Genomic DNA, 57,671 nt, shown 5'->3' with positions numbered 1-57,671 from the left:
AACTGGAGGCTAATGACGGCAGCTAAGACAGCGGCCAGACATAATCGGCCTTGCGTAAGCTGTTTGCCGGCAAGCGGTTTGTAGATAAACGGGTAGGCAATAAAGCAAGGGAAAAAGCCGAGGTTGAAAATATTACAGCCAAGCGCTAAGAGGCCGCCGTCGGCAAAAAACAGAGCCTGAATGGTTAGAACAGAAGCGATGGTTAAGAAAGCGGCGTAAGGGCCTAACAAGATAGCCAACAGGAGGCCGCCGCCCAAATGGCCGCTGGAGCCTGTCGCGGGTATGGTAAAATTAATCATTTGGGCAGCAAAAACGAAAGCGCCCAATACTCCCATCAAGGGAATTTTGCGATCATCAATATCCTGCTGTACTTTTTTGGCAGCATAAGTAGCCAAGCCGGCGGTAGCTGCCCACATAGCCCCGCCAACGACCGGGGAAATTAATGCGTCTGCCATATGCATGTCTAATCACTCCTTAAAATAAATATGATAGATTACCCAATCAGGGTGGTTACGGTTACCAACAAAAAAAGACTACGAAGAATCCCCACGCATCGTTGTTGGGATGAGACTTTCGTAGTCTTATTTCAATGGTATGAATTTGATGAAAAATGATCCGGCATACCGATTCTTCAGAACCTATGTATTGTATCCTCATGGATACATTGCGCGAATATTTTCACTAATGAGGTTATTCGTTGTGGCTCAAATTATTCCTGCTAAAGTAGCTGTAATTATTTATAATTTCTTTGGTTTACCCCCTGTTTGACAGCTAAGAGGACAGGCGGACGGTTGTACGCCATGAAAGTAAATGATAAAAAATTCACGAAAACTGATTGACGATTGCAAGATTTTTCTGTAAAATGAAAACATAATTGATGATAGAAATCATCCGTCCTTTTGTAAAGCCGGATAGCTGGTTGCTACAGAGGGTTAGTGAAGTTATTGTCCATGGCTGCCCGGGTATACATAGCATGGTTTGAAAACCATGAAGAATTGTCTCATGAGGAGACGTTTCTTCATGGTTTTTTGTTTTTCCTGACGGTGGCGCAAACACAAGAATTTGACAGGGAGGAGATACTGCTTTTAAGCCCGTTATGTAGTTTGGAAAAAGCCAATAAAAATAGTATGCGAGGAGAGGAAACATGAAGAAAAAACTGTTTGCCGCATTGTGCATGATGGTGATTTCCCTAGTTGCTTTGGCCGGGTGTGGCGGTAAAACCGGTGAAAAGAATGCCAATGCCGGCATGTCCGGCGTTGGCAGCGTTATTATTGCCATGGATACCGAATCAGAACCTGCCGCCGGCTTTGATCCGATTATGGGGTGGGCTGCCGGTGAACATACACATGATCCTTTATTTCAAAGCACCTTATTGATCACCAAGGATGATATCACCATTGGCTATGACCTGGCCAAAGAGTACACGATTTCCCCTGATGGACTTACCTGGACCTTTAAAATTCGTCCTGATGTAAAATTTACTGACGGCAAGCCGCTTACCGCCAAAGATGTTGCCTTTACCTATAACCAGGCCATGAAGCAGGCGACAGATACCGATTTGTCCATGTTAAAGTCGGTGGAAGCTGTTGATGATACTACCGCAGTATTTCATTTGAATACCCCTTATTCCGCTTTTGCGTATATTGCCGCTGTAGTCGGCATTGTGCCCGAGCATGCCTATAATGCCGCAACCTATGGCAAAAATCCCATTGGTTCCGGCCGGTATATATTAAAACAGTGGGATAAAGGCCAGCAAGTCATTATGGAGGCCAATCCCAATTATTATGGTGAAAAAGCGAAAATGAAGCAAGTCACCATTGTCTTCATGTCAGAAGCCGCAGCGTATGCCGCCGCGAAAGGCGGTCAGGTGGATGTGGCCTATACAGCTCCTTCTTACACGGTTAACCCGATTAATGGCTATAAAATTCTGGCTTTCGATTCTGTGGATATTCGCGGCATCAATCTTCCCTGTGTTCCGGCAGGCAATAAGATAGCCGCCAGGAAAAATGGAGAAACTCTGCCTGCCGGCAATGATGTTACCGCCAACCTTGCTATCCGTCAGGCGATAGCCCGCGCCGTTGACCGGGAGGCTTTGGTGAAAAATGTTTTATACGGCTATGGCTCTGTTGCTTATAGCGACAGCGTGGATGAGCCATGGGAAAATGAGGCCATGAAGACAACCTATGACCCGGCCAAAGCAAAATCCATTCTAGAAGCCGACGGCTGGCGGTTAAATGCCGACGGTATCTATGAAAAGCAGGGACTAAAGGCAGAATTTGACCTGCTCTATATCGCTTCTAATTCTGCCCGGACCGGTATTGCCATGGCGGTGAAAGAAATGCTGAAAGAAGTGGGCATTAAAGTAAATCCGGTAGGTTCAGGCTGGGACAAAATTGCTACCATGGCTTATGAAACCCCGCATGTATTTGGGGCCGGCTTGCATTCCCCTGCCGGTATCAAGAGTCATTATTATACAGGCAAGAACTATGCTTCGTATTCCAATAGCGCGGTGGACAAGCATATTGAGGCTGCTTTAGCTGCCACCTCGGTGGAGGACTCGTACCAATACTGGAAAAAAGCTCAATGGGACGGCGTGAGCGGTGTTACTCCGGCAGCCGATTCCCCCTGGGTATGGCTTGCGGAAATCAAACATATTTATTTTGCCAAAGAAAATCTGAATGTGATTGACAAGAAAATTCATCCCCATGGATATGGCTGGACAATTGCCAACAACGTGGATCAATGGTATTGGAATTAGTGTAAAGCTCTGATGCCGTTCCTCTCTATGGCATAGAGTGCAAGTGCTTGCTTGTCCTCTGTGCCATAGAATTATTATTTTAAACGAGGTATTTTTATGGATTCACAAGCCTGTTACAGCATTTTGAAATATGTGGGGAAAAGCCTGATTAAAGTGATTTCCCTGTTAATCGCCGTGAGCATACTTTCTTTCATCCTGGTTTCAACATCGCCGGTAGACCCGGTCCGGGCATATGTGGGTGAAGTTGGCATGGTAAATATGAATGCGGAAAGTTTAGCCAGGCTGGAAGCCTATTTTGGTTTGAACACACCACCGGCGGAACGGTATTGGAACTGGTTTTCAGATTTTGTCCGGGGAGATATGGGATTATCCTTAGTTTACCGCCAGCCTGTTGACGAGGTCATTGGGGTTAAGTTCATGAACTCGCTGCTGCTCATGCTTACAGCGTGGTTCTTTTCGGGTATTTTGGGATTTATCCTTGGCATTATTGCCGGTTTGTATCGTGGTACCTGGATCGATAATTTGATTAAAGGGTATTCCCTGCTTATTGCTAGCACTCCGACCTTTTGGCTGGCGCTGGTATTGCTGATGGTTTTTTCCGTTTGGCTGCAGCTCTTTCCCATCGGCCTGAGTGTGCCGATTGGGATGAAGGCCTCGGAGGTGACCATTCTTGACAGCATAAAGCATTTGGTGCTGCCGGCGTTGACGCTGAGTGTGATCGGAGTTGCCAACATTGCACTTCACACCCGGGAAAAGATGATTGATATTATGGTGGAAGATTATATTCTGTTTGCCCGGGCACGGGGGAAAACCAGATTTTCCATCATCAGGCATCATGCGCTTCGCAATATTATGCTGCCTGCCATAACCTTGCAATTTGCTTCTATTAGTGAGATTTTCGGCGGTTCTGTCCTGGTGGAGCAGGTTTTTTCCTATCCCGGCCTGGGGCAGGCAGCAGTTGCCGCCGGCTTAAGCGGCGATGCTCCTTTGCTGTTAAGCATTGCGGTGATTAGTGCCGCCCTGGTGTTTACAGGCAATTTGATTGCCAATCTCTTATACGGTTTCATTGATCCCAGAATAAGGCGGGGGAATATGCATGGATAATACAATCGCCGTTACCGTTTTACAGAAACACACGCCAAAACGTTTCAACCAACGCCGTCTGACCATTATATACTTGACTTCTGCCGTTGTTTTTTTGCTGGCTATTGCGATTATCGGCACTCTGGCAGGCGAGGCGGCGATAACGACGAATTTCACCCAGAAAAATATATTGCCGAATATAGCTCATCCCTTTGGCACCGACTGGCTGGGCCGGGATATGCTTGCCCGCACCCTGAAAGGCATGTCCATCAGTATTTTCATCGGACTGCTGGCTTCGGTGGTCAGTGCCCTGATTGCCGTTATTCTGGGAACGGCTGCTGCTACTTTAGGGAAAAAGGTGGATGCCGTCATTACCTGGTTTATCGACTTAATTATGGGTATTCCCCATCTGCTGCTGCTTATTCTTATCTCTTACGCGCTCGGCAGAGGCACTTTTGGCGTTATTGTTGCTGTGGCCATAAGCCACTGGCCGGTATTGACCCGGGTAATCCGGGGGGAAATTCTGCAATTGAAAGAAGCCAATTATATCAAAATTGCCGGTAAGCTGGGTCAGAGTAAAGTTAGTATTGCGATAAAGCATATGGTTCCTCATATTTTTCCGCAATTTTTAGTTGGTTTGGTACTGCTTTTTCCCCATGCCATCCTGCATGAAGCGGCCATTACCTTTTTGGGCTTTGGCCTGCCGCCGGAGCAGCCGGGTATTGGCATGATTCTGTCGGAAAGCATGCAGTATTTATCGCTGGGCATGTGGTGGCTGGCTCTTTTCCCCGGCTTGGCACTCTTACTAACGGTTCTGCTGTTTGACTTACTGGGCGGGAATATGCGCAAGCTGATAGATCCCCATAGTGCCCAGGATTAAGGAGGTAGCACTGTGACTTGCAGCAATGATAAACACATTCTGGAAATAAACAACCTTTCTATTGCTTTTACGCAATATGAGCAGGGGCTCAGGCAAATTGATTTACAGGTCATTCACAACTTGAATGTCTCAGTGCATGAGGGAGAAATTGTGGCCGTGGTAGGGTCCAGCGGTTCGGGGAAAAGCCTGTTGGCCCATGCGATATTAGGAATTTTGCCGGCTAATTGTACGGCTGTGGGTAATATTGCTGTTGACGGTGAGTTAGTGGACGCAGCCCGCATCCGGGAACTGCGCGGCAAAAAAGTCGTGCTGGTTCCGCAAAGTGTAAACTATCTCGACCCGCTGGAGAAGGTGGGCGCGCAGGTGCGGCGGGAGCGGCAGGAGGAAGCTGTCCGCAAAAGACAGGAAGAGCTGTTTGCTTTTTACAAGCTGCCGGCAAATACCGGGGAACTTTATCCTTTTGAACTGTCAGGCGGTATGGCGCGGCGGGTTCTGCTTTCCACGGCGATGATGGAAAACCCCAGGCTGATTATTGCCGATGAACCGACGCCAGGTCTTCATCTGGCAGCAGCCAAAAATGCCATGCGGCATTTTCGTGAATTTGCCGATAAGGGCAACGGCGTGCTCTTAATTACCCATGATATTGAATTAGCTTTGGAAGTTGCCGACAGAATCGCTGTTTTTTATGCCGGCACCACGCTGGAGGAAGCGCTGGTAACGGATTTTCAATCCGAGGATGCCCTGCGTCATCCTTATACGAAAGCACTCTGGCGGGCTTTGCCCCAAAACGGTTTCCAGCCCTTTCCCGGTAATCAGCCTTATGTGAAAGCCATGCCAGAGGGTTGTCCCTTTGGTCCCAGGTGTTCGCAGTTCACGCCGGAATGTGTGGGCGAGATCCCGCAGCGGCTGCTGCGCTGCGGCACAGTCCGCTGCATTCATGCAAAGTAGGAGGGAGACGCGTGCTGTTAGAAGCAAAAGATATAGCTTTCGGGTATAAAAAGAATACAACTATTTTGGCAAACTTCCGGCTCACGGTGGGAAATCATGAGCGGGTGGGTATTGTGGCTCCCAGCGGTTTTGGCAAAACGACATTATGCCAGATTTTGGCGGGCTATATAAAGCCGCAGTGCGGTCAGGTCCTGCTGGACGGCCAGGACATTCACCGAATAAAAGGCTATTGTCCGGTGCAGATGATCTGGCAGCATCCGGAAAAATCGGTAAATCCCCGGCTGCGCATGAAGGAAACTCTTGCCGAAGGGGATGAGCTTGAGGAAAGGGTTATTGATGGTCTGGGTATCGAGCGGGCGTGGTTTGACCGTTTTCCCGGGGAATTGTCCGGGGGAGAAATGCAGCGGTTTTGCATTGCCAGGGCCTTGGGGAAACGGACGCAATTTCTCATTGCCGATGAAATCAGCACCATGCTGGATCTGATTACCCAAAGTCAAATATGGAGCTTTCTGCTGCAGGAAGTTGCCAGGCGAAACATCGGCCTCATTGCCGTAACCCATAGCAATGCCTTGCTGGCACACATAGCCACCCGGCAGGTGACGCTGGCGCCAGGCTGTTTTACAACCGGAAGCGCTGAATAGAGTTTTGTAATTCTTGCGACATTTTTGCCAGGAAGCCGCTGGAAGCGGCGATTTCTTCCATAGAGGCAGACTGCTGTTGGATAGCGGCCGAAACAGTCTGGGTGTGGCCGGAGGTATCCTGGCTGATCCTGTCGATGGTGCGGACCGAGCTGACGATTTGCCCGCTGCCGCCGGCCATCTCCTGAACAGCCGCGGAAATTTCCCGGATTTGTGCCGACATACCGTGGATACCGGTAGTGATTTCATGAAAATTCCTGCCGGCTGTGCCAATGACTTCTGTGCCGACATTGACTTCCTGGTTGCCGGATTCCATGGCAACGACAGCCTGGTTGGTATCTGCCTGAATTTCACTGATCAATGCGGCAATGTGTTTGGCGGCTTCCTGTGATTGTTCGGCCAGTTTCCGCACTTCTTCGGCAACAACGGCGAAGCCTCGTCCCTGTTCACCGGCCCGGGCCGCTTCGATGGCCGCATTTAAGGCCAGCAGATTAGTTTGGCCGGCGATGGAGGAAATTGTGGCAACGATTTGACCGATTTCCTGGGAGTGGTCGCCGAGTTTGGCTACCACCCGGGCCGACCGCTCCACCGTAACTTTGATGGAGTTCATTTGTTCAATAGCGGTATCAATGGCTTTTTGGCCTTCCAGGGCAGCGCCGGCGGTTTGTTCCGAACTGGCGGATACGGCATTGGCACTGGCGGCGATTTGCTGAATACCTGCCGACATCTGTTCGACAACGGCTGTCGTTTCATTGATGGCGTTGAGCTGTTGTTCAGCACCACAGGCCACATTTGTAATAGCGGCGGCGACCTGATTGACGGCTTCAGCCGATTGCCCGGCATTGGCAGTAAGTTCTGAGGAAGCAGCAGCCACCTGTCTGGCATTTTCCTGTACGGTTGAAACCACAGCCCGCAGGTGGGAAACCATGGTTCCGAACGCTTTTTGCAATTCGCCGATTTCATCCTGACGGTTGACTTGTACCTGTTGCTGCAGGTTGCCGTCGGCAATATTCCGGGCTGTATCAACCAGGGCAGTCAGCGGCCGGGTAATGGCCCGGGCGCTGAGAAAGCCGATCAGGATACCGAGAATAACCGATAAAAAGCTAAGGGCAAGAGCTATGGTCTGGGTGGTTTGGATGGTTTTTATCATGGTATTGAAAGCCGTGTGAATATGTTGTTCCCTGAAATTGATGTATTCACCGGTCTTGTTTAACAGGGCAACGGTAACCGGTGTTAAGTCGGCTTCCATTACCTGTATGGCTTCGGCCTCTTTATTGAGCTGCCGTAAAGGAATGACTTTCTCGCCGGCAATGCGGTCAAAGAGTTCGTTCAATGCTTTCAATTCAGCAACCAGTTGCTGGTCTTCCTCTGTTTTGGCATTTGCCAGCAGGTCTTCTTCCAGTTTTGTGTTCTCAATACTCAGCCGTTGGTAGTTAAAGAGCATTTCCTGGGTTCCTGCCGCGATAAAACCGCGGACCTCGGCAGCCTGGGTAGCGATATTAAACGCAACCTTACTGGTTGTCAGCAGCATTGGCAGGGAATTCTCCTGACTTTCTTTCAACTCCTGTGTAACCTGATTGATTTGATAGCCGGTAATTCCCAAGCCAATGGCATTGATCAGGACGACCAGCAGGAAAAAAGCAATGGTTTTAATTTTTAAGCCCATGTTCATAATTTATACTGTTCCTCTCTCTTAACAATACCAGCGCACCTTGCCTACCCGGCCAGTCTGGCAGCAATCAACACGGCCTGCTCGGTCGCACTCGGATTGGCGAGCCCAAAGCCGGCGATATCAAAGGCAGTGCCGTGAGCCGGGGTCGTGATGGCATACGGTAAACCGGCGGCAACCGTCACGCCAAACTGGAAGCCCAGCAGCTTTAGCGCAATCTGCCCCTGGTCGTGGAACATGGTAACTACGGCATTATAATGTCCTTTAAACGCGTTAATGAAAATGGTATCTGACGGATAGGGGCCCATGACGTTTATGCCTTCCGCCCGGGCAAGCCGGAGGGCAGGGGCGATGATGTCAATCTCCTGGCGCCCGCACAGCCCATCCTCGCCGGCATGCGGATTTACGGCGGCAACAGCAATGCGCGGGTCCTGAAAGCCTGCTTTTTGCAGGGTTTGATGGGCCAGACGGATGGCTGTCAAAATGGTGTCAGTAGTTAGACTGGCACATACCTGCTCCAAAGGGATATGGCTTGTGACCCGTGATGTCCAAAGGTTTTTTAAGACATTCATCTCACTGCTCGGGCCATGCCAGTCCAGATAATGGGCAAATAGTTGCTGTTCATCCTCAAAATCATAGCCCCCGTATTGCAGTGCTGCCTTATTTAGCGGTGCATAAACAAAGCCGTCAAGAGCATCCCGGCGAAGCAGGTTTATTGCCGTAACCAACATGTCACCGGTGATTTTTCCGGAAAGTTTGTCAATTTTCCCTAATGTTATAGTAGCAGGATCAAGGTTTCTCTGGTCTAATACAGGAAGGCCGTTGTCCCAACTGGCCTGAGAGATATCATCAATTACAACAACCGGAAAGTCTGTTTTTGCAATCTTTTTTCCCATTTCCAGCACCCGCAGATCGCCAATCAAGACTGGCCGGCAATACATCCGCAGTTTAGCAGTGCTGCATAACTTGGCAACAAGTTCCGGCCCGATGCCTGTTGCGTCACCCAGTAAAATACCTAGCAGTGGTTTCATGACGGTATTCCTCCTCATTTTATAGAGTTAACTATTTGTTAAACAACAGGAACTGAGATCCCATGCCTGGATGCCAGTCCCTGTTGTTTTGTTGCTGTTTAACCATCCCGGCTGTTTAGCCGGATTTCAGTATGGTACATTGTTTAATGTCTGTAATCTACAGGTCCTTTTTAGCAAAGCAGGTTCTACCAAATTTAATGCATGGCGGCACAACGAAGAAGAGCAGAATGGCAGTTAAAAATGCCAGTGAAATGGGCTTGTCAATAAAAATCATGGCATTGCCGTTAGAGATATCAAAAGCCTGACGCAGCGATGTTTCCAGCCGGGGAGTCAGGATGAAAGCCATCAAAAACGGAGCTACCGGATATTTGTAACGGTTAAAGAAGTAGCCGACAATGCCGATGGCAATCATTATCCAAATGTCAAAAAGACTATTGTTGACAGAGTACGCGGACACAATACAGATTACAATGATGATCGGGGTCAGTATGGCGGGAGGGATGCGCAAGGCGTGGACCATTAAAGGAATGCTGAGGGCTGCGATAATCATACAGACAACGTTGCCGGTGTACATGGAGGCAATCAGGCCCCAGGCAAGATCGGGGTGGTCGGTAAAGAGCAGCGGTCCCGGCGTAATGCCCCACATCATTAGGCCGCCCAGCAATATGGCCGCTGTTCCCGAACTGGGAATTCCCAAAGACAGCAAGGGCGCAAAAGCGCCTGCCGCTGCCGCATTATTAGCCGCTTCCGGAGCGGCGACACCTTCCAGCGCGCCCTTGCCCATGTTTTCCTTATTTTTGCCGGTACGTTTTTCCAAAACGTAGGCTAAAAACGAGGCGGTTGTTGTGCCTGCGCCCGGAATACAGCCGACAAAAGTCCCCATAAAGCTGCTAACCATGGTTGGCCGGAAAATTTGCTTGATTTCCTGCCAGTTGAGATAATTGCTTCGTAAAGACAGTTTTTCTGTTGTTTTAAATTGGTAACCGGTTTTGTTCAGCGCCATGGTCACAATTTCGTTTACTCCCAAGAGGCCGATAACCAGGGGGATAAAATCAATACCGCTTAAGAGTTCATTTACACCGAAGGAAAAACGGGGCATAGCAACAGCCAGGTCCAGCCCTACTGTTGCCAGCAGAATTCCCAGGCAGGTGGAAAGCAGCCCTTTGCGGGGATTGTCGCCCAGCAGCCAGGCAATGGCCATAATTGCCAGCAATATAACCGACGTCATTTCGGCCGGTCCAAAAGCCAGCCCCACATTGGCAAGCAGGGGACCCATAAAGGTAAGGATGACAACACCGATAAACCCGGCGACAAAAGAAGACCAGTTAGACACCGCCAGTGCTTTGCCGGCTTTGCCCCTCAATGTCAGCTGATAGCCGTCCATGGTGGTCATTACTGCCGGAGGATCGCCCGGGATGTTGATTAAGATGGCTGTGAAGGAGCCGGCAAACATGGTTGAATAGTATAAAGCGGCCAGCATAATAATTGCTGTGGTTGGATCCATTTTGAAAGTCAGCGGCAGGAGCAGGGCTACGCCCATAACCGAACCGATACCGGGCAAAGCTCCGACAAACATGCCCATAACGGCGCCGGCCAGTGCGGCCATCAAATTCTTTTCCGTCAATGCGAGCCCAAAGCCGTTCAACAAATGAGAGAATATTTCTTCCATAGTGTAAGCTCCTTTCTACAATAATGATTTTATCAGGCCGCCGGGAAAGGGCACTTGCAGCCAGTATTCAAAGATTCCCCAGATGAGTCCGGTCGCTATCGCGGCAAGAGAAACGGAAAAAGTACGGGAATAGGAACCCTGGGTGATCAGCCAGAGGACCAAAAACAAAAATACGGTAGGCAAAAATCCGATTATACTGACAGATATCGTAAAAGCAATCATGGCGGCAATCGGCAGAATTGCTTTTACATCTACCGGTTCTGCTTCTTTGTCATAATTTTGTGTTTGTACAGCAGCGAGAATGCACGTTACTATACCGACAATCACCGGGATAAACCCCGGGCCGGGACCTTTATTTACCCAAAAGCCATAATTAAACCAGCCGGAATATGCCCAGAATCCTCCGACAAGACCGCAAAGAATTGCAATTACCCGATCGGCATTAAGCGCAATTTTCATAACCCTCTCTCCTCCTCATAAATAATGTTTTTTGATATGGATGAATATTTTGAATACTCACCTCCTCAGTATGCTGATGTGGGATACTCAGCCTATACCGGTGCCTGGTTCTTAGATTTCAGGATAGTACCCTGTGTATAGGCATGTATTAAATAGAGTGATACTCATTACTTATGCATAAACTATGCCGAATTCAGAATAAAAAGGAAAAGTGTGAAATTACTGACTTTTTTACAACTAATGTCCGGGTAGTATTTGTTCAAAAGGGATTTTTCTGTGTTTCAATGGAACGTATTGTTTTATTTGTTGCAAATTAAAAAAGCAGTAACAACGAAATAAACTGCCTTGGAGGCATAGTTCCTGTCAATTATCTATTCCAAATTCAGAGCCATTCGCCGGCTGCAGCAAAGCGCTCCCCAAAAATATCGACAAGGATTTGCAGTTTTTTTACCGAATTATAAAATTATTCCGGAGATTCTGGCAAATGCAAAAATGAATGGAACAAATGCTGTAACTTACGTCCCGGTGGTTGTTTAGCAACAACAGAACAGATTTTTTTGGCAATTATTATTAGAGTTTGATGCTTTATGTCAAATTCCTACTGGGTGTGTGTTAAGGCGCAACTTAATGAGGTGAAAAATGGCTAAAATCACTTTTATGGTTCCGTACTCAGATATTTTTGAGGACATTCAGGAGGTTTTTACCCAGCAAAACGATTGTAACTGGACAATTGAGCTTTTGGCTATTGACGGGGTACCGCGGCGGATTGATTATAAGAAGCTCAAAACCGATGTTGTTGTCGCCCGGGGGATGACTGCCTCTATGGCAGAACGGGTTATGGAGGATATTCCGGTGATTCGTTTGCCTGTCAGCGGCTATGATGTTATCCGTGCGGTTTTGGAATGCCAGACCCGGTATAAATCGCAGCGGGTGGCTATTGTCGGCACAGAAGACATGGTGTATGGCGCCCGCAGCATCAACGAGATCACCGGGATTGAAATTGTCACCAGTATTGTGGATAATGAGGAAGCTGCGCGAAAAAGTTTAACCGCCATTAAAAATGGCGGCATTACTATAGTCTGTGGCGGGGTTGTGTCAACCCGTATTGCCGAACAAATTGGGCTGAAAACTGTTTTCATAAAAACCGGGCGGGAAGCCATTTATCAGGCTTTGATTGAGGCCAAACGGACCTATTTTGTCAAAAAGCAGGAACAGGAGCGAAGCGAAAGATTTCGTACCATTCTTGATTATGCCATTGAGGGTGTAGTGGCTGTAAATGAACAGGGCAATATTAATTTAATCAATGCGTCCGCAACGGAAATAACCGGGCTGGAGGGTAAAATGGAAGGTAAACCGGCAGATAAGGTTTTGCCGGAATTGCGCCTGGGCAGGGTTCTGGCGACAGGAGTAGCCGAAGTGGGCGAAATTAAAACCTTGGGGGACAGGCAGGTAATCATTAATAATGCGCCCATTGCCGTAAAAGGACAGGTTGTGGGAGCCATTGCCACCTTCCAGCCGGTTTCCAGCATTCAGGAACTGGAAGGAAAAATCAGACGGAAAATTTATCCTCAGGGGCACAGTGCCAAATTTTCCTTTTCTAATATTTTTGGCAAAAGCAGGGCTATTGGGCGCGCGATTGAGATAGCCAAAGAATACAGCGCTGTTGACTCTAATGTGCTTATTGTCGGCGAAACCGGAGCCGGTAAGGAAATGTTTTCTCAAAGCATCCATAGTGCCAGTGACAGAGCGGCCGGTCCGTTTGTAGCCTTTAATTGCGCGGCTTTGCCGGAGAATCTGCTGGAAAGCGAGCTTTTTGGCTATGTCGGCGGAGCCTTTACGGGAGCCGCCAAAGAAGGTAAGGCAGGCTTATTTGAACTGGCCCATAAAGGAACAATCTTTCTTGATGAGATATCGGAAATTTCGATTAAAATGCAGGGGCGCCTGCTGCGGGTATTGCAGGAACGGGAGATCATGCGCCTGGGCGATCGTAAGATCATTCCGATAGACGTACGGGTCATAGCGGCGACCAACCGGGATTTGGGGGAAATGATCCGGGAAAAGGCCTTTCGCCCGGATCTTTACTATCGGCTGGATGTCTTGGAACTGCATGTTCCGCCCTTGCGGGAACGGACGGGGGATGTACTGCAGCTGTTTGAATATTTTTTGCACTCCTACTGCTCGCGTTTTGGCAAGCCTGATAAGACAATTGAGCCGGCTGCGCAACTATTGCTGGACCGGTATTCCTGGCCGGGCAATGTCCGGGAACTGATGAATATTGCAGAGCGCCTGGCGGTAATTGCCTACAGTGACACGATCACCAAAGAGGATGTTTTGTCCGCCTTTAACCCGGAAAAAGATGCTTTGGCTGCCGGCCTGGAGGTAAACGCGGCAAAAAGCAGTGAACCATCACTGTATACCGCTAAATCTAAGCAAAAACTGGATAAAGCCATCCTGCTCGAAGTGCTTCAGGATGTAAATTATCATTACGCTAAAGCTGCAGCCAAACTTGGCATCAGCAGGACGACATTATGGCGGTGGTTAAAGGAAATGTAACATGGTGAACAAATAGAACAAAAGGTTGCAAAACAGCAGGCTGCATAATCAGTTTATTAAGACAATTTTGTAAATTAAATCAATATAAACATAAGACGCCGGGCCATTACCCGGCGTCTTATGTTTATATTTTTACTATTGGCACGGATTTTGCAATCCAATGCTATTGAGTCTGCGGACTGATGATGACTACCGTAGGGTGAAATCGGTCTTAATGCGGAAAAAACAGGCCAGTAAGCTGCATACGTTACTTTTTACTAAAGGAGGCGAGCCATTCCGGGTAAAGTTGTTGCAGAGCATGTGGTCATAAATTTTTTTAAGGAGGAGTTGTTACAATGGAAATTAACAAAGAAACATGTGTCAACTGTGGTTTATGCATAACCAAATGTCCTGTTTCGGCTATTGTGAGAGACGCAGCAAAGCAAGTGCTGATTGACTTTGATGAGTGCGTGGAATGTGGGGTGTGCCAGCGTTTAAGGGTTTGTCCGACAGATTCTCTTTATCAGCAGGAATTAACATGGCCACGGACCATCCGGAGCATTATGAGCGATGTACTCACCATTGCCGAGGAGTCCCAGATATCCGGCCGCGGCACCGAGGAAATGAAGACCAACGAGGTTACAGGGCGGTTTAAAAAGGGCTGGATCGGAATTGCTATCGAACTGGGCCGCCCGGGTGTTGCCACCCGTATGTATGATGTGGAAAAAATTGCAATGGCTGTTGCCAAAGAAAATGTTGAATTTGAAAAAGAAAACCCGATTACCAGTATGATGTCCGATACGGCTACCGGAAAGTTTAAGGACGAACTGTTAAATGAAAAAGTGCTTTCCGCCATTATTGAATTTGGGGTGAGGGAAGAGAAAGCGCCCGTAATTTTGCAAATTCTTAAAGAAGTGGCGCCGGCCCTTGATACAGTGTTCAGTCTGGATATTTGCTCCAAGGTTACCGGCGATGGCGTTATTCCTCATGTAAAAATTGTTGAAGAGGATGGAATGTGGATGTCGCCAAACGGTAAAGTAAATATTGGTCTCGGCAGGCCGCTAGTGAGGGAGGAATAGTCATGACACACACACTTCACCGGGTAGGAAGCAGAGAGAGTTTGCAGGGAGACTGGGTGTTTCTCTGTATGCCCAGCAAGGATATTAATCACGAGGAATCAGGACCCAAACTCAGAAAATTTTTGGAATTATGTTTGAAAAATGACTGCGTGACTTTGGGCGATTGCAGAAAAGGCAATGAATATCACCAGCTCAGCCGGGAAAATATGCTCAATAATGTGGAAGACCGTGCTGTTGTTACCGCAACCTTTAATAATAAAGATGCAGTAATTGACATGATTGAAGATTTGAAGCAAGCGGATTTGGGGCTCTCCATCGTGATTTCCGGCTTAGTGGACGAGGTGGGGGAATGCTGCTCGAAAACAGGTCTTAAACCCCATACCGTGGAACATTCTCTGGGAAGATGGGGAAAAAGAGAGAAACTGCCCCCGCAGGAAATACTGGAAATTGCAACTATGTGCGGTCATGCTATGGTATCGGCAAATTTTATTATTGAAATGATTGAAAAAGTGAAAAAAGGAAAAATAACGGCTCAGGCGGCGGCAGATGAATTATTTAAGCCCTGTATGTGTGGTATATTTAATACAGACCGTGCGGCAAAGCTAATCACAGAAATTGCAAAGCGTTAGGACATTGGTTTTCTTGGAAGCCTGTTTTATCCGACGACTTGCGTCTGTGGATAAGGGCGACTAACCTTCAGCCGGGGTTCAAACCCCGCCTGAAGCTAAGTCTGCTTTATAAATATTACAGAGGAGGATTGACATGAAAAAGTGGTTGGCAGTAGTAGTGGCTTGTCTTATGTTGGCTGGTTTGGTGGCAGGTTGCGGCTCGCAGGAAAAGGCTCCGGACAAGCAGGCAGCGTTTGCGCTTAGTAAAAACGCGGAATTTATTGTCCCGTATGCCCCCGGTGGCGGCAGCGACCTTTTTGCCCGTACCCTGGCGGAGATTATCCAGAAGAACAAGTTTGCTAACGAAGCGGTGATGATTGTAAACAAACCGGGTGGTGCCGGTGCGGTAGGTGATGCGTATACCTTTTCCAAAAAGGGGGATAGTCATGTAATTACTGCTTACGTTTCCGGACAAATGACCTCCAATCTGATGAATAAAACAGCTGTAAGCTATGATAAGCTGACGCCCATAGCAAACCTTGCACTGGACGAATACTTGCTCGGAATTTTGTCAGATAATTACAAAAACTTTGCAGAAATGCTTGCCGCGGCAAAAGCTGCTCCCGATGAAATCACTATAGGCGGTTCGGGAAAAGGCACTGAAGATGAGTTGTGTGTCGGGCTGCTTAACAAGTACACAGGGGCTAAGTTTAAATATGTTCCCTTCAACAGCTCCGGGGAAGTCATGAGTGCCATGCTGGGCGGCCACATAAAAGCCGGCATATTTAATCCCAATGAATGCAATGCCCAGATAGCCGCCGGCAAAGTAGCCACATTAGGCGGCTTCGGCGTAAAGAGACTGGATGGTGTGTTTAAGGATACTCCCACCTTTGGGGAACTTGGCTATAAAGATGTTGTATTCCAACAGTTCCGTGGTATAGCAGGACCTCCCGATATGTCGCCGGAAGCGGTGAAATTCTGGGTGGAAACCTTTAGAAAAGCAACTCAGACCGAACAGTGGAAAAAAGACTATTTGGCGAAAAACGGTTTAACCGAGCATTTCCTGGAGCCGGAAGAATATAAAACATTTTTGGCCGGGGAAAACCAAAAATATGCCGACATCCTTAAAGAGATAGCCGCCCAGTAATAAGGATTTTCTATCTGTAGGCTGTTAATAAACAATGAAAGGAAGAAACAAATTGGCTAAAAAAACCATTCTGGACTTTCAAAACATGGTCAGCAAAGGGGAAAAAATTGTTTATCTGACCGCTTATGATTACCTCACTGCCAAGATGCAGGAAAAAGCGGGCGTGGATATGATTCTTGTCGGGGATTCTCTGGGGATGGTTTCCCTGGGCTATGACACTACTTTTCCGGTAACCATGGATGACATGATCCGTCATTGCCAGGCCGTTCGCCGGGGTGCTCCCAATACCTTCATTATCGGTGATATGCCGTATATGTCTTACCAGGCTTCCGATGTGTCAGCCATCGAAAATGCCGGCAGATTTATTAAGGAGGCCGCCTCGGACTGCGTTAAGCTGGAGGGAGGCGGCGCGCAGATTTTAAACCGCATTCAGGCTATAAGCGGGGCCGGCATACTTGTCATGGGGCATATCGGTCTTACACCGCAATTTATGGGCCAGATCGGCGGTTACAAAGCGCAGGGAAAAACGGCACAGGCGGCAATGAGTCTGATCCGGCAGGCCAAGCTTATTGAAGAGGCGGGCGCCTGCAGTATTTTGGTGGAAGGAGTGCCCACAGCCGTTGGCAAAGCCATTGCGGAACAGGCGGGAATTCCCATTCTCGGCATAGGCGCAGGCTCCTTTACCCATGGGCAATTGCTGATATACGCCGATATGGTCGGTTTCTATGACAATTTTACCCCGAAGTTTGTTAAGAAATATGCCAATATTGGCGAAACTCTGACAAATGCGTTCCGAGAATACACAATGGAGGTACGGGAAGGCCAATTCCCGGTGGATACTGAGCATACCTACAAAATGGATGAAAAAGAGATTGCAGAGCTGGAAAAGCTTCTGGCCGAATAAATAAAACAGTCTTGCTGTAAAGGCAAGGACCCGGTAATCTTAATAATTGTTATCGGCAACTATACAAGGGGTTGTGTGAAAGCTTGGTAAAGCTATCCCGCAACCCTGTTTTACTGGTTTAAGTCTGGACTATAACCACCCGGCAGGTGACGCTGGCGCCAGGGAAGGTTGACTTTGCTTTTCCGTCCGGGGCTCGGGGAATTGATCATCGGTTGTAATTTTCGAAGGAAATTTTGTGAATATTGGTTAAATGGCATATTGTATAATGAGGAAAAGTACGTTATAATATGAACAAATACAGTAATGAATACTGTAGCAGTTTTCTTTCACCTCATAAAAACTAAAAATAGTATTGTTGGTTTGAAACCACGGTTAACACAGCTAAGAACGGCTGGGTTTTATCGTGGTTTATTATTTTTTAATTCTAATTGGAAAGGAGGTGTTTATATGTGTCAGGTAAGCGCTCAATTTACTATTACCAAGCAGGGAAATGTTGATGCCATGCAAACTTCGCTGCTGGCGATGGAAACCGTTCAGGATGTTAAAGTTGCTAAAGACGTACTTTTCGTATCATTTAATCATCACAAGCATACCGAGGATTCTATTGCCAATCTTATTAAAACCCACGGTTTTGAACTGGAGGCAGTTGCCCAGGATCATCATGGATAAGGTACTGTTTGAACCATATAAATAAAGTAAGAATAAGCTTCAGGTGAAGGTTTAACTCCATCTGAAGCTTATTCTTTGGTTGTTTCAAATTTATTTCTGCCGCAGCAGTCGGGCGGAATTGAGCACAACTAAGATGGAGCCAACATTGTGTACAATGGCAGCCAATACCGGGCCTAATAGACCGAAGGCAGCAAAAATGATAGCAGCCAGATTGATGGCATTGGCCACGATGATGTTTTGCCAGATGGTGCGGATAGCTTTGCGGCCTTTCCGGATGGTCTCAGGCACTTTGTTCAGATCGTCGGACAGTAAGACAATATCTGCCGCCTCGACGGCAATATCGGTTCCCGAGTAGCCCATGGCAATGCCGATATCGGCTTTGGCCAGGGCGGGCGCATCGTTAATGCCGTCCCCGATCATAGCTACCTTACCGCCGGCGGCCTGATAGGCTTCAATATATTTCGCCTTATCGGCCGGCAGCAAATCACCATGGACAGTGGGGATATTCACCTGGGTGCCAATGGCGTTGCCTACCACCGCGGCATCGCCTGTCAACAGCACTATGTTGCCGATGTTTTCACGGCTTAAGGCCGCAATAGTGGCTTTGGCGCCTTCCCGCAGCGGATCATGAATAATGATAATTCCGGCAACCGCTCCGTCGGCTGCGACGATAACCGCCGTGCCGCCGGCTTGCTGGTGCTCAAGGCAGTAGGCCTGCTGCTCCGGCGTGAGCGGCACCTGTTTGTTTTTCATTAGCAATTGGTTTCCCAGCAAAAAGTGCCTGCCGTCTGCTTCGGCAATGATGCCCTGCCCGATGGCCGGTTCCCAGCAGGACGGTTCCGCCAGCGGGATATTTTCTTTTTCCGCCGCCTGGATGATGGCTTTGGCCAAATGATGCTCGGAGCGTTTTTCAATGCCGGCGGCAATGGCCAGCAGGTCGTTTTTTTGCCAGCCGTTATAGCAGCAAAGGTCTTTCACCGACGGTTTGCCTACTGTAATGGTGCCGGTTTTATCCAATAAGACGGTATCGATGGTTCCCAGCTTCTCTAAGCTTTCGCCGCCTTTGATCAAAATGCCGCGGCGGGCGGCTGCGCCAATGGCGGCTGCTACTGCGGTAGGTGTGCTGAGCAGCATGGCACAGGGGCAGAAAACAATCAAAATGGTTACACCCCGGACAATATCGCCTGTCACCAGGTAGACCAAAACGGCAATTGCCAGACTTAACGGCACAAACCAGTTTGCCCAGCGGTCAATGATCCGGGCGCTGGGGGCTTTGCTGGCCTGGGCTTCTTTCACCATTTTAATGATATGTCCCAGTGCCGTATCCTGTCCGACTTTGGTGGCCACCATTTCGACAGCCCCCATGGTTACAATGGTTCCTCCGAACACATCGGCACCGTCACGGCGTTCCACCGGTATGGATTCACCGGTTATCGTAGCCTGGTCAACCGTCGCGTACCCTGCCAGCACCTTCCCATCCACCGGAATTTTTTCTCCCTGTTTTACCAGCAGCCGGTCGCCGATCTTTACCAATTCGGCGGCAATTTCCCGTTCGCTGCCATTTTCCAGGAGCCGGGCTTTTAAGGGGGCTAATTCTGCCAGCTTCTTTAAGGCGGTATTGGATTTTTCCAGCGTAATGTGTTCCAGCATTTCGCCGATGGTCATAATCAGGGCTACTTCGGCGGCGGCAAAATATTCGCCGATGGCAATGGAGGCGATGATGGCGATACTTACCAGCAACCCTACTTTGGTGTCGCCGCGCTGGTAAATAGCCACCACTGCTGTTGCCACAATCGGCACGCCGCCGATGAGGGCCGCCAACAGGGCCGTGTCTACTCCCCAGATGGACGGCAGCCATTCAAACCAATAGCCGATTAACAGCAGGGAAGTGGCGGCAATTACCAGACAATCGCGCAGGTGACCGCCTGCACCGTGCTCGTGTGTATGACTGTGCGAGGTGTCAGTCGCCTGCCGGGGACCATTGGCCTCAGTTTGAGGTAAAGCTCTCTCTTGCGCAGACATGCCTAAAACGCCTCCTTGTTAATTTTTTTAAGTATGCTCAGCAGCTGTTCGTGCTCTTCGTTGGACAGCACCGAGAGAATTTGTTCGGTCAGGTCGGCATGATACTGATGATGCTCGGCAAATGCCTGCTGGCCTTTGGGGGTTAATGTAATTAAATGGACGCGCCGGTCTTCTTTGACTGACTGCCGCCGGGCATATTCTTTCTTTTCCAGCCTATCCACCGTGACGGTAGTGGTTCCGGTTGTCACTCCCAGATGCTGTGCCAGGCTTTTCATATTCATCTGCCCATAGCGGCCCAGGACTTCAATGGCGTGGGCTTCGGAAACCGTCAAATCACTTGTCTTTATTACCGAATTTTCCCACGAAGAAAACCCGTCAAAAAAGGTAAACAGCTCATGTGTCAGTTCATCTACAGAATTCATGTGCAACCTCCTTTAAGTTCTTATTATAAGAATTACTGATTATTTGATATTCAAACTAATAATATAATCTCAGGGTGTTTTTGTCAATTAATTTTTGTGGGACAAGGAACCTGTCAGACTGTGTGAAAAGTGCATTTAAAAATTATATGAAATTACAAATATGTTAAAATATAGTTGTATACTGATTGAGAAGGTGAGAGTATGGGCTATATAAAAGGCGAAGAAAGAGGACAAACAATTTTGCTTCCCGAAAGTATCGACGATTACGTCCACGAAGATAATCCAGTTCGCATTATAGATGCGTTCGTGGAACAGCTTGATGTGTTGGAACTGGCATTTGAGCGATCGACTAGCCCCACTTTCGGGCGCCCTCCCTATAACCCAAAAGTCTTATTAAAATTATACTTATACGGCTATTTAAACCGGGTCCGCTCATCGCGCAGGCTTGAGCAAGAAGCAGCACGAAACCTAGAAGTCATCTGGCTATTGCAAAAACTAAAACCAGATTATAAAACCATTGCGGACTTTCGCAAAAATAATAAACTCGCCCTCAAAAAGGTGTTTCGCCAGTTCGTACGCCTGTGCGATGAATGGGGCCTATATGGCAAAGAGTTAGTGGCGATTGATGGGACTAAAATGCGAGCTTGTAATAGCAAAAAGAATAATTATAGTGCCAAAAAACTGGAACGTCATATCCGGTATATCGATGAAAAAATTGAAACCTATATGAAAGAACTAGAGACAACGGATAACGCGGAGACTCAGGAACGTAAGCTGTCGGTACAAGAAGTACAACAGCGAATTCAAGAACTTCGTAATCGAAAACAAACCTATCAGGCTTATCAAGAAACGATAGATAAAAAAGGCTGCAGTGAAGTCTCTACAACAGACCCGGATGCTCGACTTATGTCCAATAACAATAATACAGTAGATGTAGGCTACAATGTACAGACCACAGTCGATGCCAAACACAAATTAGTGGCAGACTTCAAAGTAACAACACAGGCCAACGATTTGGGTGAGTTAGCTAACATGGCCTTGCGTGCCCAAGTGGTGCTTGAAAAAAAAGAGCTCGAAGTGGTAGCAGATAAAGGATATTACAAGGTTGACGACCTCAAAACATGCGTAAAAAATCATATCACTCCGTATGTCGCGAAACAAACATATTCGAACGGGACCGGAGATAAAGAGTTTTACCCGGATAAGTTTCATTACGACGCAGAGGAAAATATATATCGGTGTCCCAGAGGAATTGAGTTATATTTTGCCAAGAAGAGAACCAGTAAGGAAAAAGGCGTTATTGGTTACGAATACCGAAATTATGCAGCCTGTTCCTCTTGTCCGGTAAAAGAACGCTGTACTCGAAGTGCAAAGGGTCGAAGTATCTTTCGGCATATAGACCAAGACTTTTTAGATACGATTAATCTAAAGACTGAGAAAAATAAAGATAAATACCGATTACGGCAAATGATCATTGAACATGTTTTTGGAACAATTAAACGAGGATGGGGAGCGTATTATTTCCTGACTAAGCGTAAGCGCTCAGTCACAGGGGAGCTTTCTTTGTCTTTTTTATCGTATAACCTTAGGCGTGTTATATCTATCCTGGGGACGAAAGAAGTATTAGCAAAATTGACTGCTAGAAAATCTCCGGCTTTAGCCTAAATCCCGCTAGATGCTATTCAGTTCAACCAAAAGTTAACGATTTGCCTAGCATTTTGTATTTTAAGCTACTTTATTAGAGGGCGTGAGAGGATTTTTCACACAGTCTGCTGTCCCCTTGTCCCACAAAAAAAAGCCGCCCTCATAAAAAAAGGCGGCACGGTGACTGATAAAAGCCAGCGACAACATTTTCCTGTTCGCTCTGGCAGAATATGTTATAATTGGCGTAACAGGTTGTACAGGAGCGGTTAGCCACTTCCTTTTGGTAAAAGGAGGTGGTAATGTGTCAACATTTGAGGCAATGTACTTAATGATTGCATTTGCAACACTTGTTGTGCTCATGATAAAGCAGAAATAACCGCCTCCTGCTAAGTTTGCGGTTATTTCCTGAATAACTCCAAATCGGGCTAACCGTTTCCGGTTAGACAACCTGTGGGCTGACGTGTTAGAGCACGTCAGTCCTTTTCTTATATTATATCCATAGGAAGAAAAATATGCAACCAGCCAGGAAAAATCCTGTTGTGGGACAAGGGGACAGTGGGACAAAGACCAGCTAACTGAAGTCAATCCCTAAATAAAAAAATCTTGTCTTGAAAAAGGGTATAGCAAACAACCCTCCAAAAGATACGAACATTATTTAATAAGGGCCTGTTAATATTCAATTTCCAACTGAAATTAAGCTGCCTTTTTTCTGAGAGATTGATACAAGGCAACTTGCTGCTCTGAAGTAATTAAACAAAAAGGCTGTTTGTTTTTTAGGACAGAAAAAATAATTCGTAGTAGCTTATTCATAACCGCACCTAATGCTTGCTTTTTAGGTTTGGACTCAATTTTCTTTTTGTAATATTCGTGGATGACTGAATTTACGAGCGATCCATTAGGATTTTTGCGAATGGCTGTTATTGCGGCAACGTATAATGCTTTTCGTAAGAAAGGCGAGCCTCTTTTTGTCACTTTGTTTCTGGTGCCAACAAAATTCCCGGACTGGCGTACAGTTGGATCAATTCCACAATAAGCTACAAGCTGTTTGGCATTGGTAAATCGCATGATATCGCCTATTTCTCCCACAATAAGGGGTGCCAATGTTCCACCTATACCTGGTATGCTTTTAAGCAAGGCAATTTCAGGGAGTTGTTCTGTCCATTGATTAATTTCATCATCAATGGCTTTAATTTGGGTATCCATGAACCGTAGGTTGTCAGCGTAAATTTGTATAACCCTAAAATTGGCTGACAGCTCAATACCCGTGAATGTAGCATCTTTAGCACAATCCAATAAAGCGTTAAACTTTTTTTGAGCATAGTCTTTGCCGCGTCGCGGCAGGGATTCCAACATTTGCAGGATCGCCTTATGGTTAGAAGTCTTTACCCATTGCGCAGGAGCTGGAAACTGAGTGAGCAGAGTGAGCGCTGTCAAGGAGGAAGGCTCGAAGACTTTGGGGAACAACGGGGCAACTTGCTCAATGGCAGCAATAAGTTGATTCAAAATACCAGCACGTTGTTCTACTAATTGAAACCTAGTCCTCGATAATATTTTCAAATTTGCTAATGCCTCGCTGGGTATATAGGTGTTGCGCAACCCTTGGGTAAAGAACAATTTAGCTAAATCAACTGCGTCAACTTGGTCAGTCTTTACTTTTCTTACCGATGAATTTTTGATAGAATGGGAAATAAGGGGATTGATGAGGAAGACATCAAGCTCCTGTTTCAAAAAAAAGTGGACAATGCGTTGAGAGAAGTGACCTGTCGATTCTAGGACAATTGCCGGTTTACTACCAAACGCGTCTTCCACTTTTTTTATTTCCCTTAAAGCGAAAAAAAGCCCCTGTTTTGTATTTAAGGCTTTAAATGGATTCAATAAGATCGTACCGTTGGGCGAAACCGCAGCATAAACACAAAAGTCTTTAGCAACATCAATACCAATAGCAGGCCGGTTAATCACCATAAAGCCCCTCCTAAGAATAGTGTCGAAGGATTATCCATTCCATTGTCAAAGATCACAGCCTTGCACGTGAAGCGGGAATAGACTCCCAACCAGCTAAAACGTAAATGCTTTGGAAATGGATGAATTGTCAACGTTATGGGTATAGAAAAAATCTTCCCTGGGACAGGTACATTCATATCCTTCCATCCCATTATACACAAAACTGATTGTTCGGAGTTTTTTCCTCCTAAATGGATAATCCTTCTGTACTATATCTTACAGGGGACAGGTACCTTGTCCCTAAATACGGATGCACGATTTCGATCAGAGAAACTAATTTATAAGAAACTATAGATAGATGACAAACTAGAATCTTTTTAGGCTTTAATTAATATTGGAAGCCTTTTTAGACATTTCCACCGCATCGTAGGCATTTTTGCAATACCCGTCAGCGCCGCACCATTCGGCGACATTAAGATCAACCGGCCCGCCGCCTACCAGAACAGTTGCAGTAGTACCGGTAGCTTTCACCGCAGCCACTGTTTCTTTCATGACATCAAACGCAGTTGTTAATAAGCAGAACATGCCAACTACGTCAGGTTTATTGGTTTTTATTGCTTCAACAAAAGTTTCAATCGGAGCATCAACACCGATATCCACTACCTTAAAACCGTTGCAGCTCAGAATCGTAGAAACAATATTTTTACCAATATCGTGGATATCGTCTTTTACGGTACCCAGGATGACGGTGCCGATCGTTTTATTATTCCCGTCGGCAGCAAGGGCAGAGCCTAAAAGTGCGGCTGCGTTGGAGAACACTTCCGCAGACATGATTAGTTCTGATAAATAGTAATCACCGGCTTCATACAATTTACCTACGCCTTCCATGCCTTCCTGTAATTGCTTGAGAATCTCAACCGCCGATATACCGGCTGCAAGTTGCTCATTTACTGCTGAAATTACTAAATCTTCCTCTAACTCAGTTACTGCTTTTACTAAATCCACTTTTTCCATTACGCATTCCTCCGATTTCTATTGATATAAATTGCCTGCAACAGTCTGGCGTGTTATTCGTAAAGCCCTTTTCGGTGAGCTTTAAGATAATTTTTACAATACTTGTCATTGCCCAGTAACGCTTGCCCCGCATATACCACACCCATCATGGCCTTGTCTGTTGGGTTTAATATATAGCCGTCCATTCCCACTGTCATGGTTTGGACTACGAAAAGGCGGTTAAGCACAGCGCGGTTAGGAAATCCGTAGGATATATTGCTTAAACCACAGGTAAGATGTACTGCCGGGTATTTTTTCTTAATGGCATAAATGGCATCCAATACTGATTTACCATATTTATCATTGGTGCTTAATGGTTTGATCAGAGGATCAATATAGATGTCGTCCTGCTGAATACCTTCTTTCTCCATATCATCAATCAGTTTGCTGGCGATGCGCAGGCGGTCTGCGGCAGTTTCCGGCATACCGGCGTCTTCAATACAGAGAGCCACAATTTTAGCGTCAAATTCTTTTACAAGCGGCAAAACCGCCTTATAGCGTTTTTCTTCGGCAGTTGTGGAATTAATCATCCGTTTGCCGTTTACCGTCTTAGCAAGGGTTAGACCGGCTCTCAGGGCATTTTCATCCGGACTGTCAATGCAGAGAGGCAGGTCGGTAACTGCCTGGATAGTATTGACCAGCCATTCCATACATTCAATTTCCTGACCAACCATAGTGCCGCAGTTTACATCAAGATAGTTTGCGCCGGCAGCTTCCTGCTGGACGGCGACCTCCTGAATATAAGCCGCATTCCTGGTTTCAACTGCTTCCCGGATTGCTTTGCGGCTGGTGTTAATAAGTTCTCCAATGATTAACATTAAGCTTGTCTCCTTCAATCAAGTATTATCGGCACACTTTTTTCTTGTATTTCTCTTTTTGAGTACTCATCTGTGTTAAGGGGAAAAGGTTGCTATTTTCTCCAGTTCGGCAGCTGTTGCTGTCAACTGCTCCATGGTAGCAGAAATTTCTTCCGTTGACACCGCTTGCCGCTCGCCCGCATTGGCAATACTTGAAATAGCTTCTACAATCATTGACGTATCCCGTTGAATTTCGTTTAGAATTACTCTAATGTCCTTTGCCGACTGAGCACTATTGGCAGCCAGCTTACGAATTTCATCAGCAACTACAGCGAATCCCCGGCCTTGTCTGCCAGCTCTGGCGGCTTCGATAGCAGCGTTTAAACCAAGCAAATTGGAACTTTCTGCTACTTCGTTGACAAAATGAAGAATATCATTGGTTTTTTGGATTTCGGCAATAACAGACTGGCTGCTTATTTTAACTTTTTGTAAATCATCTGACAGACGGCAAGCGCTGGCTGTTAATTCTTGTGCGGTAGCACTTACTTCTTCGACTGTGGCGGAAATGGATGCGGAAGCGCCGTGTAATGTATCCTGAAGGTTGAGTGATGTTCCTATACCGATAGTACCGGATAGTTCGCCATCGTCTTCGATGATTGGTTCGACAATTAATTTTAATCTAGTGCCATACAGTTCCTGGGGGAGTATCACTTCTTGCCGTTGGCGGTTAGTCAGGCAGGCCGCCGTTGTCTTACCCTTGGCCATAAAATCTCCTACTTTAATATCTATATGGTAAGTCTGTGCCGGAATAAATGCTAAAACAACGGCATCTTTGTCGGTAATGACAACGTGACTGTCATATAGATTCATGCGAAGATAGGTATGGGCGGAAAGAACAATTGCATCAAGTTTTTTCATAGGTTAATTGCCTCCAAATACATAGTAAAAAATATACTGTTACGGCGGCTATGTGAAATTGCCTGTAAGTGTATTTGTTACTACAAGCCTGCCAAACTATAATCCTTTTTAATAGAAGAACTCAAGTTTCATCATGTAGGTTTTGTCTAAACGGTCGGACGGTAAATTGGTCAAGCCTCTATTTTTAATTTTGAAATCTTGATATTCAAGTGATACCAGAACATTTTTGGCAATTACATTTTGATAAGCTAAAAATAATACTTTTTCATTATCAGTTCCATGAGTAAAGACACTATATGGCTGTGTGGGGTCGGCTACGGCTGTAACGTCGAATGCGCCTGCACCGCTGGGAATAGTACCTGCGTCAATATTGCGATAGGATACCATCCAGGCATCTGTCCCGACTTTGGCAGGATTAACAAGATTTACAGCAGGGTATAGAGCGGCTGGTCCCTGGCTGTTGCTGACCTGCACAGCCCAGCCTTTTGGATGCTTGGGCAAATTGGTCGCGCCGTCCAGGGTTGTGCTTACATAGTCTCCTAAAAGCGTATATTTTCCAAACTTGTATTTCATTCCCGCAGTCCAGCCCTGGGAACTATCAAACCTGCCCGTATTGGTGTTGAGGGTTCCGGTCCCCGCCGTAGTGCTGGTGCCTTCAACATCTGCCGCATAATAACCGGCTTTCAGATTAAGATTATCAGCGAGTTTGAAATCGACTTCGCCTGTGGTCAGCTGATTAGCATCATTTGTGGCAGAGGATTTTATATTCCCGGTCCAGCCGCGGAAATTTACATCTCCCCACTTTTTGTTAAGATACACGCCATCAACATTGCCGGCTTTGCCAAAAATACCATTGGTATAAAAATCGAGGGCAGACCGGCCGATACGAATATTGTCAAAACCGAAGGTGTCTTTGGCGCTTACGGTCATTAAATCAAGATTGACATCAGAACCGGTGGAAGACTCGGCATCGCCAAATTTGTTGCTGGTGCTGGTCGCAATACGTCCTGCCCAGCTAATATTGTCATTCACATTACCCCAAAATTTAAAGCGCTGGCGAAAATCGAAGTGGTCTGCACCACCCAATTTTTTGCCTCCCCGGTTAGAATCATTTTGCACAATACGCATACGGGTTTCGCCGCCAACCCAGGTATTTGTCTTTGTTTCCACCTTGGTGACTCTGGCGCCAAGGCGGTTTAACTCAGCCGCGAATTCAGAGGACAATTGATCAATCAACTCTTGATTACTTTCGCCGGCAGTATCGAATTTCTCCATAGCCTTGGCTGTAATAAAAGCAAATTCATAGCGGCTGATGGTTTTATCCCCTTTGAACGAGTTGTCCCCATAACCATCGACAATTCCGGCCTGTGCAAGCTTTTCCACGGCAGCGTAAGCCCAATGGCCTGCCGGTACATCGCTAAAGGATTTTTCTGAGGCTGCATAAGCAGGCATAGGTATGATGGGAGTTCCCGCCATTGTAATACCCAGTAATGCCAGTGGTAAGATAGCCAGCCACTTTTGAGCCGTTTTCTTCATGTTGTACTCCTCCTCAAATCAATTAAATAAATTGTGATGACCAAGGGGGTTGTCTTACTTTACGCCAGCACAGCCGCAGACTAAATGGCTTTTTCCTCCATCTTGAGCATGGAAACCAAAATTAAGCCTGTCAACGAACCTGCTGCAATGATATACCAGGTTGAGAAAAAGCTGCCGGTAGCATCGATTGTCCAGCCGATAACCATCGGCGAAATCATAGCGGCAAACTGGTAAATAAAGTTGGTTGAGCCGATGGCTGTTGCCGCCCAGGCTTTGCCGGCGACATCGGTTACCAGGATATTTAACGGTGAGTTGACAAGATAGGAAACATAGCCGAGCAGGAAAGCCATTACCATCAGCACTGTATAGGATTGCAGGTACCCGAAAATAATCGTGAGCGGAATTTGAATTAAAAATGACCAAAAAACCAGTTTTCGCATGTTGCCCAATTTTTTCACCAAAAAGGCGGATGACGGCGGTGCTAAAACGCCCCCGATGCCATATACAACCATGATCATGCCGCCGGCTTTGGCTGAAAAGCCTAATTGTTTAAAATAGGCGTTCGCCCAGGTAGCCAGGCCAATTTCCGCCCACATCAGGCTAAATCCCATAGCGGCAAGGATCATCAGGTTTTTAGTGGTAAATACAACCTTCAGGCCGCCAAACGGATTACCACTGCTTTTGACGCTGTTATCAGCAGTACGGACAAAACAGGCAACCAATATCCCGATCACAATACTTGCTATGCCAAAAACCTGCATGACGCCTTGCCAGCCAATCGACTGGTTGATTATCGGCACCAAAAAATTCGGCAATAGCAGCCCCAACGATGGCGCGGCCATCAGCACTCCCCAGGCTACTGCCCGCTCGTTGGCAGGAAACCACTCTGTCAGCGCCCGGGAAGCCGCTGACATAACCGCACCGGCGCCAAGTCCCATTGCAAACCGTAACCAGAATCCCTGATTATAGTCGACCATATATTGCATCAAGAACAGCATAGCTCCGGGGAGTATCAACCCTCCCGCCAATATCCAGCGAGGCCCGAGGCGGTCTGACAGAATGCCTGCCGGCACTTGGGTTAGGATATAGCCGAAATAGAAGGCGGTCATAAAAGAGCCGGCCTGTGCCGCGGTGAAATGAAATACTGGTCCTACTACCGGAATGAGTGGCGGCCAACTGAAACGGGACATAAAAGTAAACATAAAACTCGCAAATGCCAGCAGCAGGATTATCCAGCGAAAACTTTTGCCTGACGAAGATTCAGCTTGCATATTGGTCGTACTCATATATTCACCTTGCTTTCTGGAAAATTCCGATATTCCTGACAATGAATTTCCATTATCATGTTTAAGGCATCATGGCAGAGGAATGAAAGAATAATAATCCATTCCTCCACTATGAAATTGTGCCAGCGTTAAAATGCCCAGCTCCATAACCAGTTAAAGGCCATACCCTCGATGGTTTCCCAGGGCTTCCGGATCAAAGCTTCATCCCCGGCAATGCCGCCCAGCTCAGCCTTTTTTACCTCCCAGGGCGTAAGCACCGGCTGCTGGCCTAATCCCGGTATTTCACTGCTGACAGGCAATGGCAGCTGCCGCTTGGGTTTGATATTTTTGTCATACCAGCCATATTTCATGACAGCATCAACCATGGCCCGTACATTTGCAGGTTTTGCATTTCCCGGAAGATAACAGCCGCCGCCCATCATATAGCCGCTGCCGCCGCCGAGCTTTTCACACAATAGTTTGACTCTGGCATCAATTTCTTCAGGCGTGCCAAGAATAAACATCCGGCTGGGAATACCGCCGGCAATACACATATGATGGCCGAAGTCCTCTTTGGCCTTAAAAATATCGCCCTGGTCATCAATGTCGCAAAGTACGGAGCCTTTTGGCAGCTCCAGCATATGATGCCAATGCTTGCCCCAATCGCCTTCCATATACAGCCTGATTTTATAGCCGGCGGCAATAATCATTTCCATGGTTTTCTTGAAAGAAGGCCAGTAAAAAGTATCAAATTGTTTCGGTGACATAAATGTCGGCTTATGGGTAGGCACAAATATTGGGTACCGGCGCAGCGGGTCAGCAGTCGATAAGGCAACCCGGGCCATAATCGGCGCCAATATGTCGCAAGCCTCCAATACCTTGTCAGGCTGCCGGCGGATATCGCGCAGAATTCCGGTTAACCCGCGCAAAACGTCGCCAAGGGCATCAAACGGAGCCAGGAAAGCTCCTGTCATGGGTTGAGGCATACCGCATTGATTTTGTAATTGAATGGATCTGTTGCGCATAATCTCGGCATACATGTTCTGGGCCATCCCGGCTTTAAGAAAGGCAAAATGGGAGCGGGCAGAACCTTTGTCCAGTTCGCTGAAGATCCTGGGAAAAAACCTCTCCAGCATGAATTGTCCCGGATTGGCAATTAACAAACCATACTCATCTGCCAGCATATATTCCGCTTCGGAAAATTGAATGGCAACATGCGATTCCAGATCGCGGCCAGGGAATTTGTAGGTTTTAGCGCCTAAAGTATCATGAAGCGGCGCCCAGAAGCGGTTATTTCGCAATACGTCAAACTCGGGAAAATCACGGATAAAATCCAGTTCACTCTGCAGCCATTTTTGGGGATCATAAATGACTTCCGGATTGCTGGCAGTATACGATTCAGCAAAGTTATTACTGCCGATAGCAATGGGAATCCGGTCAACCGGTTCCAATGCAAGGGCGGCTTGATATCTGCCCAGCCGCTGTTCAAAAAGTTCATTTAGGTCTATGTTCATCTCAACATTACTCCTTTGCAAAATTATCAACCTCACAATTTCGAGGAAGCCGCGATCGCAATTAAATTCTAGGACAATTATGAATAATTGGTCAAATTCTTAAAATTCAATAACTATATTCCAATTTCGAATCAGTAACTTATTTGCCAATGTTATGCCAGTGTTATATGATTGTAGTAAATATACATTGCATTGGAGATAGTGATATGGATATTAGGCATTTAACCGCATTTGTCACTGCAGCTAAAAGTCTAAGCATCACCGAAGCGGCAAAACGGCTTTATATTTCCCAATCGTCCTTAAGCAAGCAGATTTCCGAACTGGAGCAAACGATCGGGGTAAAACTGTTTATTCGTCATTATCGCTCGTTGGAATTGACAGCAGCCGGCAAATATTTACTTAAAGAAGGTGACAGCCTAATTCAAAAAGCGAATGAGATTTTGAATAATACCCGTCAGGTACAGCTCGGCATGCGTGGAATCCTCAAAATTGGCTGTTTTACCAGTCAACTGCCATTTATGCCTGATGTTTTAAAAAAATTCTATACACTCTATCCGCAAATTAAATTGGATATTCAAATATATCCCTTAAAAACGATCGAAGAATTATTGATGCGCAATGAATTGGATTTCGGCTTTATCACTAAACTGGGGCAGCAATTAGAATATCGCCAGTTTTGCTCACAACTGGTTTACCGGCTGCCTTTAGCCTTTGTGTTGCCTGTCAACCATCCTTTAGCGGCGGAATCCGCCATTACACCGTCCGTTTTAGCTAAAGAGTCTTTTATGGTGCTTTCGCAAGAGGAACCGCAAGATGGCGTGAACTGGCTTATACAGTTATGCCAAAGGCATGGATTTACGCCACAAATTGCTTTTAAGTCCAATCATTTTGAAAGTATACTCTGGCAAGTCGGAGCCGGAATGGGAGTTTCCTTTACAGCCAAGCATCCGAAAATTTCAATACCTGAAACAGTCTCTGTGGTTGATATATTAGATGAAGATGCTTTTCGCAATACACTTGTTATTTGGAAAAACACAAATTCTAACCCGGCCATACCGCTTTTTTTGAAAGTGCTTACATCGATTGCGTGTATATCATAAATATTGCTTCAGCAGTAGCGTTTAGTTTCAACTGAAATTTAATCATATGTATCCAATGGCTAAGACTTCAGATGCTAAAACAAGCAATCTAACATATTTAGTTAGATTGCTTGTTTTATTTTTATGGAGAGGTTTGTCAGTTTTATGTAATATGAAAAATTTGAATAATATTTTTGAAATTTAAGAATTTGACGAATTGCGCGACAACGACTTAGGATTGAATTAGGATAACTTTATTTACTAGGAGGTTTAGGATGAACACCGGCAATAGCTTTAGCTCCTATCGTTGGGTAATTCTCGCACTTGTAGTTGTTTGTTTTTGTGCCACCTTCGTTACCCGTTTTACCTGGCCACCCCTGATAACAACCGTCGCTCCTGTGCTGAAACTGAGTATGGCTCAGGCAGGCTCTTATATGAGTGCTTTTTATATCGGTTATCTTGTCACGCAAATTCCGGCTGGCATTATTGCGGACAAGTTTGGTGTACGCGTGGTGCTGGCTGTCAGTCTGATGCTTGAGGGGGTTTCCACTTCGTCCCTGGCATTTACCGGTAATTATGAGGCAGGCTTTGTGCTGCGGATCATTGCCGGTCTGGGAGCCGGTGCTGTGTACGCTTCGGCCGCCAGAGCACTGGTGGAATGGTTTCCGGCAAGAGAACGCGGCAGAGCTTTTGGCCTGCTTATGGTGGCTCCTTCAGCCGGTATCCTAATTTCAAATTTTTTGGCGCCTACCCTTAACCAAATGGTTGGCTGGCAAGGCGCCTTTATGTCGGTGGGAACAATAACCTTTGTTGCAGGTGTGTTTGTTGCATTATTTATGCGTTCGAATGCGCCAAGGGAAAATGAGAAGGGATCATTGACAGCCGGCTTTACCTTTATCTTTCAGCATAAAAATTTGATGCTGACTTGTGTGGCCGGGTTTTGCTTAATGTGGCTGCAGTTAGCTGTGGCAACCTGGGCAAATGTTTATATTAAATCAATCGGCTTCACCGTAAAGGAAGCCGGTGCAGTCATGATGTGGTATGGAGTTGGCGGTGTTTTGTCACCGATTGTGGCCGGTTTCTTGTCTGACCGGTTAAATAACAGGCGGGTAATTGTTTTGGTATCACTGGCGCTTACCATTCCGTTAACCCTGTGGTTCGGCTATGAGACTTCACTGACCGCACTGTATATACTTAGCTTCTCCGCTGCTTTTGCCTCTTATCTGGCAAACCCCATGCTTAATGTAATGGTTGCCAATTATGCGGGAGTTCAATGGGCTGCTACCGCTAGCGGCATAGCTAACTTCCTGTACCAGATTGCCTCTTTAATTAGTCCGCTTGTTCTCGGGTTAGTCATTGACTGGACAGGTAACTTTAGCTGGGTGTGGTGGATTATGGCCTTGGGTCCGGCTGCCGGCTTTATCGTTATGTTAAATATCAAAGAAGAGCAGACTTAGCCGGCAACATGGCAGTAAGTGTTGCAGAAAGAGGTATGTAAATGAAAAAGGCGGCCAAAACGTTTACTTTAACGATCAAAGACAATGACAGTGTGCTAAGTTGCTCGTCAGCTTCCACCATAATGCGGACTTTACTTGACCGCGGCCTGTTTATAGAAGCCAACTGTAATGGCAGGGGTTCGTGCGGGCGCTGCCTGGTCCAGGTCCTTGAGGGCCGGGTAGCAGACCGTGACGGCAATGCGGTGCCGCCAGGTGAAAATAATATGTATTTAGCCTGCCAAATTTACCCACAGGCAGATGTAACCATCTGTTTGCCCCGCCTGGAGGTGAGTCAAAAAGCACAAGCAGCCCAAATCCCGGTAGAGGTTACTAAAGCGCTGTTAAAAAAGATTGTGCTGGCACCGGCGTATCCCACACTTAGTAAGCATTATTCCTTCCAGGCAATGCTCAGGCAAGCGCTGGCAACAGCAGGGGCGGCTGCCGGAGGCTGTGACAATATAACCGTCCTTAGAAGCCTGCAGGAGGCAGTGGCAGCAAAACCCGAGCTGATTACCCTCACTCTCCTGCAGGAAGAGGTAATAGCCGTTGAAGCCGGAGACACATCACCGGCCTTGTTTGGTGTTGCCTTTGACATAGGCACAACAACAGTTGTTGGCCTCTTGGTTGATCTAAACACCTATAACGTAGTGGCCGTATGCTCAAAAAACAACCCGCAAGCCTCCAGGGGAGCGGATGTAATAACAAGGATACAAGCCGCCTGTGAGTCGGCGGAAGGCTTAGCGGGTCTGTCCAAGCTTATCCGAAGCTGTATGAATGCCATTATTCACGAGCTTTGCAGCCAAGCAGGCATTGAAACTAGCCATATTTACGCTGTAACCATAGCAGGCAATACTACGATGACACAGCTCCTGCAGGGAATATCTCCGTCAACCCTTGTGAAACAACCTTACGCCGCCTTGTTTAACCATTTGGCTCCGCTTTGTCCCAACGACATTGATATCGGGATAAATGCCTGGGGCAAAGTCCTGATATTACCTAATGTTGCGAGTTTTATCGGCTCTGACACAACGGCGGCCGTCCTGGCGGCAGGGCAAGATCTTGACACCGTCCCGACACTGCTGGTAGATTTAGGGACAAACGGTGAAATGGTCTTACATGACGGCCAAGCGATGTATGCCTGCTCGACAGCAGCCGGTCCGGCTTTTGAGGGAGCGCATATCCGTGATGGCATGCGGGCGGCGCCAGGAGCTATCAGTGATGTCAAAATAACAAAGGATCAGGTTATAAGCACCGTGATTGGCGAGGGAAAGCCGGCAGGGATTTGCGGTTCAGGTATGGTAAAAGCCATAGCGGAATTTATTAAAACCGGGATTCTGCATACCAGCGGGCGTTTCAATCAAGCGGCGATAGCAGCACTTCATCCCGGCTTGCAGCGCCGGTTCAGGCAAAGTAATAACGAGTGGGAATTTGTCCTTGTTGCAGGGGCTGAAACGATGAACGGCAAGGACATTGCCGTGACCCAGTCAGATATTCGCCAGATTCAGCTTGTCAAGTCCTCCTTGCGGACAGGAATTGAGTTTCTGCTGACAAAGCTAAATAATAAAGCAGAAACAGAGTACCGCATTTATCTGGCAGGCGCCTTTGGCAACTATATTGATATCGACAGTGCATTACTTATTGGTATGCTGCCGGCAATCAAGAAAGAGTCGATACTATCTGTCGGCAACGCCGCAGGTACCGGCGCCGTAATGGCGCTATTGTCTGCCGATAACCTGAAGCGCTGTACGGCAATAGCCGACAGGATCGAATACGTGGAACTGGCTTCCCAGCCAGGCTTTCAAAACAGATTTTTGCAAAACCTGGCTTTTCCCAAAAACTGAGTGGGACAAGGGACCTGTCAGGCTGTGTGAAAAGTCGTCATCTTTATCCAAAACAGTCTGAAAGTGGAGGGAAACTTCGGATCTCTGCTTGTTTTTCAAGTGAATTTGTCCTAAATTAGGCACTTTTGAACAGGAAAGTGGGGGACTGCAAATTGGAAAAATACTTTTCACACAGTCTGCTGTCCCCTTGTCCCACTATGTCCCCTTGTCCCACTAAAATAAGTCCGAGCCGTTAGACGAAACGGCTGGACTCTATTGTTTGTAGGATATAATTTCATTACTGACAGCACGGTATTTCTATAGAGATTAATAATTTTTTCACTATTTACAAAAAAGCGACAGCATTGTACAATTATTGTGAAGTAAGAGTCATGAAGGCTCTTGTCAAGCTAAGTGCAGCGCAGGTCTTTATTCATAGGAGACAGTCCCAATAGCGACAGACAGGCATGAAGCCGTTGGCGGACATATATTGAGTCCTCCTCTGGTTTGCATGTCTTTTTATTTGCCAAAAGGAAGCTTATGTTGACGTATAAGAGTAAGGGAGAGGTAAAAAGTATGGCAGCTACCAAAAAACAGTCGAACAAGTTCAGACAGTTTGCAGCACTGGTTGTTTCCCTGATTCTGCTGGTGAGCCTGGCAGCCGGCTGTGGTTCGCAGACAAACAAGGAGACGTCTAAAGAAAAGGTATTGAATTTTTCCTGGGCGAAAGACGTTGGTCCTTTGAATCCGCACCTGTACAGTCCGAATGAGCTGTTTGCACAGGCTATGGTCTATGAACCCCTGGTGCAGTACACCGGCGACGGAAAGATTATTCCCTGGCTGGCCGAAAGCTGGACAGTATCGCCTGATGGCAAAGAATACATATTCAAGCTGCGCAAGGACGTAAAGTTTTCCGACGGCACCGTGTTTAACGCGGCGGCAGTCAAGAAAAATTTTGATGCCGTGCTGGCCAACGGCAAGCGGCATGACTGGCTGGCCTTTGTCCGGCAAATCAAGGAAACACAGGTTATTGACGACAGTACCTTCAAGCTGGTGCTTAAGGATGCCTATTATCCGGTGTTGCAGGATTTGGCGCTTATCCGCCCCATTCGTTTCCTGGCGCCTTCCCAGTTTCCGGAGAGCGGCAATACTGCCGAGGGCATTAAGCAGCCGGTTGGCACAGGTCCCTGGATGCTGAGCGAGTATAAGCAGGGCGAAGTGGCGGTATTTGTCCGCAATCCGCATTACTGGGGAACTAAGCCGAATGTGGATAAGCTGGTGGTAAAAATTATTCCTGACAGTGAATCAAGGGTGGTTGCGTTTGAGAAAGGCGAGCTTAATCTGATTTACGGTAAGGGAAATATCAGCATTGATGCCTTTAAGCAGCTGCAGGCTTCGGGAAAATATGAAACCAAGCTGTCCGGGCCGCTGGCAACACGGGCTTTGGCTGTTAACTCCAATAAAGGCGCGACCAAGGAGCTTAAGGTGCGCCAGGCCATTCAGCATGCGGTGAATAAAGAGGCTTTTATTAAAGGCGTTCTCTTTGGCACCGAGCATAAGGCCGATACTTTGCTTGCCGCGAATTTCCCGTATTGCAATCTTGGTTTACAGCCATATGAATATAGTGAAGCTAAGGCTAAGAGCCTCTTAGCGGAGGCCGGCTGGCAGGAAGTCCCGGGCAAGGAGTTCCGGGAAAAGGACGGACAAGTGCTGGAAGTGGAGTTTTGTTTTCCCAGTACTGATGCCATTCAAAAATCCCTTGCCGAAGTGCTTCAGGGCGACCTGAAGAAAATCGGGATGAAGGTTAAGCTGACTGCCGAGGAGCCGGGCGCCATCTTTCAGCGGCAGAAGGACGGCAACTTTAATCTGATTTCCAATGATACCTGGGGTGCGCCTTCTGATCCGCATAGCTTGGTAGGTTCGATGCGCGAGCCGGCTCATGCCGACTATCAGGCACAGTTAGGCCTGCCGATGAAAGCGGAAATTGACAGGAAGGCTTCAGCAGTGCTTGTCAGCACCGATGAGGCCAAACGGCAGGAACTGTACCGGGAAATCCTCACCACCCTGCATGAACAGGCGGTGTATCTGCCGCTGTCTTACCTGACGAATATTGCTGTATACTCTAAAAATATAACCGGTGTTACCTTCATGGGCAGCCAATATGAAATTCCTTTCGATAAAATGGAGCTTCAATAATTTTTAAGAATAGAGGTTAGCCGGCATGGTCTCGTATATTGTCAAACGCCTGCTGAGCCTGATACCTGTGCTTGTGGGTATTTCGCTGATTACTTTTCTTATCCTGCGCCTGACGCCGGGTGACCCGGCGGAAGCCTATTTGCGCTTATCACAAATACCGCCGACAGAGGCGGCAGTAGCGGCGGTCAGGGCTGAACTCGGCCTTGACCGGCCGCTGCCGGTTCAGTATGGGGAGTGGCTGGTAAAGGCGCTTACCCTTGATTTTGGCAGGTCTTATGCGACCCATAGGCCTGTGTGGGATGAAATGATGCTGCTTGTACCGGCCACCGCTCAACTGGCCGGTGTATCGCTGCTGATTACCCTGCTAATCAGCATACCTATGGGCATTTTTTCGGCATTGTATAAAGACGGCTGGTTTGATAATTTTTGCCGCCTGCTGGCCTTTACCAGCGCCTCCACCCCCAATTTCTGGCTGGGTTTTTTACTAATGTACTTTTTCTCGCTCAAACTGGACCTGCTGCCTACCCTGGGGCGGGGCTCGTGGGAGCATTTTATTTTGCCGGCAGTAACCTTGTCTTTTGCCTATATTGCCACCTACATCAGACTGCTTAGGACCAGTATGCTGGAGAATCTCGACCAGCAGTTTGTTCTCTATGCCCGGGCAAGAGGATTGAAAGAAAGCTGGGTGATTGGCCGCCATGTACTGAAAAATGCCATGCTGCCTGTTGTGACGGCGCTCGGGATGAGCATCGGCCATTTGCTGTCCGGTTCGGTAATTGTGGAAAGCGTGTTTGCCTGGCCGGGAATTGGCCGGTTTTGTGTATCGGCTATCCTGAACCGGGATTATCCGGTAGTGCAGTGTTTTGTCCTCATGATGTCCTTCATTTTTGTTATTGCCAATCTGCTTGTTGATATTGCTTATGCCTGGCTTGACCCCAGAATCCGTCTGAAAGAGGAATCGTAATGAGGCCAATATCTGCCGCTTTTTTTCGTAATTTTGAGGTCAGGCACACCCTGACGGCACTCGCGCTGCTGATTATATTGTTTACTATCCTGCTGGCTGTTTTTGCGCCGGTTTTTGCGCCGCATGATCCGAATGATGTTGCTTTAGAGAGAAAATTAATGCCGCCTGATGAAAGTTACCTGTTGGGGACAGACCATCTTGGCCGCTGTATTTTGTCCCGCCTGATCTATGGGGCCAGAGTTTCCCTGGGAGCGGCTTTTGCCGTTATGTCGGTTACGCTGTCCATCAGTACCGTGGTAGGCGCGGCAGCCGGTTTTGCCGGCGGCCGGATTGATGCGATTATTATGCGGCTGTGTGATATATTTTTGGCCTTTCCCAGTCTGATTCTGGCGCTGGCCCTGGTGGGGGTTATGGGTCCGGGTTTGCCGAACGTGATTTTGGCGCTGGCGTTGTCCCAGTGGGCCTGGTATGCCAGAATGATTCGGGGGATGGTGCTTAGCCTGAAGGAAAGAAACTATGTCCTGGCGGCCAAGGTGGCCGGAACCGGGCGAGTGGGCATTATCGCCAGGCATATTTTGCCGAATATCCTGCCGCAAATTGTCGTGCTGGCAACCCTGGATGTGGGCTGGGTTATCCTGCACATTGCCGGTATGTCTTTCCTGGGTCTGGGAATTCAGCCGCCTACGCCGGAGTGGGGGGCGATGATCAATGACGGACGCCCCTTCTTACGGGGTTATCCCGCGCTGATGGCGTATCCGGGTTTGATGATTTTAAGTGTGGTTATGGCCTTTAATCTGCTGGGAGATGCTTTCAGGGATCTGGCCGATCCCAAGAGAAAACGCTAGTAGCTTGTCAGTTCTAAAACGGTAGAATAAGTTTTCACCGGATTAGGGCTGACAAGCTACTCAGAAGGGCGGAACTGTGTATGGCGAAGCAGCCACTGCTGGCGGTAGAAGAGCTGGAAATTGCAATCAGACAAAAAGAACAGCTGCTGCCTTTAATCCGGAAGCTTAGTTTTCAGATAGCCAAAGGTGAGATTTTTGGTCTGGTAGGCGAAAGCGGTTGTGGCAAAACCATGACCTGCCTCTCTATTTTAAATCTGTTGCCTGTTGGTATTATGCGGACAGGCGGACAAATCCGGCTGGGCGATACAAGTCTTGACAGTCTGACTTCCGCCCAGTGGCGGGAACTGCGCGGTGACCGGATCGGACTCATCATGCAGAATCCCATGAGTGCCTTTGATGCCATCCGTACTATTGGTGATCATTTTATTGAAACACTTTTGTCCCATGGCAAAACAGACACCCGGGAAGCCAGAACAATTGCGATAGAATATATGGCTAAGGTAGGCTTGCCGGAGCCCGGTTTATTGCTGCGCCAATATCCGTTTGAGCTAAGCGGCGGTATGCTGCAGCGGGTGATTATTGCCATTGCGCTGGCGCAGCAGCCTGACCTGATTATTGCCGACGAGCCGACAACCGCTTTGGACGCTACCTCGCAGGTTCAGATTCTCGATTTGCTGGCCGGGGTGCGGCGTGAATTTGGCACAAGTATTTTGCTCATTTCCCATGATCTGGGTGTGATTGCCCGTCTGGCTGATGAAGTTGCGGTGATGCAGGCCGGTCAGTTTGTTGAGCAAGCCGCGGTTCAGGAACTATTTGCCCATCCCCGCCATCCTTACACGCAGGCGCTGCTGAATGCACGCAACAGCATCAGCTTAGCACGCAAACGGAGGTCAGCCAATGTCAGCAATACAACCGCTTCTTGAATTGCGGCAAGTCAGTAAACATTTTCATGGCGGCGGCATTTTCAAACAGGGCCGGAGAGTGCAAGCCACTAAGGAAGTATCGCTTAGTTTAGGGGCAAAAGAGTGCCTTGGTCTTGTCGGTGAAAGCGGTTCAGGTAAGAGTACCCTGGGGCGGATTATTCTGGGGATTGAGAAACCGGAAGCCGGGGAAGTGCTGTTTCAGGGCATTAATCTTTATGGTAAGGATAAAGCAGCCATCCGGGCGGTGCGCCGCGACCTGCAGGTGGTTTTCCAGGACTGCTTCAGCTCGGTCAATCCCCGGATGACAGCAGGCGAAAGTATTGCCGAACCGCTGAAAAATTTTGAAGGCTTAACCTACCGTCAGACTTTACGGACAGTGGGGGAGCTGCTGGAGCTTGTCGGTCTTAAGGCTGAGGATGCCTTAAAGTTCCCGCATCAGTTCAGCGGCGGACAATTACAGCGGGTGTGCATCGCCAGGGCCATTTCCCTGCGGCCGAAGCTTATCGTTCTCGATGAAGCTGTCAGCAGTCTGGATGTATTGGTGCAGGCGCAGATCCTCGAGTTATTGTCTGCTTTGCGGGAAGAGCTGAGTATGTCGTATGTTTTTATTTCTCATGATCTGGCGGCGGTTGCCCGTCTGGCCGACCGGCTGGCAGTCATGCAAGCCGGGGAAGTTGTGGAAAGGCTGGAGACGATGGAGGACATTCATTGTCTTACCCACCCGGTGTCTTTGGCGCTGCTGGGTGCAGTTTTACCGGCCGAACCTGTGAGCCGGGCCGGTGGTATGGATGCAGGTACTTGAAAAAGGAGAGGGTCGCATGGAGATCAAATATAAGGATTGGACGATTCGCAAAATAGCGGCAGACGATAAGGAAGCCGCACTGGCTTTTATTATTCCCATGCTGCATGAGGTGTACCCCAATATACCTGACGTAGCCGTGCGCTGGGATCTCTCCCATATGGAGGAAGCCTATATGCTGGCAGACAATACGGCCATGTTTGCCGCTTTTGACCAAACCGGGAAGGTTGTGGGGACAATTGCCATCAGGCCATATGATGACAGGCTTGATAAGGTCAAAGGCTGTTATGATGTGCCCAGGACGGCGGAATTATCCCGCTGTTATATTGACAGCTCGCTGCGCCGCCAGGGGATTGCCGGGAGGCTGCTGGCTGTCATGGAGGATTATTGCCGCAGTGTGGGATATACGGCCATCTGTCTGCATACCCACCGGTTTTTGCCGGGAGGTTATCCCTTCTGGTTAAGTCAGCAGTTTATTATCCGCGAACTTGGCAACGACCCGCTGGATACGGTTTATATGGATAAAAGTCTTTAAACAGTACAATAGAAAAAGGATGTCTCCGTAGGTTATATGCTACCTACCGGAGGCATCCTTTTATTTTGTGTGCCGATACAAGGCCCGGCGCGGGCAGCCGTCATACAACGCTGCGACGCTGGGGCGCTATGGAATCATCCAGGCCAGCACATAGGCTTGCAGATAGGTCATAATACCGATAATTACGGCAAGCACCAGCGAATGCATGACAGTAAAGCTGAACAGGTCGCCTTCCTTGCCGACAAGTCCGGTAGCGGCGGTGGCTACGGCAATGCTTTGCGGGGAAATCATTTTGCCGGTAACGCCGCCGGAGGAGTTGGCAGCTACTGTCAGTACAGGGTCAACACCCACCTGCTGGGCGGTTACCGACTGCAGGTTGCCAAACAGGGCGTTGGCAGAGGTGTCCGAACCGGTCAGAAATACTCCCAGCCAGCCGAGCCAGGCTGAAAAGAAGGGGAAAAATGAACCTGTGCCTGCGAGAAACAGACCAAGGCTTGAGCTCATGCCGGAGTAGTTCATAATATAGGCGAGACCCAGCACGGCGGGAATGGTAATTAAGGGTTTGGTTAATTGCTTGAAGGTTTTGCCGAAAATACGGAAGAATTGACCGGGCCCCACTCCCAACAGCAGGGCTGAGAGGATACTGGCAATGAATAAGGCGGTTCCCGCCGCACTCAGCCAGTTGAGCTTATAGACGGCTGCCATGGCGGTGGGAACTTTAGCAATCGGTGCAACCTGAATAACGGCATTGTGCAGGCCGGCCACATAAATTGAGAGTGTCGGTGCTTCCAGTAATGCCTTTATCGGTTTCAGGCCCCAGAGAATAACCATAACGGTAAGGATGATAAATGGTCCCCAGGCGGTAACCAGTTCCCCGGTAGAATAGGAAGGCCGGGTGGCAGCGGTAGTACTGCTTTTTTCCTCACCGGGAAAACGCCAGGTTGTAGCCGGTTTCCAGGTTTTGAGGAAAAGGGTCAGGCAAAGAATGGCCGCCAGTGAGGAAAGGATATCGGGCAGTTCCGGACCGAGGTAATTGGAGGAGAAAAACTGTACAACAGCAAAAGAAATACCGGCTATCAGGCAGGCTGGCAGCACTTCCATAGCAGACTTCCAGCCTGACATCAGCACGATTAACCAGATGGGGATAATGGCTGACAGGAAAGGCAATTGGCGGCCAACCATCTGGCTTATCTTCATGGTATCAATGCCGGTAACCTGTCCGGCAACAATGATAGGGATGCCGATACCGCCAAAAGCAACCGGTGCCGTGTTGGCTATCAGGCAAAGACCGGCGGCATACAGCGGATTGAAGCCAAGGCCGACCAGCATTCCTGCCGAGATGGCGACAGGGGTGCCGAAACCGGCCGCACCTTCTAAGAAAGCGCCGAAAGCAAAGGCAATTAAAAGTGCCTGGAGGCGACGGTCGTCGGTTATGGTGGCAATGGAATTTTTAATAATGTCAAATTTCCCGGTTTCTACCGTCATGTTGTAAATGAATATGGCAGTGATTACAATCCAGAAGATAGGAAAGATGCCGTAAGCGATACCCATAATGGTTGATGTAAGCGCGGTGGTAAACGGCATCTTATAGACCAGCACGGCCACCAGAAAAGCCGTTATCATTGCCGCGATTCCCGCTATTTGCCCGGGGGCGCGGCGAATGGCCAGCAGGTAGAAGATCACGATAATGGGAATGGCTGCCGCGAGGGTCGATAAAGCGAGATTGCCCAAGGGCAGATACTCTTGCGTCCAAGTCATATGGTTATTTCCTCCCTAATAGGCTATAGGATTATTTTGGTGTATGTATGCTATTATTTGCAGCCACAGAGTAAAAAAAACAGGATAATGATGGATAAAATGCACAAACTATAGCAGGGTTTGTTAAAAGATACTATTGGAAGATAACTTAAGAATTTTAATGTGGAAGATATACTGATAGATAATCTAACGTGATGGGGAGGTTCCAAGGAATGAAAGCATCTATTTTTATTACCTGTATTTGTGACAGTATGTATCCCCGGGTTGGCGAGTCCATGGTGCGTGTTCTGGAAAAACTCGGGGTGACCCTGGATTTTCCGCCGGAACAGACTTGCTGTGGCCAACCGGCGCTAAGCAGCGGTTATTGGGACTATGCCAAACCGATAGCCGAGACCATGCTTGCGGCTTTTGCGCACAGCGAGTATGTGGTGGCTCCGGCCGGTTCCTGTATTACTGCTGTCAAGGAATACTATCCGGTCTTGTTTGAAAAGAATTCAACACAGTATCGACAGGCTCAGGAATTAATCGGGAAAATTTATGAGTTTAGTGAATTTGTCGTTAAAGTATTGAAGCAGGAAGATTTGGGGGCGCGTTTTCCGCACCGGGTAACCTATCATTCCAGCTGCCATGCCCGGAGATTTTTACATACCGACCAATATATTCATACCTTGCTCCGGAACATAAAGGACATAGATTATGTGCCTATGCCGCATGAAGAAGCCTGCTGTGGCTTTGGCGGTACCTTCTCGATAAAATTGCCGGAAATATCGGAAGCCATGGTGGATGAAAAAGCCAAACACATTCTGGAAACCAAAGCCGATGTCCTTGTCGGTGTGGATTTAAGCTGTCTGATGAATATTGACGGCAGGCTGAAAAAGCAAAAGTCCAATGTACGTGTTATGCATATTGCTGAATTGTTAGATGAGGGGCTGAGAACATGAGTGACAGGCCGGTGCTGCACCTTCGCGACAGGGCAGCCAAAGCGTTAAAGGATGAACAGATGCGTCAGGCTGTCCGCAAAGCGGTGGATCGCTTAAGCGGCAACAAGGACAAGGCAGCCCGCGAGCTCCCCAATTGGGAAGAGTGGCGGGAACAAACCCGGTTGATCCGTGAGCATACCGTGGACCACCTTGATTATTATTTGGCATTACTGACCCAAAATATAAGAAAAGCAGGCGGCAAGGTTCACTTTGCCTCCACCGCCGGAGAGGCCCGGCAGCTTATTGCCAAACTGTGCCAACAGTATGAAGCAAAACATATTGTAAAGTCCAAATCTATGGTTACGGAGGAAATTCACCTTAATTCTGCCCTGGAGGCGGCCGGGATGGAGGTAGTGGAAAGCGATCTGGCGGAATATATTCTGCAGTTGGCCGGAGAAACGCCATCCCACATCATTGTGCCTGCCATTCATAAGAACCGTTACCAGATTGCCGAACTATTTTCCCGGGTAAACGGTGAGAAGGTAGAGCCTGATACGCCGGCGCTTACCCGGTTTGCCCGCAAAGTTTTGCGTGACAAGTTTATGAATGCCGATGTGGGGATTACCGGCTGTAATTTTGCTGTTGCCGAAACCGGCTCGATTACCCTGGTTACCAATGAGGGCAACGCCCGTTTAAGCACAGCACTGCCTAAAGTCGTAATCACTGTTATGGGGATGGAACGAATTGTCCCGACCTTTGAAGATTTGGAAACCGTTTTGTCCATGCTGCCGCGCAGCGCCACCGGGCAGAAAGTGACCAGCTATGTTTCGGTGATTAACGGCCCGCGCCAGCCTGGTGATATTGATGGCTGTGAACAGTTCCACCTGGTCATAGTGGACAACGGACGTTCACGCATTTTGGCAGATGAGGAATACCGGGCGGCACTGCATTGTATTCGCTGCGGTGCGTGCTTTAACGTCTGCCCTGTATACCGCCAGATCGGCGGACATGCCTATGGTTCGGTTTACGGCGGTCCCATAGGTTCGGTGATTACGCCGCTGCTGGAAAACGATATGGTCTTTTGGGGCGAACTGCCCTATGCCTCTACCTTGTGTGCGGCTTGCACCTTTGCCTGTCCGGCCAAGATTCCGCTGCAGGAGCTATTGTTTAACCTGCGGCAAAAACGGGTGAGCGCCGGTCATACCGACGCGGTTGAAAAATTTGCCTTTGGTATGTGGAAACGGTTTTTCAAACTGCCCAGTACCTATAAATTCGCCATGAAGGCTGCTTCCCTGGGGCAGAAGCCACTTGTCAAAAACGGCTATATCACCGCCGCATTGCCCATCCTGGCAAATTGGACCAACTCACGCTATCTGCCGGCAGCCGCTGATAAAACCTTCCGGGACCGCTGGAAAAAACGCGAGAAGTAGGTGAGGTGATTTTATGACAGACATACAGGAAGACCTTTCGCAGGAAAACATGTTTTTGCAAACCGTAGCTAACGCTTTAGGACGTAAAACGGTTCTCGCCGAACTGCCGGAACGGCAGGAAGCCGGACCGCCTGCTTTTTGGCGGGAGCAAAAGTTTGAGGAAGATCAGCCGCTGGCACTCTTCAAAAGCAACCTGGAGGCCTTGACCGGCAGGGTGGCTATTGTCCGGAACGGTGCGGAAGCCACTAACCAGATAAAATTGTGGCTGAAAGTACTGAATGCCAAATCGGCGATTCTCTGGGATCACGCCAAGCTGCGCGAATATATCGATAGTACACGGCTGGGTGTTAAAACGGCTTTCTGGAACCGTGACACTTCGCGGCGAGAGCTGATCGAACTGGCAGAACAAGCCGATGTTGGCATCACCTGGGTCAATTACGCCATTGGCTACACCGGCACGGTAGCTTTGTTTAACGGGGAAAACTCCGGACGCTCGGTAAGTCTGCTGCCGCCAACCCATATTGCGGTTATGAACAGGTCGGATATTGTTCCCACCATGTCTACGGTAATGAGAATTTTGCTGGAGCGGCGCGGGCAGGGAGCTTTGCCTTCGGCAATTGACTTTATAACAGGTCCCAGCCGGACCTCTGATATTGAGATGGATTTATCCATCGGGGTGCATGGCCCTTTTCGCATGTGGGCTGTTGTTATCGACGACTGAGCCAACAAGCCGTGAAAATAAAAAAACGCCGGAGCAGACTGAGTTTGCTCCGGCGTTTTTGAGTTTGACGGAAAGTATAGGGGATTTGATTAGCCCTGCAGCAGCGGTACTGTATTGGCAGCATGCGGCATGACCGTAATGGTGTAGTCTTTGCGGTTAAGCTTTTGTTCAGCGATGGCCATGGCTTCTTCCAGGGTAGTGACGGCAATTAGGCCGGCCTTTTCCATGAACTCCTTGTTTTGCGGCAGGGTAACAATAATATGCGGCACTTTTTTGGCCATAAGTCCGGTTTTAAGAGCAATGAAGCCGGGAACGGTAAAGGCTTTGCGCAGGGCAATTTCCCGGTCATAGAGGGATTCGTAGTTGAACCAGCCGCTGAAATCAGGCGGTTCCATAATATCACGGCATTCTAACAGGGCAATGATAACCCCATCGTCCTTGACAGCCATGATGGCGTTTTCGGTGGTTTTTGTCCCCTGATACAGGTTGATATCTTTGGGGAAGCCGCCGGCAGATGCAATGACCAGGTCGGCTTTGGCGGTAATGGGCACACCAAAGATTTCCTCCACTGTTTTGCAGCCTTCCAGCCAGGCCGTATAAGGATGTCCGGCGACAAAGCGGGCAAATTGTCCTGTCGGGGTGAAGACGGCGTTGAGCAGAAAGGTGTGTTTGAGCATGGCAGCCATTTCGCTCATGTCTTCATGCATGTTGTTGCCTTCCAGCTTACCGGACATGCAGTTAGGGTTGACACCCTGGCCGATAACCTCATGCAGGCAGAAGGTGTGGTTGCCCTGAATGGTGGAATAACCGGCAACACCCGGCACAATGGCTTTGCGGCCGCCGCCGAAGCCGGCCATGGGGTGATAGATAATACCGCCGGTCATAATGACTTTGTCGGCATTGACGACATGTTTATTGATATAGGTTTCCACGCCGCGTGAGGTTTTGCCGGTATAAACAAAATCTTCGGCAGCCGGTGCGTAGCTTTGAACAATCTGAATACGGCCTACTGTTTCCTCGCCGTAGACCTGGACATTCTCCTGGTCGGTGTGGCGCCGGTGCGAGCCCAGGCTGACAACCAGCTTGATATCACTGTCAGGTATGCCGGCCTGGTTCAGTTCATTTAGCAGTGCGGGCAGAAAGCGCGGATAGCTAATCCATTGGCGGGTGATATCACTGGCAATAATGACAACCTTATCCCCGGCCTTAACTACTTTCGGCAGTGGCGGGGAGCCGATGGGCTGAGTTACGGCGGCTTTTACCGCTGCCGGTACATCGGCAATGGCTTCGACAGCTTTCCCCTCGATAACGTGAATAACCTGTTTTTCCGGCAGGGCAATCGAGACTTCCTTGTCACCCAAGCCGAGAACAAAATCTTTTAGCATGTTTACTCCTCCATATGAAACATATATAATGTAAAATTAAGCATAAAATATTACATTTGAAAACATTGTTTTATTCTAGGCAGAAGCAAATATTCCTGCAAGGAACATAAGGGATCTGCTAGAATTAACTATATACTGCCGTTTTTCGGCCTGGAGGAAACTGGACGGGGCGTTGGATTGGTGCTATTATATTGATAAGCTTAAGGCTTGGCACAGGCCAGGTCTTTTCTTTCTTTGTTTATTGAGGTGACTACGTGAACCAGACAAGATCTTTGCGGGACAAGACAAGGCAATTTCTTTTTATCTTTTTCCCGATATTTATTGCGCAGCTTTCACTTACGGCGACAGGCTTTTTTGACACCATCATGGCCGGCCAGGTAAGTCCTTATGATTTGGCAGGAGTTGCTATCGGTACTAATCTGTGGCTCCCGGTATTTACGGGTATCAGCGGCGTTTTGGGCGGGCTTACTCCCATCTTAGCCCAACTCCATGGTGCCGGACGGAAAGCGGCTATGCCTTTTTACGTCATTCAGGGCCTGTATTTGGCCCTGATATTGGGGCTGGTCGTCATCGGCGCGGGTTCGGCAGTGCTGCTGCCGCTGCTCAATACCATGGATTTAGAAGGGGCTGTGCATCGGATTGCCTTTCACTTCCTGTGTGCACTGGCAATTGGTATTGTTCCTTTATTTGCTGCAGCCGTGCTGAGGAATTTTATTGATTCCCTGGGGTATACCCGGGTCACCATGCTGATCACCCTGTGTGCCGTACCGATTAATATTGCGCTGAATTATCTGCTGATTTTTGGGAAATTCGGTTTCCCTCAGCTTGGCGGTGTAGGCGCAGGTTATGGTTCTGCCCTGACTTACTGGTGCCTTCTTATTATCAGTATCGGTGTTGTACGCTATGTAGAGCCGTTTAAAGGCTACCGGATTTTTGCCGCTTTCCCCGGCATTTCATTTACCGCCTGGCGGGAATTATTAGTTGTCGGCTTGCCGATCGGACTGTCGATTTTCTGTGAGGTCGCGATTTTTTCGGTAGTGGCTTTATTAATGAGTGAATATGGTACGGCAGTTATCGCGGCCCATCAGGCAGCCATTAACTTTGCCGGGGTAATATATATGGTGCCGCTGAGTATTGGCATAACCTTAACCATTGTGGTGGGGTATGAGGCAGGGGCGCGCCGTTATCATGACGCGAGGCAATACAGTTATCTGGGGATAGGAATTGCAGTTTTTGTCGGAATTATTTTTGCTGCCGGTTTATTTGCGTTTAATAACCAAATCGCAAGGTTATACACCGAAGATCCGGCCGTACTGGAGTTAGTCCGGAATTTCCTCGTATATGCCATCTTTTTTCAGCTTTCCGACGCCATTGCCGCCCCTATTCAGGGAGCCCTGCGCGGCTATAAGGATGTTAAGATAACGCTGCTGATGGCTATCATATCGTATTGGTTTATTGGTATGCCGGTGGGATATTTTCTGGCAAACTATTCGCCCCTCCAGGCCTATGGCTATTGGGTTGGGTTTATTGTCGGCCTGGCTGTCGGAGCGGTGGTGCTGCTCTTACGCTTAATCCGTCTGCAGAAAAAATATACTAAACTAGCGGAAAAGGAGTAAAAAAATGGGTGCTTTACAATCAAACCTGCTGCTGCTCCTGGCGGCCGCCATCTGGGGGCTGGCCTTTGTAGCCCAGCGGGTAGGCATGGACCATGTTGGTCCGTTTACCTTCAATGGAGTCCGGTTCTTGCTGGGCAGTCTTTCGTTACTGCCAATGCTCTTTTACTATCGTAATACAACGCGGCAAACTACTGCCGGCAATTCCGGGGATGCAGTACGGGCGGGGATTCTTGCGGGCTTAGTCCTGTTTACCGCCGCCTCGCTGCAGCAAATTGGCCTGATTTATACCACGGCAGGCAAGGCGGCCTTTATCACCTGCCTGTATATTGTGCTGGTGCCGATTTTGGGATTGTTTCTGAAACAGTATGTTAGTCTTACTACCCGGATTAGCGCAATGCTGGCGATTATTGGTCTGTATCTGTTATGCGTGAAAGAAAGCTTTTCCATTGCTTATGGTGACCTGCTGCAGCTGGTGGGCTCTTTGTTCTGGGCCATACATATCCTGCTTATCGGTTATTATGCCAACCGGATTAATGTATTGCTGCTGTCATTTTACCAGTTTGTTACCTGTGGTGTACTCAGTCTGGGAATTGCACTCTGGTCTGAAACAATAGCTGTTGAAGGACTTACCGGGGCACTGATTCCTATTCTGTACGGCGGTGTTGTCTCTGTCGGGGTAGCTTATACGCTGCAGGTTCTTGGCCAGAAATATTCGCCGCCGTCGCATGCTGCCATTATTCTGAGTATGGAAACCGTTTTTGCGGTCATTGGCGGCTTCTTTCTGCTGGGGGAGCGCTTAGGTTTTCAGGAAATGCTGGGATGCGGTCTGATGCTGGCAGGTATGCTGTTAACCCAGCTGCAAAGTATTCAGCAGCCTGCCGCGGAAATAGTCATGACTGAGGAAACAAGCGGTAAGACGGGTTGACCGGAGCTGAATTATGGGGGTGTTGTCATGAACGGCGTTCGTTTCTACCGGGATGCCGATTTGCCATTCTTTGAATTAAAATTATGTGATGCCAGTTATCTTTGTTATAAAAAGCATTCTCATGAAGAATACTCTTTGGGGATAGTGGAGCATGGCAAGAGTTCTTTTTGGTGTGAAGGCAAGGTTACCGAGGTTAGCCCCAAGACCACGGTGCTGATTCCGCCGGGGCTGATACATTCCTGCAATCCTGACCGTCAAGGCCGGTGGCAATACAAAATGTTCTTTATTGAGGCAGGCTGGATGCAGCGGTTCTTGGCAAGTAAAGGCATAGCTGTTTTCAACCGGCCGGTGGTGAGCGATATGACGACACTCTCCGCCCAGCGTGCCCTGCATGCTTTGCTCGAGCCCTTGGCGCAGCAGGCAAGCCCGCTGGAAAAGGAAGCCGGCGTAATGGCCCTGTTTGAACAGGTGGTTGGGAGTATGGAGCCGGTGGAAACTTGCCGCAAGATAATCGAAGTGCCCAAACTGAAAATGATCAAGGACTATTTGCACAATAACTATTTGAAAAAGATTACCCTGGAAGAACTGGAAACCATATCAGGCCTGAATAAATTTGCCATTATCCGTGCTTTTAAGGAAGAATTCAATATACCGCCCCATACCTATCAGACACTGCTGAGAATCAATTATGCCAAGAAACTGCTGCGGCAGAACCGGCAGATCGTGGAGGTGGCCTGTGAAGCCGGTTTTTATGACCAGAGCCACTTTCATAAGGTATTTAAGAGCCATACCGGCGTGACACCGGAAAAGTACCAAAGGCTGAAATAGCCATACGTCAATTTTTTACAATACGCCTGCTGCTTTTGCCTGGTATGCTGGTCTCATGCGTTATCTAAAAGCATGTTTTCGGTGACGCCAGATGGGGTACCAGAGTAAAAATCAGGAGGGTATTATGAAGGAAAATACAAGCAAGACACGGCAAAAGGTCAGCTTGCGGGATAATCAATATATTATGGCTAACCTGCTGCTGCTTATAACCGTTTTATTTTGGGGCGTATCTTATGTAAGCATCAAAATTACGGTGGCCGAAGTACCGCCGGTCACTATGGCTCTTATCCGGTTTGCCATCGCCTCGGTGCTGCTGGTGGGGCTGCTTAACCGGTTTGAGCCTGGTGCCAAAGTCGCTAGGGCCGATATTCCGCGGATGGTATTGGCAGGCTGTCTGGGGATTACACTGTACTTTTATTTTGAAAACATTGGCGTAAAGTTAACAACTGTAGTCAATGCCTCGCTGATTGTGACAATTATTCCGATTTTGGCCATTTGCCTGGATATACTGTTTTTCGGCGCCAGGGTTTCAGTGCTTAAACTGGTCGGGATAGCCATTGCTATTGTCGGCATGTATTTTTCGGTAACAGCCAACGGCCAGCTGGATTTCAACTCTGCCAATTTCATTGGCAATCTATTTGTTCTGGGCGCGATGTTGTCCTGGACCTTTTATACTCTTGTTGCCAAGTCGCTGCAAAATAAGTATTCCGGCATGTGCATGATCACCTATCAAACGGTGATAGGCACAATACTCTTGCTGCCCTTGTCGCTCACCGAAGTTAACGAGTGGCAGGTATTTTCACTGACCGCTATGGGGCATATTTTATTTTTGGCAGTGTTTTGCTCGGTGGTCTGTTATTTATTGTATATGTATGCGTTAAAACATTTGGATGTTGCCATTACAACCCTGTATCTTAATCTGGTTCCTGTTGCCGGGGTACTTGGCGGCTATTTAGTCCTGGGAGAAAGGGTGCTGCCCATTCAGCTTGCCGGTGGTGCAGTAACGCTGCTGGCTATTTGGGTTATGAATTTTGAGCGGTCCAGGCAAGCCGTTAAAGCAGATGAATTCATACATACAGCAAAGGAGAAACAGGCATGATTTCAGTGAAGCGGCTTGAAGAAACCTTCCGTAGGCTGAGTGCCATCGGGGCACAGGCAGGCGGAGGCATTACGCGCCTGGCGTTCAGTGATGAAGATTGGGAAGCCAGGAATTATATTCGTGAGCTTATGGAAGCGGCCGGGCTTGCTGTCCGAGTGGATGCTTTCGGCAATCTCATTGCCCGCCGGGAAGGGCTTAACCCGGCGGCGCCTGTGGTTATGCTGGGGTCACATATTGACAGTGTTCCCAATGGCGGCAACTATGACGGGGTGGCAGGCGTACTGGCAGCGATTGAGGTGGTCCGCTGCCTGGAAGAAGCGGGACAACAGACAGTGCATCCCATTGAAGTTGTTGTTTTCATGGCTGAAGAATCCAGCCGGTTTGGTATGGCCACCCTTGGCAGCAAGGCATTTTGCGGCAAACTGTCCTTGGCGCAATTAGAGCAGTATACCGACAAGCAGGGTGTGACACTGGCCCAGGCTATGCGCGGGCGGGGGCTTGCACCTGAGAATATCGGACACGCGCGTTATGACCAGGCAATCAAAGTCTTTTTGGAACTGCATATTGAGCAAGGCAAAGTATTGGAAACCATGGGTAAACAAATTGGCATCGTCACCGGGATTGCCGCCCCTACCCGCCTGAAGGTAATAGTAACAGGCCAGGCCGATCATTCAGGCGCCACGCCCATGAATATGCGTCAGGACGCGCTGGCTGCGGCGGCTGAAATTATTTTGCTGGTAGAAAAACTGGCAGGTCAGGAAAGCCATAACGGCACGGTAGGTACGACCGGGATGGCAAAGGTTGAGCCAGGGGTCATGAATGTTATTCCCGGACGGGTCGAACTGGGCATTGACCTTCGCGGCATTTCGGCGGCCAGCAAACGGCAGGTGCTGGGGGAACTGACGGCAGGCATTGCTGAAGTACAAGCCCGGCGCGGTGTCGATATGGAGATTATTACGCTTACTGACGAAAAGCCTGTGGAAATTTCCCGGGAAATAGTCGAATTCCTGCAAAATATAGCAGAGGAATATGGTTATGCCAATATGCTGCTGCCAAGCGGTGCCGGACATGATGCCATGCATGTGGCGGAAATGGCTCCAACCGGCATGGTGTTTGTCCCCTGCAAAGGCGGCATTAGCCACAATCCGGCCGAATGGGCCAGCATTGACGACATTGCCGCCGGTGCCCGGATATTGCTGGGTGCGGTGAGAAAATTGGCCGAAAGCATGGAGACAGACAATCTGGGTTAGTGTTTTCGACAAGCCTGGACGGACAAACTCCGTACCTTGTTTGGCGCTTACCTGCCCGGCGCGCGCTTGCCTCATTTTGTCAAAAAGAAGCTATAGGGCTGGGAATTTGCGCAATTTTATAGAGATAAGCAAGACCGTGTAGGTGCCCTGCTGGCAGGGAATACACGGTCTTTTCAATAGGTTGGTTTTATATAGCAACAAGATTAAGATTTTTTGTAATAATAAGCAGGCGATCAGGAAAGTATAGCGAATAATACCATAACGGAGAAAAAAATCTCCGAAGGTAAGGTTAGTGAATATAATCTCCGAGGTGGTTTGATAATGCTATTTTCTAAAATTCGGCTACAGCATAATCGTTTTACAGCCACGCAAAATAAAATTGTCCAATACCTGCAAGCGCATGCGCAGGAAGCCCTGACCCTGCCAATCAATGAATTTGCCGCTAAATGCGGTGTGGGTGAAGCGACGGTAATACGCTTTTACCGGCTGCTGGGCTATAAAAATTATGCCATGTTTCGTGTTGCCCTGGCTAAGGAGTTAGCCGCAGAAACCGATATACAGCCGATTTATGAGGAAGTGCAGGCCCATGACGGGTTAACTGACATCATTCGTAAGGTCGCCGATTCCACCACTCAAGGGATTTCTGACTTGAAGCAGCAGCTTTCGGCAGAGGCGCTGGCAACTATTGAACAGCAGTTGCGCCAAGCCGCTGTTGTTCATGTCATTGGCTTGGGTGCCTCCGGTGTAGTGGCCCAGGATGCCAGGCAAAAATTTATGCGTCTGGGCTGCAGGGTTATTGGGTATTCCGATTCCCACCTGATGATGATTGCCGCATCAATTGCCCGGCCGGACGAAGTCTTTTTTGCCATTTCCCACTCAGGCGAGACAACAGATATACTCCGTACACTGGCGCTTGCCCAAAAACGCGGCTGCTTTACCTGTGCTCTGACCAGCTCCATCGACTCCGGCATTACTCAACTTGTTGATGCGTATTTATTAAGCTGCACCTGTGAAACGAAAATGCGTTCAGATGCTATGATTTCCCGCATCGTTCAGCTTGTCGTCATTGATATTTTGTATGTTATGATGGCGCTGCAAATTGGTGAGCCGGCTATCGCGGGAGTAAATCAATCGCGTACAGCCCTGCGGCAATATCGTAATCAGTCTGACTGAACTGCCATATCATCATAATAAGGAGGAAGCGATTTGAAAGCAACAAGCAAAGGGATGATCGTTATCGCCGACGACCTGACTGGTGCCAACGATACCGGGGTACAGTTCGCCCGGCAGGGTATGCATACGGAGGTGCTGCTGAATGATGCGGCGCTCAATGCCACAGCCACGGCCGATATTATCGTAGTTGATACAAACAGCCGCGCCGTTCCCGCCCCGGAAGCCTATGCAAGGGTACAGCAAGCCGCCCAAAAAGCGGTGGCAGCCGGATTTGGCCAATACTATAAAAAGCTGGATTCGACCCTGAGGGGCAATGTTGGCATGGAAATTAAAGCTATTCTTGACTTGAACCTGCATGATTTTGCCCTGGTTATGCCCGCTTTCCCCAAAAACGGGCGCATAACTGTGGGGGGCAATTATCTGCTCAATGGTGCGCCGCTCTCCACTACCGAAATTGCCCGTGACCCGAAAACCCCTGTTTACGAAACCATGCTGCCCGAACTATTGCGAAAACAGACAGGCCTCAAGGTCGGTCATATTGATTTTGCCGATATATCACAGGGACAGGAAGGTATTGTACAGGCCCTGCGCCGGCATCTGAATGACGGTTGCCGGATTATCAGCTCAGATGCCTGGCAGGACGAGCACTTTCTTATTGTTGCACAGGCGGCAGCCAGCCTTTCAGAAAAAATCCTCTGGTCCGGGTCTGCCGGACTTGCCGAAGTGCTGCCGCAGTTGTTTCATTGGGCGGCAGAACCAGAAACCCGCCAGCCGGCTTTTGTTATTGCCGGCAGTGTAAGTTCTGTGACGCGCGGTCAGGTAGAACAGCTGGTGGCTTCCGGCTATGAAATGATTGAACTGGAAGTTGCCGGGTATTTGTCCTGGCAGGCAGGCCAGCCGCATCCGACCCTACAGCAGGTGCAGCAGTCCCTGTCCGCAGGCCGGCGCATTGTTCTGGTCTCCGGTTACAAGGCCGACACGGTGCAGCAGACACAGACTGCCGGGGAAAAGCTGGGTATGTCCCTGGTGCAGGTCGGCGAAAAAGTGGCCCAGATTCTTGGCTGGATTGGCGCCGAAATATTGCGGGCGCAGGATATTTCCGGAGTGGTTCTGACCGGCGGTGATACGGCTGTGGCTGTATGCAACGCCCTGGGTGTCACCGGCATCCGCGTTCTGGAAGAAGTGACACCGGCTATTCCGCTTGGTGCCATGACCACCCAGGAGGGGAAACAACTATTGGTCGTTACTAAAGCCGGAGCATTCGGTGCGCCTGACGCACTGGTAAAAGCAGTGAAAAAACTGGAGCAAAGAAGGTGATTGGCTAATGAGTAAAGAACAGCTTCCGATTCTTGCCATTACGATGGGTGATCCGGCCGGCTGCGGTCCGGAAATTATTGTCAAGGCACTGGCAGATCAACAAATCTACCAGATATGCCGGCCACTGGTGTTTGGTGATGCCGGGAGAATGGCTATGGCGGCCGGGATTGTGAACAGCCTGGCGAAAATTCATGCCACTGCTGAGCCGCAAAACGGGTTGTATGAATACGGTACTATTAACGTACTTGATTTTGCCAATGTACCGGCCGACCTGCCCTTTGGTCAGGTAGACGGCCGTGCCGGTCATGCGGCTTACCAGTATATTGAAGGTGCCATTAGGCAGGCTTTGGACCAAAAGGTGGCTGGCATTGTTACGGCGCCGATCAACAAAGAGGCGCTGCACAAAGGCGGACATCACTTCCCGGGCCATACAGAAATATTAGGTGAGCTCAGCCAGACCAACGATTATGCCATGATGCTTTCCAGTGACGACCTTAAGGTCATCCATGTCACTACCCATGTTTCCATGCGGCAGGCAGCCGATTTGATTAAAAAAGACCGAGTCCTCAGGATCATCCGGCTTGCTGACCGTACGCTGCGGCTGCTTGGCCTGGAAAAGCCGCGCATCGCGGTAGCCGGTTTCAACGCCCATGCCGGTGAAAATGGCCTGTTTGGGCGTGAGGATATCGACGAAATTCTTCCCGCCGTGGAAGCGGCGCAGCAGGAGGGCATTGCCGCCAGCGGCCCCATCCCGCCGGACACCGTTTTCTTCCGGGCGGCAAAGCGTAAAGAGTTTGACATCGTAGTCGTTATGTACCACGATCAAGGCCATATTCCCATTAAGCTTCTGGGCTTTGATTCGGGTATCAATGTGACTGTCGGGCTGCCGTTTATCCGGAGTTCGGTTGACCACGGCACCGCGTTTGACATCGCCGGCAAAGGGATTGCCGACAGCGGCAGCATGACTGCCGCCATCGAATTTGCCGCCAAGGCAGCTCAGGGACTAGCCGGACAAACCGATGCGTGACTGAATCTCACTTCACGGCTCTGGCAGCACTAAAACATGTAAAAGCGAACAATAAACAGCGGAAGCAGGCCCCGGTTTGGGATGACTGCTTCCGCTGTTATGTTATATTTCCGGGAATAGTACCGGAGATACCTGAGGGAAACCTTATAAATCGTAGCGGAACGTGCGGATGAAAGTAACTATTTAATAACCAAAACCGGGCATGGGGCATGATGGAGAACGTAAGTGCTGACGCTCCCCAGAAGCAAGCCGGAAATCGCGCCTAAGCCCCGGCAGCCGATGACGATAATATCATAGCCGTTTTGCGTGGCGAAGTCGGTAATGGCAGTGCGTGGTTCGCCAAGCTCGTTGTGGGTTTGAACGTAAATGCCAGCCGGGA

The 57,671-nt window shown here is 48.5% G+C and carries 51 protein-coding genes (2 of these 51 only partly in view); 34 read left to right on the top strand and 17 right to left on the bottom strand.

Annotated features, from left to right (window positions below):
• Window positions 1-461, bottom strand: partial view of an energy-coupling factor ABC transporter permease gene (locus SPSPH_RS18085; RefSeq protein ID WP_075757845.1) — the beginning only. 580 nt of this gene lie to the left of the window's left edge; only the first 461 of its 1,041 coding nucleotides appear in the window; it begins with the start codon at window positions 459-461; the stop codon falls past the left edge of the window.
• 474 nt (window positions 462-935) lie between these two features.
• Here SPSPH_RS18085 and SPSPH_RS18080 point away from each other — a divergent pair, with 474 nt between their 5' ends.
• The 6 genes from SPSPH_RS18080 (at window position 936) to SPSPH_RS18055 (ending at window position 6,310) form a co-directional block, all read left to right on the top strand.
• Window positions 936-1,148: a hypothetical protein gene (locus SPSPH_RS18080; protein ID WP_109298238.1), complete on the top strand. Its 213-nt coding sequence runs from the start codon at window positions 936-938 to the stop codon at window positions 1,146-1,148.
• A complete protein-coding gene (locus tag SPSPH_RS18075) occupies window positions 1,145-2,758 on the top strand; it encodes an ABC transporter substrate-binding protein (RefSeq protein WP_075757843.1) in 1,614 nt (537 codons plus the stop codon). The genes SPSPH_RS18080 and SPSPH_RS18075 overlap by 4 nt, the downstream gene beginning before the upstream one ends.
• A gap of 96 nt (window positions 2,759-2,854) precedes the next feature.
• Window positions 2,855-3,862: an ABC transporter permease gene (locus SPSPH_RS18070; RefSeq protein ID WP_075757842.1), complete on the top strand. Its 1,008-nt coding sequence runs from the start codon at window positions 2,855-2,857 to the stop codon at window positions 3,860-3,862.
• The gene (locus tag SPSPH_RS18065) at window positions 3,855-4,721 is read left to right on the top strand and encodes an ABC transporter permease (RefSeq protein WP_075757841.1); all 867 of its coding nucleotides are present in this window, start codon (window positions 3,855-3,857) and stop codon (window positions 4,719-4,721) included. Before SPSPH_RS18070 ends, SPSPH_RS18065 begins: the two co-directional genes overlap by 8 nt.
• A gap of 12 nt (window positions 4,722-4,733) precedes the next feature.
• Window positions 4,734-5,669 carry an ABC transporter ATP-binding protein gene (locus SPSPH_RS18060; RefSeq protein WP_075757840.1) on the top strand — a complete coding sequence of 312 codons (936 nt, stop codon included), beginning with the start codon at window positions 4,734-4,736 and terminating at the stop codon, window positions 5,667-5,669.
• 11 nt (window positions 5,670-5,680) lie between these two features.
• Window positions 5,681-6,310 (top strand): ABC transporter ATP-binding protein, encoded by a 630-nt coding sequence (locus SPSPH_RS18055; protein ID WP_075757839.1) that lies wholly within the window; start codon window positions 5,681-5,683, stop codon window positions 6,308-6,310.
• On the opposite strand, the gene SPSPH_RS18050 is transcribed toward SPSPH_RS18055, so the two are convergent.
• The 4 genes from SPSPH_RS18050 to SPSPH_RS18035 all read right to left on the bottom strand — a co-directional run bounded on the left by SPSPH_RS18050 (window position 6,288) and on the right by SPSPH_RS18035 (window position 11,135).
• Window positions 6,288-7,979, bottom strand: coding sequence for a methyl-accepting chemotaxis protein (locus SPSPH_RS18050; protein ID WP_083945718.1), 1,692 nt, complete (start codon window positions 7,977-7,979; stop codon window positions 6,288-6,290). The genes SPSPH_RS18055 and SPSPH_RS18050 overlap by 23 nt on opposite strands.
• A 44-nt stretch (window positions 7,980-8,023) precedes the next feature.
• Entirely contained in the window at window positions 8,024-9,007 is a 984-nt protein-coding gene (locus SPSPH_RS18045; protein WP_075757838.1) for a PdxA family dehydrogenase, read from the bottom strand.
• Window positions 9,008-9,164: 157 nt separating this feature from the next.
• On the bottom strand, window positions 9,165-10,676 hold the full coding sequence (locus SPSPH_RS18040; RefSeq protein ID WP_075757837.1) for a tripartite tricarboxylate transporter permease: 1,512 nt from the start codon (window positions 10,674-10,676) through the stop codon (window positions 9,165-9,167).
• Window positions 10,677-10,691: 15 nt separating this feature from the next.
• Window positions 10,692-11,135 carry a tripartite tricarboxylate transporter TctB family protein gene (locus tag SPSPH_RS18035; protein ID WP_075757836.1) on the bottom strand — a complete coding sequence of 148 codons (444 nt, stop codon included), beginning with the start codon at window positions 11,133-11,135 and terminating at the stop codon, window positions 10,692-10,694.
• A 639-nt stretch (window positions 11,136-11,774) separates the two neighbouring features.
• On the opposite strand from SPSPH_RS18035, the gene SPSPH_RS18030 reads away from it, so the two are divergent.
• The 6 genes from SPSPH_RS18030 to SPSPH_RS18005 all read left to right on the top strand — a co-directional run bounded on the left by SPSPH_RS18030 (window position 11,775) and on the right by SPSPH_RS18005 (window position 18,074).
• Window positions 11,775-13,688: a sigma 54-interacting transcriptional regulator gene (locus SPSPH_RS18030; RefSeq protein ID WP_075757835.1), complete on the top strand. Its 1,914-nt coding sequence runs from the start codon at window positions 11,775-11,777 to the stop codon at window positions 13,686-13,688.
• A gap of 335 nt (window positions 13,689-14,023) precedes the next feature.
• Complete coding sequence (locus SPSPH_RS18025; RefSeq protein WP_075757834.1) at window positions 14,024-14,746, top strand: 4Fe-4S dicluster-binding protein; 723 nt, start codon at window positions 14,024-14,026, stop codon at window positions 14,744-14,746.
• Between the two features lie 2 nt (window positions 14,747-14,748).
• Window positions 14,749-15,375 carry a hypothetical protein gene (locus SPSPH_RS18020; protein WP_075757833.1) on the top strand — a complete coding sequence of 209 codons (627 nt, stop codon included), beginning with the start codon at window positions 14,749-14,751 and terminating at the stop codon, window positions 15,373-15,375.
• A 133-nt stretch (window positions 15,376-15,508) separates the two neighbouring features.
• A complete protein-coding gene (locus tag SPSPH_RS18015; protein ID WP_075757832.1) occupies window positions 15,509-16,501 on the top strand; it encodes a tripartite tricarboxylate transporter substrate binding protein in 993 nt (330 codons plus the stop codon).
• Between the two features lie 52 nt (window positions 16,502-16,553).
• A complete protein-coding gene (gene panB, locus SPSPH_RS18010; RefSeq protein WP_109298239.1) occupies window positions 16,554-17,405 on the top strand; it encodes a 3-methyl-2-oxobutanoate hydroxymethyltransferase in 852 nt (283 codons plus the stop codon).
• Window positions 17,406-17,852: 447 nt separating this feature from the next.
• Window positions 17,853-18,074 (top strand): hypothetical protein, encoded by a 222-nt coding sequence (locus tag SPSPH_RS18005; RefSeq protein WP_075757830.1) that lies wholly within the window; start codon window positions 17,853-17,855, stop codon window positions 18,072-18,074.
• 90 nt (window positions 18,075-18,164) lie between these two features.
• On the opposite strand, the gene SPSPH_RS18000 is transcribed toward SPSPH_RS18005, so the two are convergent.
• Complete coding sequence (locus tag SPSPH_RS18000; protein WP_075757829.1) at window positions 18,165-20,096, bottom strand: heavy metal translocating P-type ATPase; 1,932 nt, start codon at window positions 20,094-20,096, stop codon at window positions 18,165-18,167.
• A 2-nt stretch (window positions 20,097-20,098) separates the two neighbouring features.
• Entirely contained in the window at window positions 20,099-20,518 is a 420-nt protein-coding gene (locus SPSPH_RS17995; RefSeq protein ID WP_075757828.1) for a MarR family winged helix-turn-helix transcriptional regulator, read from the bottom strand.
• 201 nt (window positions 20,519-20,719) lie between these two features.
• On the opposite strand from SPSPH_RS17995, the gene SPSPH_RS17990 reads away from it, so the two are divergent.
• The gene (locus SPSPH_RS17990; protein ID WP_338736078.1) at window positions 20,720-22,183 is read left to right on the top strand and encodes an IS1182 family transposase; all 1,464 of its coding nucleotides are present in this window, start codon (window positions 20,720-20,722) and stop codon (window positions 22,181-22,183) included.
• Window positions 22,184-22,481: 298 nt separating this feature from the next.
• A complete protein-coding gene (locus SPSPH_RS23590) occupies window positions 22,482-22,538 on the top strand; it encodes a hypothetical protein (RefSeq protein WP_373325924.1) in 57 nt (18 codons plus the stop codon).
• A gap of 317 nt (window positions 22,539-22,855) precedes the next feature.
• Here the strand turns inward: SPSPH_RS23590 and SPSPH_RS17985 are convergent, their stop codons facing one another.
• From SPSPH_RS17985 to SPSPH_RS17955, 7 genes are all read right to left on the bottom strand, one after another.
• On the bottom strand, window positions 22,856-24,124 hold the full coding sequence (locus SPSPH_RS17985) for an IS110 family transposase (protein WP_075757768.1): 1,269 nt from the start codon (window positions 24,122-24,124) through the stop codon (window positions 22,856-22,858).
• Between the two features lie 363 nt (window positions 24,125-24,487).
• Window positions 24,488-25,117: a cobalamin B12-binding domain-containing protein gene (locus SPSPH_RS17980; RefSeq protein WP_075757770.1), complete on the bottom strand. Its 630-nt coding sequence runs from the start codon at window positions 25,115-25,117 to the stop codon at window positions 24,488-24,490.
• A 53-nt stretch (window positions 25,118-25,170) separates the two neighbouring features.
• Window positions 25,171-25,974, bottom strand: a complete 804-nt coding sequence (locus SPSPH_RS17975; RefSeq protein WP_075757771.1) for a methyltetrahydrofolate cobalamin methyltransferase — start codon at window positions 25,972-25,974, stop codon at window positions 25,171-25,173.
• 75 nt (window positions 25,975-26,049) lie between these two features.
• Entirely contained in the window at window positions 26,050-26,871 is an 822-nt protein-coding gene (locus tag SPSPH_RS17970; protein ID WP_075757772.1) for a methyl-accepting chemotaxis protein, read from the bottom strand.
• Window positions 26,872-26,979: 108 nt separating this feature from the next.
• Entirely contained in the window at window positions 26,980-28,407 is a 1,428-nt protein-coding gene (locus SPSPH_RS17965; RefSeq protein WP_075757773.1) for an S-layer homology domain-containing protein, read from the bottom strand.
• An 80-nt stretch (window positions 28,408-28,487) separates the two neighbouring features.
• Complete coding sequence (locus SPSPH_RS17960) at window positions 28,488-29,693, bottom strand: MFS transporter (RefSeq protein WP_198931033.1); 1,206 nt, start codon at window positions 29,691-29,693, stop codon at window positions 28,488-28,490.
• 128 nt (window positions 29,694-29,821) lie between these two features.
• Window positions 29,822-31,186, bottom strand: a complete 1,365-nt coding sequence (locus SPSPH_RS17955) for a uroporphyrinogen decarboxylase family protein (RefSeq protein ID WP_075757774.1) — start codon at window positions 31,184-31,186, stop codon at window positions 29,822-29,824.
• A 206-nt stretch (window positions 31,187-31,392) separates the two neighbouring features.
• Between SPSPH_RS17955 and SPSPH_RS17950 the strand changes: the two genes are divergently transcribed.
• The 9 genes from SPSPH_RS17950 to SPSPH_RS17910 all read left to right on the top strand — a co-directional run bounded on the left by SPSPH_RS17950 (window position 31,393) and on the right by SPSPH_RS17910 (window position 41,843).
• Window positions 31,393-32,286 (top strand): LysR family transcriptional regulator, encoded by an 894-nt coding sequence (locus SPSPH_RS17950; RefSeq protein WP_075757775.1) that lies wholly within the window; start codon window positions 31,393-31,395, stop codon window positions 32,284-32,286.
• A gap of 254 nt (window positions 32,287-32,540) precedes the next feature.
• Window positions 32,541-33,722 carry an MFS transporter gene (locus SPSPH_RS17945; protein WP_075757776.1) on the top strand — a complete coding sequence of 394 codons (1,182 nt, stop codon included), beginning with the start codon at window positions 32,541-32,543 and terminating at the stop codon, window positions 33,720-33,722.
• 41 nt (window positions 33,723-33,763) lie between these two features.
• Window positions 33,764-35,602, top strand: a complete 1,839-nt coding sequence (locus SPSPH_RS17940) for an ASKHA domain-containing protein (RefSeq protein ID WP_075757777.1) — start codon at window positions 33,764-33,766, stop codon at window positions 35,600-35,602.
• A 555-nt stretch (window positions 35,603-36,157) separates the two neighbouring features.
• Entirely contained in the window at window positions 36,158-37,777 is a 1,620-nt protein-coding gene (nikA, locus tag SPSPH_RS17935; protein WP_075757778.1) for a nickel ABC transporter substrate-binding protein, read from the top strand.
• A 25-nt stretch (window positions 37,778-37,802) separates the two neighbouring features.
• Window positions 37,803-38,741, top strand: coding sequence for a nickel ABC transporter permease subunit NikB (gene nikB / locus SPSPH_RS17930; RefSeq protein WP_075757779.1), 939 nt, complete (start codon window positions 37,803-37,805; stop codon window positions 38,739-38,741).
• Window positions 38,741-39,586, top strand: coding sequence for a nickel ABC transporter permease subunit NikC (gene nikC / locus SPSPH_RS17925; RefSeq protein ID WP_083945713.1), 846 nt, complete (start codon window positions 38,741-38,743; stop codon window positions 39,584-39,586). Before nikB ends, nikC begins: the two co-directional genes overlap by 1 nt.
• A gap of 80 nt (window positions 39,587-39,666) precedes the next feature.
• Window positions 39,667-40,509, top strand: coding sequence for an ABC transporter ATP-binding protein (locus tag SPSPH_RS17920; protein WP_075757780.1), 843 nt, complete (start codon window positions 39,667-39,669; stop codon window positions 40,507-40,509).
• Complete coding sequence (locus tag SPSPH_RS17915; RefSeq protein WP_075757781.1) at window positions 40,484-41,311, top strand: ATP-binding cassette domain-containing protein; 828 nt, start codon at window positions 40,484-40,486, stop codon at window positions 41,309-41,311. The genes SPSPH_RS17920 and SPSPH_RS17915 overlap by 26 nt, the downstream gene beginning before the upstream one ends.
• A 16-nt stretch (window positions 41,312-41,327) precedes the next feature.
• Window positions 41,328-41,843 (top strand): GNAT family N-acetyltransferase, encoded by a 516-nt coding sequence (locus tag SPSPH_RS17910; protein WP_075757782.1) that lies wholly within the window; start codon window positions 41,328-41,330, stop codon window positions 41,841-41,843.
• Between the two features lie 126 nt (window positions 41,844-41,969).
• Here the strand turns inward: SPSPH_RS17910 and SPSPH_RS17905 are convergent, their stop codons facing one another.
• Complete coding sequence (locus tag SPSPH_RS17905) at window positions 41,970-43,601, bottom strand: L-lactate permease (RefSeq protein WP_075757783.1); 1,632 nt, start codon at window positions 43,599-43,601, stop codon at window positions 41,970-41,972.
• A 212-nt stretch (window positions 43,602-43,813) separates the two neighbouring features.
• On the opposite strand from SPSPH_RS17905, the gene SPSPH_RS17900 reads away from it, so the two are divergent.
• The 3 genes from SPSPH_RS17900 to SPSPH_RS17890 are packed head-to-tail and all read left to right on the top strand — an operon-like array spanning window position 43,814 to window position 46,672.
• Window positions 43,814-44,542, top strand: coding sequence for a (Fe-S)-binding protein (locus SPSPH_RS17900; RefSeq protein WP_075757784.1), 729 nt, complete (start codon window positions 43,814-43,816; stop codon window positions 44,540-44,542).
• Window positions 44,539-45,951 carry a LutB/LldF family L-lactate oxidation iron-sulfur protein gene (locus SPSPH_RS17895; protein WP_075757785.1) on the top strand — a complete coding sequence of 471 codons (1,413 nt, stop codon included), beginning with the start codon at window positions 44,539-44,541 and terminating at the stop codon, window positions 45,949-45,951. Before SPSPH_RS17900 ends, SPSPH_RS17895 begins: the two co-directional genes overlap by 4 nt.
• Window positions 45,952-45,964: 13 nt before the next feature.
• The gene (locus SPSPH_RS17890; protein WP_075757786.1) at window positions 45,965-46,672 is read left to right on the top strand and encodes a LutC/YkgG family protein; all 708 of its coding nucleotides are present in this window, start codon (window positions 45,965-45,967) and stop codon (window positions 46,670-46,672) included.
• 89 nt (window positions 46,673-46,761) lie between these two features.
• Here SPSPH_RS17890 and larA read toward each other — a convergent pair whose 3' ends face one another.
• Window positions 46,762-48,057: a nickel-dependent lactate racemase gene (larA, locus tag SPSPH_RS17885; protein ID WP_075757787.1), complete on the bottom strand. Its 1,296-nt coding sequence runs from the start codon at window positions 48,055-48,057 to the stop codon at window positions 46,762-46,764.
• 254 nt (window positions 48,058-48,311) lie between these two features.
• Between larA and SPSPH_RS17880 the strand changes: the two genes are divergently transcribed.
• The 8 genes from SPSPH_RS17880 (at window position 48,312) to pdxA (ending at window position 57,292) form a co-directional block, all read left to right on the top strand.
• Complete coding sequence (locus SPSPH_RS17880) at window positions 48,312-49,673, top strand: MATE family efflux transporter (RefSeq protein ID WP_075757788.1); 1,362 nt, start codon at window positions 48,312-48,314, stop codon at window positions 49,671-49,673.
• 4 nt (window positions 49,674-49,677) lie between these two features.
• Complete coding sequence (locus SPSPH_RS17875) at window positions 49,678-50,598, top strand: DMT family transporter (protein WP_075757789.1); 921 nt, start codon at window positions 49,678-49,680, stop codon at window positions 50,596-50,598.
• Between the two features lie 27 nt (window positions 50,599-50,625).
• Window positions 50,626-51,426, top strand: coding sequence for an AraC family transcriptional regulator (locus SPSPH_RS17870; protein WP_075757790.1), 801 nt, complete (start codon window positions 50,626-50,628; stop codon window positions 51,424-51,426).
• 124 nt (window positions 51,427-51,550) lie between these two features.
• The gene (locus SPSPH_RS17865; RefSeq protein ID WP_075757791.1) at window positions 51,551-52,525 is read left to right on the top strand and encodes a DMT family transporter; all 975 of its coding nucleotides are present in this window, start codon (window positions 51,551-51,553) and stop codon (window positions 52,523-52,525) included.
• Window positions 52,522-53,775 carry a Zn-dependent hydrolase gene (locus tag SPSPH_RS17860; RefSeq protein ID WP_075757792.1) on the top strand — a complete coding sequence of 418 codons (1,254 nt, stop codon included), beginning with the start codon at window positions 52,522-52,524 and terminating at the stop codon, window positions 53,773-53,775. The genes SPSPH_RS17865 and SPSPH_RS17860 overlap by 4 nt, the downstream gene beginning before the upstream one ends.
• A 321-nt stretch (window positions 53,776-54,096) precedes the next feature.
• Complete coding sequence (locus SPSPH_RS17855) at window positions 54,097-54,948, top strand: MurR/RpiR family transcriptional regulator (RefSeq protein WP_223226057.1); 852 nt, start codon at window positions 54,097-54,099, stop codon at window positions 54,946-54,948.
• 33 nt (window positions 54,949-54,981) lie between these two features.
• Window positions 54,982-56,265 carry a four-carbon acid sugar kinase family protein gene (locus tag SPSPH_RS17850; RefSeq protein ID WP_109298241.1) on the top strand — a complete coding sequence of 428 codons (1,284 nt, stop codon included), beginning with the start codon at window positions 54,982-54,984 and terminating at the stop codon, window positions 56,263-56,265.
• 7 nt (window positions 56,266-56,272) lie between these two features.
• Complete coding sequence (gene pdxA, locus SPSPH_RS17845; protein WP_075757793.1) at window positions 56,273-57,292, top strand: 4-hydroxythreonine-4-phosphate dehydrogenase PdxA; 1,020 nt, start codon at window positions 56,273-56,275, stop codon at window positions 57,290-57,292.
• A gap of 179 nt (window positions 57,293-57,471) precedes the next feature.
• On the opposite strand, the gene SPSPH_RS17840 is transcribed toward pdxA, so the two are convergent.
• Window positions 57,472-57,671: the final stretch of a universal stress protein gene (locus tag SPSPH_RS17840; RefSeq protein ID WP_075757794.1), read on the bottom strand. Its footprint extends 244 nt past the window's final position; 200 of the gene's 444 nt are visible here — the last part of the coding sequence; its start codon lies off the right edge, out of view; its stop codon occupies window positions 57,472-57,474.

The organism is Sporomusa sphaeroides DSM 2875, from assembly GCF_001941975.2.
Lineage (GTDB): Bacteria > Bacillota > Negativicutes > Sporomusales > Sporomusaceae > Sporomusa > Sporomusa sphaeroides.
Note: the sequence above shows the minus strand (reverse complement) of the source record. Positions and strands in the feature narration are given on the sequence as shown.

What these genes read in the sequence shown, in the direction of transcription:
- SPSPH_RS18075 (WP_075757843.1), top strand. Translation starts at nt 1,145, where the DNA reads ATGAAGAAAAAACTGTTTGCCGCATTGTGCATGATGGTGATTTCCCTA.
- SPSPH_RS18070 (WP_075757842.1), top strand. Translation starts at nt 2,855, where the DNA reads ATGGATTCACAAGCCTGTTACAGCATTTTGAAATATGTGGGGAAAAGC.
- SPSPH_RS18065 (WP_075757841.1), top strand. Translation starts at nt 3,855, where the DNA reads ATGGATAATACAATCGCCGTTACCGTTTTACAGAAACACACGCCAAAA.
- SPSPH_RS18050 (WP_083945718.1), bottom strand. Translation starts at nt 7,979, where the DNA reads ATGAACATGGGCTTAAAAATTAAAACCATTGCTTTTTTCCTGCTGGTC.
- SPSPH_RS18045 (WP_075757838.1), bottom strand. Translation starts at nt 9,007, where the DNA reads ATGAAACCACTGCTAGGTATTTTACTGGGTGACGCAACAGGCATCGGG.
- SPSPH_RS18040 (WP_075757837.1), bottom strand. Translation starts at nt 10,676, where the DNA reads ATGGAAGAAATATTCTCTCATTTGTTGAACGGCTTTGGGCTCGCATTG.
- SPSPH_RS18035 (WP_075757836.1), bottom strand. Translation starts at nt 11,135, where the DNA reads ATGAAAATTGCGCTTAATGCCGATCGGGTAATTGCAATTCTTTGCGGT.
- SPSPH_RS18030 (WP_075757835.1), top strand. Translation starts at nt 11,775, where the DNA reads ATGGCTAAAATCACTTTTATGGTTCCGTACTCAGATATTTTTGAGGAC.
- SPSPH_RS18025 (WP_075757834.1), top strand. Translation starts at nt 14,024, where the DNA reads ATGGAAATTAACAAAGAAACATGTGTCAACTGTGGTTTATGCATAACC.
- SPSPH_RS18020 (WP_075757833.1), top strand. Translation starts at nt 14,749, where the DNA reads ATGACACACACACTTCACCGGGTAGGAAGCAGAGAGAGTTTGCAGGGA.
- SPSPH_RS18015 (WP_075757832.1), top strand. Translation starts at nt 15,509, where the DNA reads ATGAAAAAGTGGTTGGCAGTAGTAGTGGCTTGTCTTATGTTGGCTGGT.
- SPSPH_RS18005 (WP_075757830.1), top strand. Translation starts at nt 17,853, where the DNA reads ATGTGTCAGGTAAGCGCTCAATTTACTATTACCAAGCAGGGAAATGTT.
- SPSPH_RS18000 (WP_075757829.1), bottom strand. Translation starts at nt 20,096, where the DNA reads ATGTCTGCGCAAGAGAGAGCTTTACCTCAAACTGAGGCCAATGGTCCC.
- SPSPH_RS17995 (WP_075757828.1), bottom strand. Translation starts at nt 20,518, where the DNA reads ATGAATTCTGTAGATGAACTGACACATGAGCTGTTTACCTTTTTTGAC.
- SPSPH_RS17990 (WP_338736078.1), top strand. Translation starts at nt 20,720, where the DNA reads ATGGGCTATATAAAAGGCGAAGAAAGAGGACAAACAATTTTGCTTCCC.
- SPSPH_RS17985 (WP_075757768.1), bottom strand. Translation starts at nt 24,124, where the DNA reads ATGGTGATTAACCGGCCTGCTATTGGTATTGATGTTGCTAAAGACTTT.
- SPSPH_RS17980 (WP_075757770.1), bottom strand. Translation starts at nt 25,117, where the DNA reads ATGGAAAAAGTGGATTTAGTAAAAGCAGTAACTGAGTTAGAGGAAGAT.
- SPSPH_RS17975 (WP_075757771.1), bottom strand. Translation starts at nt 25,974, where the DNA reads ATGTTAATCATTGGAGAACTTATTAACACCAGCCGCAAAGCAATCCGG.
- SPSPH_RS17970 (WP_075757772.1), bottom strand. Translation starts at nt 26,871, where the DNA reads ATGAAAAAACTTGATGCAATTGTTCTTTCCGCCCATACCTATCTTCGC.
- SPSPH_RS17965 (WP_075757773.1), bottom strand. Translation starts at nt 28,407, where the DNA reads ATGAAGAAAACGGCTCAAAAGTGGCTGGCTATCTTACCACTGGCATTA.
- SPSPH_RS17960 (WP_198931033.1), bottom strand. Translation starts at nt 29,693, where the DNA reads ATGAGTACGACCAATATGCAAGCTGAATCTTCGTCAGGCAAAAGTTTT.
- SPSPH_RS17955 (WP_075757774.1), bottom strand. Translation starts at nt 31,186, where the DNA reads ATGAACATAGACCTAAATGAACTTTTTGAACAGCGGCTGGGCAGATAT.
- SPSPH_RS17950 (WP_075757775.1), top strand. Translation starts at nt 31,393, where the DNA reads ATGGATATTAGGCATTTAACCGCATTTGTCACTGCAGCTAAAAGTCTA.
- SPSPH_RS17945 (WP_075757776.1), top strand. Translation starts at nt 32,541, where the DNA reads ATGAACACCGGCAATAGCTTTAGCTCCTATCGTTGGGTAATTCTCGCA.
- SPSPH_RS17940 (WP_075757777.1), top strand. Translation starts at nt 33,764, where the DNA reads ATGAAAAAGGCGGCCAAAACGTTTACTTTAACGATCAAAGACAATGAC.
- nikA (WP_075757778.1), top strand. Translation starts at nt 36,158, where the DNA reads ATGGCAGCTACCAAAAAACAGTCGAACAAGTTCAGACAGTTTGCAGCA.
- nikB (WP_075757779.1), top strand. Translation starts at nt 37,803, where the DNA reads ATGGTCTCGTATATTGTCAAACGCCTGCTGAGCCTGATACCTGTGCTT.
- nikC (WP_083945713.1), top strand. Translation starts at nt 38,741, where the DNA reads ATGAGGCCAATATCTGCCGCTTTTTTTCGTAATTTTGAGGTCAGGCAC.
- SPSPH_RS17920 (WP_075757780.1), top strand. Translation starts at nt 39,667, where the DNA reads ATGGCGAAGCAGCCACTGCTGGCGGTAGAAGAGCTGGAAATTGCAATC.
- SPSPH_RS17915 (WP_075757781.1), top strand. Translation starts at nt 40,484, where the DNA reads ATGTCAGCAATACAACCGCTTCTTGAATTGCGGCAAGTCAGTAAACAT.
- SPSPH_RS17910 (WP_075757782.1), top strand. Translation starts at nt 41,328, where the DNA reads ATGGAGATCAAATATAAGGATTGGACGATTCGCAAAATAGCGGCAGAC.
- SPSPH_RS17905 (WP_075757783.1), bottom strand. Translation starts at nt 43,601, where the DNA reads ATGACTTGGACGCAAGAGTATCTGCCCTTGGGCAATCTCGCTTTATCG.
- SPSPH_RS17900 (WP_075757784.1), top strand. Translation starts at nt 43,814, where the DNA reads ATGAAAGCATCTATTTTTATTACCTGTATTTGTGACAGTATGTATCCC.
- SPSPH_RS17895 (WP_075757785.1), top strand. Translation starts at nt 44,539, where the DNA reads ATGAGTGACAGGCCGGTGCTGCACCTTCGCGACAGGGCAGCCAAAGCG.
- SPSPH_RS17890 (WP_075757786.1), top strand. Translation starts at nt 45,965, where the DNA reads ATGACAGACATACAGGAAGACCTTTCGCAGGAAAACATGTTTTTGCAA.
- larA (WP_075757787.1), bottom strand. Translation starts at nt 48,057, where the DNA reads ATGCTAAAAGATTTTGTTCTCGGCTTGGGTGACAAGGAAGTCTCGATT.
- SPSPH_RS17875 (WP_075757789.1), top strand. Translation starts at nt 49,678, where the DNA reads ATGGGTGCTTTACAATCAAACCTGCTGCTGCTCCTGGCGGCCGCCATC.
- SPSPH_RS17870 (WP_075757790.1), top strand. Translation starts at nt 50,626, where the DNA reads ATGAACGGCGTTCGTTTCTACCGGGATGCCGATTTGCCATTCTTTGAA.
- SPSPH_RS17865 (WP_075757791.1), top strand. Translation starts at nt 51,551, where the DNA reads ATGAAGGAAAATACAAGCAAGACACGGCAAAAGGTCAGCTTGCGGGAT.
- SPSPH_RS17860 (WP_075757792.1), top strand. Translation starts at nt 52,522, where the DNA reads ATGATTTCAGTGAAGCGGCTTGAAGAAACCTTCCGTAGGCTGAGTGCC.
- SPSPH_RS17855 (WP_223226057.1), top strand. Translation starts at nt 54,097, where the DNA reads ATGCTATTTTCTAAAATTCGGCTACAGCATAATCGTTTTACAGCCACG.
- pdxA (WP_075757793.1), top strand. Translation starts at nt 56,273, where the DNA reads ATGAGTAAAGAACAGCTTCCGATTCTTGCCATTACGATGGGTGATCCG.